This window comes from Burkholderia sp. MR1-5-21 (assembly GCF_053427715.1).
Map to the genome: position 1 here is coordinate 1 of NZ_JBSAXD010000049.1, position 48,049 is coordinate 48,049.

Annotated in this window: 42 protein-coding genes; 32 read left to right on the forward strand and 10 right to left on the reverse strand. The window is 66.8% G+C overall.

Annotation, left to right across the window (positions count from 1 at the left end; translation table 11 throughout):
- Positions 1-99: 99 nt before the first annotated feature.
- The 3 genes from ACV229_RS37915 to ACV229_RS37925 all read right to left on the reverse strand — a co-directional run bounded on the left by ACV229_RS37915 (position 100) and on the right by ACV229_RS37925 (position 2,096).
- Positions 100-489 carry a nuclear transport factor 2 family protein gene (locus ACV229_RS37915; RefSeq protein WP_448088171.1) on the reverse strand — a complete coding sequence of 130 codons (390 nt, stop codon included), beginning with the start codon at positions 487-489 and terminating at the stop codon, positions 100-102.
- An 88-nt stretch (positions 490-577) separates the two neighbouring features.
- Positions 578-1,189 carry a hypothetical protein gene (locus ACV229_RS37920; protein WP_448088172.1) on the reverse strand — a complete coding sequence of 204 codons (612 nt, stop codon included), beginning with the start codon at positions 1,187-1,189 and terminating at the stop codon, positions 578-580.
- A 214-nt stretch (positions 1,190-1,403) separates the two neighbouring features.
- Entirely contained in the window at positions 1,404-2,096 is a 693-nt protein-coding gene (locus tag ACV229_RS37925; protein ID WP_448088173.1) for a TetR family transcriptional regulator C-terminal domain-containing protein, read from the reverse strand.
- Between the two features lie 354 nt (positions 2,097-2,450).
- Here ACV229_RS37925 and ACV229_RS37930 point away from each other — a divergent pair, with 354 nt between their 5' ends.
- From ACV229_RS37930 to hydA, 5 genes are all read left to right on the forward strand, one after another.
- Entirely contained in the window at positions 2,451-3,731 is a 1,281-nt protein-coding gene (locus ACV229_RS37930) for an allantoate amidohydrolase (protein ID WP_448088174.1), read from the forward strand.
- A gap of 126 nt (positions 3,732-3,857) precedes the next feature.
- Positions 3,858-5,195, forward strand: coding sequence for an NAD(P)-dependent oxidoreductase (locus tag ACV229_RS37935; protein ID WP_448088175.1), 1,338 nt, complete (start codon positions 3,858-3,860; stop codon positions 5,193-5,195).
- 69 nt (positions 5,196-5,264) lie between these two features.
- Positions 5,265-6,572 carry an NAD-dependent dihydropyrimidine dehydrogenase subunit PreA gene (preA, locus tag ACV229_RS37940; protein WP_448088176.1) on the forward strand — a complete coding sequence of 436 codons (1,308 nt, stop codon included), beginning with the start codon at positions 5,265-5,267 and terminating at the stop codon, positions 6,570-6,572.
- 114 nt (positions 6,573-6,686) lie between these two features.
- A complete protein-coding gene (locus ACV229_RS37945) occupies positions 6,687-8,195 on the forward strand; it encodes an NCS1 family nucleobase:cation symporter-1 (protein WP_448088177.1) in 1,509 nt (502 codons plus the stop codon).
- 50 nt (positions 8,196-8,245) lie between these two features.
- Positions 8,246-9,703 carry a dihydropyrimidinase gene (hydA, locus tag ACV229_RS37950; RefSeq protein ID WP_448088178.1) on the forward strand — a complete coding sequence of 486 codons (1,458 nt, stop codon included), beginning with the start codon at positions 8,246-8,248 and terminating at the stop codon, positions 9,701-9,703.
- A 133-nt stretch (positions 9,704-9,836) separates the two neighbouring features.
- Here hydA and ACV229_RS37955 read toward each other — a convergent pair whose 3' ends face one another.
- Together ACV229_RS37955 and ACV229_RS37960 are read right to left on the reverse strand one after the other, a co-directional pair.
- Positions 9,837-11,231 carry a sensor histidine kinase gene (locus tag ACV229_RS37955; RefSeq protein ID WP_448088179.1) on the reverse strand — a complete coding sequence of 465 codons (1,395 nt, stop codon included), beginning with the start codon at positions 11,229-11,231 and terminating at the stop codon, positions 9,837-9,839.
- Positions 11,218-11,904, reverse strand: coding sequence for a response regulator transcription factor (locus ACV229_RS37960; protein WP_448088180.1), 687 nt, complete (start codon positions 11,902-11,904; stop codon positions 11,218-11,220). The genes ACV229_RS37955 and ACV229_RS37960 overlap by 14 nt, the downstream gene beginning before the upstream one ends.
- A gap of 146 nt (positions 11,905-12,050) precedes the next feature.
- Here ACV229_RS37960 and ACV229_RS37965 point away from each other — a divergent pair, with 146 nt between their 5' ends.
- The 4 genes from ACV229_RS37965 (at position 12,051) to ACV229_RS37980 (ending at position 18,692) form a co-directional block, all read left to right on the forward strand.
- Positions 12,051-12,728, forward strand: coding sequence for a response regulator transcription factor (locus tag ACV229_RS37965; protein WP_448088181.1), 678 nt, complete (start codon positions 12,051-12,053; stop codon positions 12,726-12,728).
- 158 nt (positions 12,729-12,886) lie between these two features.
- The gene (locus ACV229_RS37970) at positions 12,887-14,365 is read left to right on the forward strand and encodes an efflux transporter outer membrane subunit (protein ID WP_448088182.1); all 1,479 of its coding nucleotides are present in this window, start codon (positions 12,887-12,889) and stop codon (positions 14,363-14,365) included.
- Entirely contained in the window at positions 14,362-15,570 is a 1,209-nt protein-coding gene (locus tag ACV229_RS37975; RefSeq protein ID WP_448088183.1) for an efflux RND transporter periplasmic adaptor subunit, read from the forward strand. The genes ACV229_RS37970 and ACV229_RS37975 overlap by 4 nt, the downstream gene beginning before the upstream one ends.
- Positions 15,567-18,692 (forward strand): efflux RND transporter permease subunit, encoded by a 3,126-nt coding sequence (locus tag ACV229_RS37980; protein ID WP_448088184.1) that lies wholly within the window; start codon positions 15,567-15,569, stop codon positions 18,690-18,692. The genes ACV229_RS37975 and ACV229_RS37980 overlap by 4 nt, the downstream gene beginning before the upstream one ends.
- 42 nt (positions 18,693-18,734) lie before the next feature.
- Here the strand turns inward: ACV229_RS37980 and ACV229_RS37985 are convergent, their stop codons facing one another.
- The 4 genes from ACV229_RS37985 to msrB all read right to left on the reverse strand — a co-directional run bounded on the left by ACV229_RS37985 (position 18,735) and on the right by msrB (position 23,610).
- Positions 18,735-19,844: a Rieske 2Fe-2S domain-containing protein gene (locus ACV229_RS37985; protein ID WP_448088185.1), complete on the reverse strand. Its 1,110-nt coding sequence runs from the start codon at positions 19,842-19,844 to the stop codon at positions 18,735-18,737.
- Positions 19,845-20,331: 487 nt separating this feature from the next.
- Positions 20,332-21,075, reverse strand: coding sequence for a peptide-methionine (S)-S-oxide reductase MsrA (msrA, locus tag ACV229_RS37990; RefSeq protein ID WP_448088186.1), 744 nt, complete (start codon positions 21,073-21,075; stop codon positions 20,332-20,334).
- A 63-nt stretch (positions 21,076-21,138) separates the two neighbouring features.
- Positions 21,139-23,064, reverse strand: coding sequence for a cytochrome c biogenesis protein DipZ (locus ACV229_RS37995; RefSeq protein WP_448088187.1), 1,926 nt, complete (start codon positions 23,062-23,064; stop codon positions 21,139-21,141).
- A gap of 30 nt (positions 23,065-23,094) precedes the next feature.
- Positions 23,095-23,610 (reverse strand): peptide-methionine (R)-S-oxide reductase MsrB, encoded by a 516-nt coding sequence (gene msrB / locus ACV229_RS38000; RefSeq protein ID WP_448088188.1) that lies wholly within the window; start codon positions 23,608-23,610, stop codon positions 23,095-23,097.
- 287 nt (positions 23,611-23,897) lie between these two features.
- Between msrB and ACV229_RS38005 the strand changes: the two genes are divergently transcribed.
- From ACV229_RS38005 to ACV229_RS38105, 21 genes are all read left to right on the forward strand, one after another.
- Positions 23,898-24,092 (forward strand): type II toxin-antitoxin system VapB family antitoxin, encoded by a 195-nt coding sequence (locus ACV229_RS38005; RefSeq protein ID WP_047904609.1) that lies wholly within the window; start codon positions 23,898-23,900, stop codon positions 24,090-24,092.
- Positions 24,089-24,493, forward strand: a complete 405-nt coding sequence (vapC, locus tag ACV229_RS38010; protein ID WP_448088189.1) for a type II toxin-antitoxin system VapC family toxin — start codon at positions 24,089-24,091, stop codon at positions 24,491-24,493. The genes ACV229_RS38005 and vapC overlap by 4 nt, the downstream gene beginning before the upstream one ends.
- 80 nt (positions 24,494-24,573) lie before the next feature.
- The gene (locus tag ACV229_RS38015; protein WP_448088190.1) at positions 24,574-24,699 is read left to right on the forward strand and encodes a DNA-binding protein; all 126 of its coding nucleotides are present in this window, start codon (positions 24,574-24,576) and stop codon (positions 24,697-24,699) included.
- 80 nt (positions 24,700-24,779) lie between these two features.
- Entirely contained in the window at positions 24,780-25,604 is an 825-nt protein-coding gene (locus ACV229_RS38020) for an alpha/beta fold hydrolase (protein ID WP_448088191.1), read from the forward strand.
- A 306-nt stretch (positions 25,605-25,910) separates the two neighbouring features.
- Positions 25,911-27,152 carry a cystathionine gamma-synthase family protein gene (locus tag ACV229_RS38025; RefSeq protein ID WP_448088192.1) on the forward strand — a complete coding sequence of 414 codons (1,242 nt, stop codon included), beginning with the start codon at positions 25,911-25,913 and terminating at the stop codon, positions 27,150-27,152.
- A gap of 158 nt (positions 27,153-27,310) precedes the next feature.
- Entirely contained in the window at positions 27,311-27,739 is a 429-nt protein-coding gene (locus ACV229_RS38030; RefSeq protein ID WP_448088193.1) for a hypothetical protein, read from the forward strand.
- Positions 27,740-27,770: 31 nt separating this feature from the next.
- On the forward strand, positions 27,771-29,273 hold the full coding sequence (locus ACV229_RS38035; RefSeq protein WP_448088194.1) for a Fic family protein: 1,503 nt from the start codon (positions 27,771-27,773) through the stop codon (positions 29,271-29,273).
- Positions 29,274-29,695: 422 nt separating this feature from the next.
- A complete protein-coding gene (locus tag ACV229_RS38040) occupies positions 29,696-30,418 on the forward strand; it encodes a response regulator transcription factor (protein WP_448088195.1) in 723 nt (240 codons plus the stop codon).
- Positions 30,415-31,929, forward strand: a complete 1,515-nt coding sequence (locus ACV229_RS38045; RefSeq protein ID WP_448088196.1) for a HAMP domain-containing sensor histidine kinase — start codon at positions 30,415-30,417, stop codon at positions 31,927-31,929. Before ACV229_RS38040 ends, ACV229_RS38045 begins: the two co-directional genes overlap by 4 nt.
- Before the next feature lie 152 nt (positions 31,930-32,081).
- A complete protein-coding gene (locus tag ACV229_RS38050) occupies positions 32,082-32,768 on the forward strand; it encodes a GntR family transcriptional regulator (protein WP_448088197.1) in 687 nt (228 codons plus the stop codon).
- A 451-nt stretch (positions 32,769-33,219) separates the two neighbouring features.
- Positions 33,220-33,807 carry an amino acid synthesis family protein gene (locus ACV229_RS38055; protein WP_448088198.1) on the forward strand — a complete coding sequence of 196 codons (588 nt, stop codon included), beginning with the start codon at positions 33,220-33,222 and terminating at the stop codon, positions 33,805-33,807.
- Positions 33,797-34,669, forward strand: a complete 873-nt coding sequence (locus tag ACV229_RS38060) for an alpha/beta fold hydrolase (RefSeq protein ID WP_448088199.1) — start codon at positions 33,797-33,799, stop codon at positions 34,667-34,669. The genes ACV229_RS38055 and ACV229_RS38060 overlap by 11 nt, the downstream gene beginning before the upstream one ends.
- Positions 34,670-34,682: 13 nt before the next feature.
- Positions 34,683-35,675: a flavin reductase family protein gene (locus ACV229_RS38065; RefSeq protein WP_448088200.1), complete on the forward strand. Its 993-nt coding sequence runs from the start codon at positions 34,683-34,685 to the stop codon at positions 35,673-35,675.
- Positions 35,676-35,833: 158 nt separating this feature from the next.
- Positions 35,834-36,877 carry an LLM class flavin-dependent oxidoreductase gene (locus tag ACV229_RS38070; RefSeq protein ID WP_448088201.1) on the forward strand — a complete coding sequence of 348 codons (1,044 nt, stop codon included), beginning with the start codon at positions 35,834-35,836 and terminating at the stop codon, positions 36,875-36,877.
- Positions 36,878-36,913: 36 nt separating this feature from the next.
- Positions 36,914-38,386, forward strand: a complete 1,473-nt coding sequence (locus tag ACV229_RS38075) for an aldehyde dehydrogenase (RefSeq protein ID WP_448088202.1) — start codon at positions 36,914-36,916, stop codon at positions 38,384-38,386.
- Between the two features lie 17 nt (positions 38,387-38,403).
- Entirely contained in the window at positions 38,404-38,718 is a 315-nt protein-coding gene (locus ACV229_RS38080) for an NIPSNAP family protein (RefSeq protein WP_448088203.1), read from the forward strand.
- A 61-nt stretch (positions 38,719-38,779) separates the two neighbouring features.
- On the forward strand, positions 38,780-39,811 hold the full coding sequence (locus ACV229_RS38085) for an ABC transporter substrate-binding protein (RefSeq protein WP_448088204.1): 1,032 nt from the start codon (positions 38,780-38,782) through the stop codon (positions 39,809-39,811).
- A 34-nt stretch (positions 39,812-39,845) separates the two neighbouring features.
- Positions 39,846-40,730: an ABC transporter permease gene (locus tag ACV229_RS38090; RefSeq protein ID WP_448088205.1), complete on the forward strand. Its 885-nt coding sequence runs from the start codon at positions 39,846-39,848 to the stop codon at positions 40,728-40,730.
- A 1-nt stretch (position 40,731) separates the two neighbouring features.
- Positions 40,732-41,526 (forward strand): ABC transporter permease, encoded by a 795-nt coding sequence (locus ACV229_RS38095; RefSeq protein ID WP_448088206.1) that lies wholly within the window; start codon positions 40,732-40,734, stop codon positions 41,524-41,526.
- Between the two features lie 17 nt (positions 41,527-41,543).
- Positions 41,544-42,629 (forward strand): ABC transporter ATP-binding protein, encoded by a 1,086-nt coding sequence (locus ACV229_RS38100; protein WP_448088207.1) that lies wholly within the window; start codon positions 41,544-41,546, stop codon positions 42,627-42,629.
- A complete protein-coding gene (locus ACV229_RS38105) occupies positions 42,629-43,315 on the forward strand; it encodes a GntR family transcriptional regulator (protein WP_448088211.1) in 687 nt (228 codons plus the stop codon). The genes ACV229_RS38100 and ACV229_RS38105 overlap by 1 nt, the downstream gene beginning before the upstream one ends.
- A gap of 30 nt (positions 43,316-43,345) precedes the next feature.
- Here ACV229_RS38105 and ACV229_RS38110 read toward each other — a convergent pair whose 3' ends face one another.
- Positions 43,346-44,452 carry an AraC family transcriptional regulator gene (locus tag ACV229_RS38110; RefSeq protein WP_448088208.1) on the reverse strand — a complete coding sequence of 369 codons (1,107 nt, stop codon included), beginning with the start codon at positions 44,450-44,452 and terminating at the stop codon, positions 43,346-43,348.
- A 372-nt stretch (positions 44,453-44,824) separates the two neighbouring features.
- Between ACV229_RS38110 and ACV229_RS38115 the strand changes: the two genes are divergently transcribed.
- Together ACV229_RS38115 and ACV229_RS38120 are read left to right on the forward strand one after the other, a co-directional pair.
- On the forward strand, positions 44,825-46,459 hold the full coding sequence (locus ACV229_RS38115; protein WP_448088209.1) for an AMP-binding protein: 1,635 nt from the start codon (positions 44,825-44,827) through the stop codon (positions 46,457-46,459).
- A 34-nt stretch (positions 46,460-46,493) separates the two neighbouring features.
- A complete protein-coding gene (locus tag ACV229_RS38120; protein WP_448088210.1) occupies positions 46,494-47,612 on the forward strand; it encodes an AraC family transcriptional regulator in 1,119 nt (372 codons plus the stop codon).
- Positions 47,613-48,049: the final 437 nt, after the last annotated feature.

Below are 48,049 nucleotides of genomic sequence, written 5' to 3' on the forward strand. Positions count from 1 at the left end.
CAACGTCAGACTGCGTCGGTACGAACAGATCACCCGAATCCATCCTGCCGCAATCGAGCGGAAACGACGCTCAATCCCTCCCATGTGACCATTTCGCCGTTACGGATCGACGCGTGCTGACGTGATGTCGGATGCATGTCCCGCGACGACGCGCCAGGTTGTGCCGGATTGCCGCCACAGGCGCGTGTATGCAAACGAGCCGGCGAAAGCCGCTGCATCGAAGTGACCGGCGAGCGTTGCCTTCGTGGTAACCAGAACCATCTCGCCGATCGCGTGCGCCCGGGTCTCGTGGAGATCGAGCCTGTCGAGACGCAGGCGCTTTGCACGATGTGCCGAAAGGTCGTCGTCCTTCGAGATGACCCGGCCATCCGGCACGGTGAATATCAGATCGTCGTCCAGCAATGCGTCGAGCGCTTCGACATCGTTGGTCAGCATGGCCGCTCGAAGCGCGGCTTCGTATTGCTCGACGATTGTCCGGATTGCATCCATCTCGGGTTCTCGCATCTCAAGAGGTTATGGTTCCGCCGATGGTCGGCAGGCACGTGGCTTCAGAAACCAGGCGTTGCGGAAGCCCGGACTACGCGCGGGGGCCTGCTCGCGCGTTCGACAGCGATTGGCGCCGGACAATCATCAGCAGGCAGATGCCGATCGACGCGATGATATTGACCGTCGGGTAAAATCCGACCGCCACACTCCACGTTCTCAGCGCCAGCAGGGCCAGCGCGTATTTGAGGACGCACAGCGCGAAATAGACGAGGCTTTCGCTCCACGGATCACGAATGGTCTTGCGGACGGTCGGACCGAGGGCGGCAAGCTCGATCAACGTCACGAGGCAGATCGAGATCGTCGGGTCCGCGGTCAGCATCCAGAGCGGAATGGCTGAAAGGGCCGCGCACAGAAGGAACCAATCGGATCCTGTCCAGCCGCGCTCGCCTCGAAAAATACTTGCCACGAAGGTCAGAATGCATGTGACGGCGATCGCCGCCGTGCACCACGCGGAAGGTCCGGCACCCGCAACAAACTGACCGGCGGCAGCGATCGTCGTGACGACCGACCAGACAAGCCACGTGAACAGATGCGGACGAACGGTGCGCCTGCAGATCGCGAGTCCGTACGGAATCGCTGCCAGCAAGGACACGGCAGAGCCGACGACACCCAAGATCGAAGCGGCACTCTGATCGACGTTCACTCTCGAAGCGACCTCGTTCGCACAGAACAATCAGTATGTGGTCGCGATGCAATGCATCGCGCTTGGCGCTTGTGACGATCCGTGCCGGATACACGTCGGCACTCGGTATGGCCGGATCAGCCGGCAATCGCCGAGCGGGCCGCGCACTTCGATTTCAAACGAGTCGGCTTTGTCCGCCGCCACCCATCGCAAACAAACAGCACCCTGAGGCGGGCTACCGTTTCGCCGTCGGCGAAACGGCCCCACATGCGCGAATCACGAGCTGCACGACCTGTTCCGTCTTCTCCGCAAACGCCTTCTGCGTCAACGCCCGCTTCCCGCTCAATGCTCGGATCTGCGCGTCGAAATCCGCGTAGTGCTGCGTCGTCGCCCAGATCATGTACATCAGCGCCTGAGGGTCGACCGGCGCGAGCAGCCCGCGCGCGATCCAGTCGTCGATCACGGTCGCGCGCGTGTCGAGCCACGGCTTGACGCGCTGCGAGAGGATGTCCTGCATGTGCTCGGCACCCTGGATGATCTCGTTGGCCCAGACCTTCGAACCGAGCGGACGCCGGCGCGACAGTTCCATCTTCACACGTACGTAGCCGCCGATCGCGGCCACCGGATCGTCACTGCTTTCGAACGTGTTGGCGGCACGGTGCCAGTCCTCGAACACGTCCTCGAGCACGCGGCGATACAGCGCGAGCTTCGTCGGGAAGTAGTAATGCAGGTTGGCCTTCGGCAATCCGGCGCGCTCCGCGATCATCGCGGTGCTCGCACCGTCGAGCCCGCGTTCGGCAAAGACGGCCTCCGCACACGCAAGCAGATGCGCCTCGTTCGACTCGCGGATGTGTGCCTTGCGTCGCCGCAAAGGTGCGGACGTTTCTTCGCTTTCCATCACTTCGCCTGCTGCTTCGTCACGTTTCATCGTTGGCCTCGCACGGCACGCGTGCCGCGTTGCGCTTCATTCTAGCCGCTGAGCAGCGGGATGACACGGGCACGGAATTCAGCGCGACCACGCGATGCTGCGATGCGGTGGCACGCTTCTCGCTATATCCGTTCATGCAAGAAAGACGTTGATTTGGCGGACAGTTTCGCCTAAAACCTGTCCAATCGGACAGGATTCGGAGGGCGGCGGATGACGCGGGTGAAGCACCCGGTCATGCGGCGGACGACAACCGGAAACGCGCACCGTGCGCGTGCGGACATGCCCCGGAATGCATCCCGCATGCACCGGCATCGATTGAACCGACAGCAGGACTGATCCAGAGGAGCGACACGAATGGGCGCAGTATCGGAAACAGTGAAGCGGGCAGATATCGATCCGTCGATCAAGGTCGACGGCAAGCGTTTGTGGGACAGCCTGATGTCGATCGCGACGATCGGCGCGACGCCGAAGGGCGGCGTTTGCCGTCTCGCGCTCACCGATCTCGACAAGGCCGGCCGCGACCGGATCGTCGGATGGGCGAAAGCGGCCGGCTGCACGGTGACGGTCGACCGGATGGGCAATGTCTTCATGCGTCGCGAGGGACGCGTGCCGGGCGCGGCACCCGTCGTCACCGGCTCGCATGCGGATTCGCAGCCGACCGGCGGCCGCTTCGACGGCATCTACGGCGTGCTGGGCGGCCTCGAAGTGATCCGCAGCCTCAACGATCACGGGATCGAAACCGAGCATCCGATCGAACTGGTGATCTGGACCAACGAGGAAGGCTCGCGCTTCGCGCCCGCGATGGTCGCGTCGGGCGTGTTTGCCGGCGTGTTCTCGCTCGAGTACGGGCTGTCGCGCAAGGACGTCGACGGCAAGACGATCGGCGAGGAACTGGCGCGCATCGGCTACGCGGGCGACGTGCCATGCGGCGGCCGCCCGCTGCATGCGGCGTTCGAACTGCATATCGAGCAGGGGCCGATTCTCGAAGCGGAGCAGAAGACGATCGGCGTCGTCACCGACGCGCAGGGGCAGCGCTGGTATGAAATCACGCTGACGGGGCAGGAAGCGCACGCAGGCCCGACGCCGATGCCGCGCCGTCGCGATGCGCTGCTGGGCGCGTCGCGCGTGGTCGACCTCGTCAACCGGATCGGGCTCGATCATGCGCCGTTCGCATGCGCGACGGTGGGCATGATGCAGGTTCACCCGAATTCGCGGAACGTGATTCCGGGGCGCGTGTTCTTCACCGTCGACTTTCGGCATCCTGACGATGCCGTGCTCGCGCAGATGGACGCCGCGCTGCGCGACGGCGTGGCGCGCATCGCGGCCGGTATCGGCCTCGACACGCAGCTCGAACAGATTTTCTACTACAAGCCGGTGGCGTTCGACGCCGATTGCGTGAAGGCCGTGCGCGCGGCGGCCGAACGGTTCGGCTATACGCATCGCGACATGGTGTCGGGCGCGGGCCACGACGCGTGCTATCTCGCGCAGGTCGCGCCGACGTCGATGGTGTTCGTGCCCTGCGTCGACGGCATCAGCCACAACGAAATCGAGGACGCGACGCCCGAATGGATCGAGGCGGGCGCGAACGTCCTGCTGCACGCGATGCTGTCGCGCGCATGCGAGCCCGCTTCATGACGACGCAACCGTAGCCGGACGTCCCGCTATCGACTGACCGCAGCACCCAAAAAATACGCCGTCCCGGCTCCGCGTCCGCGCAGCCGGCAGGCACGGCTTTGTCCTCACCTTGACGAAGGAACGTGTATGGCCACCCAGCAAACCGGCGACATCGCCGCGCATCGCCTGTCGTCCACGCAACTCTCGTGTGAATTCGCCGATATCGCGCCGCTGCTCGATCCGACTGCCGCGGCGGCCGCGGCGAGCCGCTGCCACTACTGCTACGACGCGCCGTGCGTGCAGGCGTGCCCGACGCAGATCGACATTCCCGGCTTCATCCGCAAGATCGGCAACGGCAACCTGAAAGGCGCGGCGACGGACATCCTGTCCGCAAACCCGCTCGGCGGCATGTGCGCGCGCGTATGCCCGACCGAGATCCTGTGCGAAGGCGCGTGCGTGCGCAATCACCAGGACGCGCAGCCCGTCGCGATCGGCGCGCTGCAGCGGCATGCGACCGACTGGGCGATGGGATCGGGCGCCGTATCGTTCCGGCGGGCGCCGGACACGGGGCGGCACGTGGCGGTGGTCGGCGCGGGGCCGGCGGGGCTCGCGTGCGCGCATCGGCTCGCACTGGCCGGCCATCGCGTGACGCTGTTCGACGCGCGCGCGAAGGCGGGCGGGCTCAATGAATACGGCATTGCCGCGTACAAGACCGTCGACGATTTCGCGCAGCGCGAGGTCGACTGGCTGTTGTCGGTCGGCGGCATCGAGCTGAAGACGGGCGTCGCACTCGGGCGCGACGTGACGCTCGACGGGCTGCGCCAGCAGCACGACGCGGTGTTTGTCGCGATCGGCCTCGGCGGTGTCCGTGCGCTCGCCCTCGAAGGCGAGGATCTCGCCGGCGTGATGAATGCGGTCGATTTCATCGAACAGGTGCGGCAGGCCGATGCGCTCGAGAACGTGGCGGTCGGGCGCCGCGTCGTCGTGATCGGCGGCGGCAACACGGCGGTCGATGCGGCCGTGCAGAGCCGCAAGCTCGGCGCGGAGCGCGTCACGATGGTGTATCGGCGCGGCGTCGAATCGATGAGCGCGACCTGGGCGGAACGCGAGTTCGCGCAGAAGAACGGCGTGACGCTCGTCACGCATGCAAGGCCGGTGCGCCTGCTCGGCCGCGACGGGCAGGTGACGGGCGTGGCGTTCGAAGCCGCGTCGGGCGAGCGGTTCACGGTCGACGCCGACATGGTGCTGAAGGCGATCGGGCAGACGCTCGTGCCGGTCGGCGTCGCACGCGAACTGCTGACGCTCGACGGCAGCCGGATCGCGGTCGACGCGAACGGGCAGACCACGTTGCCGGACGTCTGGGCGGGCGGCGATTGCGCGGCGACGAACGGCGTCGACCTGACGGTCCAGGCGGTCCAGGACGGCAAGGTCGCGGCCGCGTCGATCGACGCCGCGCTCGCGCAGCGCGACGCGCGCGCGGCCTGACCGGCGCCGTCCGCACCCATCGACCGCATCACCGATCACGATAGCGACCCCACTCTCACGGAGCCGAACATGGCCGACCTTCGCTGCACCATCGCGGGCATCACTTCGCCGAACCCCTTTTGGCTCGCGTCCGCGCCACCGACCGACAAAGCGTACAACGTGAACCGCGCATTCGAAGCGGGCTGGGGCGGCGTCGTGTGGAAGACGCTCGGGCTCGATCCGCACGTCGTCAACGTCAGCTCGCGCTACGGTGCCGTCCAGTGGAACGGGCAACGTATCGCAGGACTGAACAACATCGAACTGATCACCGACCGTCCGCTCGACGTGAACCTGCGCGAAATTGCGCAGGTCAAGCGCGACTGGCCGGACCGCGCGCTGATCGTATCGCTGATGGTGCCGTGCAACGAACGCGACTGGAAATGGATCCTGCCGCTCGTCGAGGATACAGGCGCCGATGCGGTCGAACTCAATTTCGGGTGCCCGCACGGGATGAGCGAGCGCGGGATGGGCGCGGCGGTCGGGCAGGTGCCCGAGTACGTCGAGATGGTCACGCGCTGGGTGAAGGAGGGCACGAAGCTGCCCTGCCTCGTGAAGCTGACGCCGAACATCAGCGACATCCGGATGGGTTCGCGCGCCGCGTACAAAGGTGGCGCGGACGGCGTGTCGCTGATCAATACGATCAACTCGATCGTCGCAGTCGATCTCGACCAGATGGCGCCGATCCCGACGGTCGACGGCAAGGGCACGCACGGCGGCTACTGCGGCCCGGCGGTCAAGCCGATCGCGCTGAACATGGTCGCGGAAATCGCGCGCGACCCGGAGACGCCGAACCTGCCGATTTCCGGCATCGGCGGCATTTCGACCTGGCGCGATGCGGCCGAATTCATCGTGCTCGGCGCGGGCAGCGTGCAGGTGTGCACGGCGGCGATGCATTACGGCTTCCGGATCGTGTCGGATCTCGCCGACGGGCTGTCGAACTGGATGGACGAGAAGGGCTACGCGACGCTCGACGACGTGCGCGGCCGCGCGGTGCCGAACGTGACCGACTGGAAATACCTGAACCTGAACTACGACATCAAGGCGCGCATCGACCAGGATCGCTGCATCCAGTGCGGGCTGTGCCACATCGCATGCGAGGACACGTCGCACCAGGCGATCACGCGCGAGAAGGACGGCGTGCGCCACTTCGAGGTGATCGATGCCGAATGCGTCGGGTGCAATTTATGCATGCATGTGTGTCCGGTCGAGCAATGCATCACGATGGAGCGCGTCGACTCGGGCAGCTACGCGAACTGGACCACGCATCCGAACAATCCAGCGCGCGTCGACGCAGGCGCGAGCACGGCGGCGCCCGACAAGCACGCAAAGGCCGCTTGACCGGCGTCCGGCGCGTCCCGTGGGCAAACCTTGCGACGTGCCGTTTCAGATTCTTTCGACCCGTTGCCACGCACAGCGCGGCACGGGCCCGGATGATACCGTGGAGTGCTTTCGATGAAGCTGACAGCGACCCCCGCCGATCCTCATGGCGCAGCCGCGCATGGCGGCAGTCTCTACAACGACGATCTCGCGCCGACGACGACCGCGCAGCGCACGTGGAAGTGGTATCACTTCGCGGCGCTGTGGGTCGGGATGGTGATGAACATCGCGTCGTACATGCTCGCGGCCGGCCTGACCGAGGAAGGCATGTCGCCGTGGCAGGCGGTGCTGACCGTGCTGCTCGGCAACCTGATCGTGCTCGTGCCGATGCTGCTGATCGGTCACGCGGGCGCGAAACACGGCATTCCGTACGCGGTGCTCGTGCGTTCGTCGTTCGGCACGCAAGGCGCGAAGCTGCCGGCGCTGCTGCGCGCGATCGTCGCGTGCGGCTGGTACGGGATCCAGACCTGGCTCGGCGGCAGCGCGATCTACACGCTGCTCAACATCCTGACGGGCAACGCGCTGCATGGCGCCGCGCTGCCGCTGGTCGGCATCTCGGCCGGGCAGCTCGCGTGCTTTCTGGTGTTCTGGGCGCTGCAGCTCTACTTCATCCTGCACGGCACCGATTCGATCCGCTGGCTCGAAAGCTGGTCGGCGCCGATCAAGGTCGTGATGTGCGTCGCGCTCGTCTGGTGGGCGACGTCGAAGGCGGGCGGGTTCGGCTCGATGCTGTCGGCGCCGTCGCAATTCGCGGCGGGCGGCAAGAAGGAAGGGCTGTTCTGGGCGACGTTCTGGCCGGGCCTGACCGCGATGGTCGGCTTCTGGGCGACGCTCGCGCTCAACATCCCCGATTTCACGCGCTTCGCGCATTCGCAGCGCGACCAGATGATCGGGCAATCGGTCGGGCTGCCGGTGCCGATGGCGCTGCTGTCGATCGTGTCCGTGGTCGTCACGTCGGCGACCGTCGTGATCTACGGCAAGGCGATCTGGGATCCGATCGACCTGACGAGCCGGATGACCGGCATCGGCGTGGGCGTCGCGCTCGTGATCCTCACGCTCGACACGATGTGCTGCAACCTCGCCGCGAATCTCGTCGGCCCCGCGTACGACTTCTCGAGCCTGTGGCCGAAGCGGATCTCGTATCGCACGGGCGGCCTGATCACCGCGACGATCGCGATCGTGATGATGCCGTGGAAGATCCTCGCGACCACCGACGGCTACATCTTCACGTGGCTCGTCGGATATTCCGCGCTGCTCGGGCCGGTCGCGGGCATCCTGATGGTCGACTACTTCCTGATCCGCGGCACGCAGCTCGACACGCGCGCGCTGTTCGACGAGAACGGCCGCTTCAGCTACACGCGCGGCTGGAATCCGGCGGCACTGGCCGCGCTCGCGGTCGGCGTGCTGCCGAATCTGCCGGGCTTCCTGCATACCGCGTTTCCCGCATCGTTCCCGAACGTGCCGGCCTTCTTCAACACGCTCTACACGTATGCGTGGTTCGTCGGCCTGGTGCTGGCGTCGGCCGTGTACGCGGCGTGGATGAAATGGCGGGCCGGGCAAGGCGCGCAGGTCGCAAGCGCGTGAGCGGCACAACGCGTGGCTCAAACACTGACAGTCAACGAGGAGGCAGCAACATGGCAATCCTGATTCGCGGCGGCACCGTGGTCGATGCAGACCGCACCTGGCGCGCGGACGTGCTGTGCGCCGACCCGCAGGACGGCGGCACGATCCTGCAGATCGCCGACGTGATCGACGCGCCGGCGGGCGCGACGATCGTCGACGCGCATGGACAATACGTGATGCCGGGCGGCATCGATCCGCATACGCACATGGAATTGCCGTTCATGGGCACGACGGCGAGCGACGACTTTTACACGGGCACCGCGGCCGGGCTCGCGGGCGGCACGACCAGCATCATCGACTTCGTGATCCCGAGCCCGAAGCAGCCGCTGATGGACGCGTTCCGCGCATGGCGCGGCTGGGCGGAAAAGGCGGCGGCCGACTACGGCTTTCACGTCGCGGTGACGTGGTGGGACGAGACCGTGCATCGCGACATGGGCGCGCTCGTGCACGATCACGGCGTGTCGAGCTTCAAGCATTTCATGGCGTACAAGAACGCGATCATGGCCGACGACGAGATCCTCGTGAACAGCTTCTCGCGGTCGCTCGAACTCGGCGCGCTGCCGACCGTGCATGCGGAAAACGGCGAGCTCGTGTTCCGCCTGCAGCAGGCGCTGCTCGCGCGCGGGATGACGGGACCGGAGGCGCATCCGCTGTCGCGTCCGCCCGAGGTCGAAGGCGAGGCCGCGAACCGTGCGATTCGCATCGCGCAAGTGCTCGGCGTGCCGGTCTATATCGTGCATGTATCGTCAAAGGACGCGGTGGACGCGATCGCGCGGGCGCGCATCGAAGGCCTGCGCGTGTTCGGCGAAGTGCTGCCGGGGCATCTCGTGATCGACGAGGCCGTGTATCGCGATCCCGACTGGACCCGTGCGGCCGCGCACGTGATGAGCCCGCCGTTCCGCACGGCCGGGCATCGCGAGGCGCTGTGGCGCGGGCTGCAGTCCGGGCAGCTGCATACGACGGCGACCGATCATTGCGTGTTCTGCGCGTCGCAGAAGGCGATGGGCCGGGAAGATTTCACGAAGATCCCGAACGGGTGCGGCGGTGTCGAGGACCGGATGTCGGTGCTGTGGCATCACGGCGTGAATCAAGGCCGCATCACGCCGAACGAGTTCGTGCGGATCACGTCGACGAACGCCGCGCAGATCTTCAACCTGTATCCGCGCAAGGGCGCGGTGCAGGTCGGGGCCGACGCTGATCTGGTCGTGTGGGATCCGGCCGCGACGAAGACGATCTCGGTGAACACGCATCATCAGAAGGTCGATTTCAACGTGTTCGAGGGAATGACGGTGCAAGGCGTCGCGACGCATACGCTCACGCGCGGCGCGCTCGCGTGGGCTGACGGCGACCTGCGTGCGGTGCGCGGCGCGGGACGGTACCTGAAGCGGCCGCCGAATGCCGCCTATTACGAGGCGGCGCGGGTCGCGAACCGGCTCAAGGAACCGCATCCGGTCGAGCGCAAAGGCTGAGCCGCTTGCGTGGCGCGGGCGGGCAGCGTGAACAGGCTGGCCGTCGCGCCGTCGGCAAGCGCGCAGTTTCTTCGTCGTGCTCGCGATCCATCTGCTGGATCACGCCAGGATAGTCGTCGTCGGCCGCGGCCGGTCATTCATGCGGCGCCGGCCGGCGGGCGGCTGCATTCCGCCCGCGCGGCACGAACAGCGTCACGCTGCAGCCGGCCGCGACGTCGTTGAAGCGGAGCGCCATCCCGTGCATCGTCGCGACGGCGGCGGCAAGGCTGAGCCCGAGGCCGCTGCCGGGCGTATGGCGGCTCGTTTCTGCGCGATAGAACCGTCGTAGCACCGTCTGCCGTTCCTCGGGCGGGATGCCGGGGCCGTCGTCGGCGATCGTGATGCCGATGCCTGTCGCGTCGCGAAACGGCTGGATCGACACATGGCCGCCTTCCGGCGCGAACTTGATCGCATTGTCGACGAGATTGGCCAGCGCTTCGAACAGGAGGTTGCGGTCGCCCTGCAGCTCGAGCGGACCGCCGTGCACCCGGCGGTAGTCGAGCGTGACGCGCTTGTCTTCGGCGGTGGGTTCGTAGTATTCGACGACGTCGTCGGTGACCGTGGCGAGATCCACGAGGGCAAAACTCTGCTGGCGCACGTGGGACTCGATCTCCGAAATGCGCAGCAGCGCATTGAAGGTGTGCAGGATGCTGCCCGTCTCGGCGATCGTGTCGTCGATCGCCGCGCGATAGTCGGCCTCGGTCCGTGCGCGCCGCTGGGCGCGCTCGAGCCCCGCGAGCAGGCGGGTGAGCGGCGTGCGCAAGTCGTGCGCGATCGCGTCGCATACGCCCTTGACCTCGTGCATCAGCCGCTCGATCTCGTCGAGCATGCCGTTGACGACGTGCACGAGCCGTCCGACGTCATCGTGCTTCGTCTGCACCGGCAGGCGCCGGCTCAGGTTGCCGGACACGATCTCCTCGATTGAACGCGTGACGGCGTCGAGCCGCCGCACCGCGCCGATGCCGACGATCGCGGCGCCGACGAGCCCCGTCAGCAGCATCAGCAGGCCGGTTGTCACCAGCACGTGCAAAAGCTCCTCGTCGAAGTGATCGAGGTCGCGCGTGTTCTGGCATTGCAGCGCAGTGCGGCCGTCCGGCAACTGCGTGGCGATGCAGCGGCCCGGCGCATGGTGCTTGCCGCCCAGGCTCAGCCGCATCGGAAACGGCTTGTCGAATACCGGGATCGCTGGCCGGTCGCCCACATAGCCGCCCGCGAGGTGCTTGCCCTGCGCGTCGAACAGGCCGAACGGCCGCTGCTGACGGGGATCGAACTGGCTTTGGTGCGTGAAGCGCGCGACCAGGTCGGCATGATCGTCGCGTACGGTGGCGGCGTGTTCACGGATCAGCCAGTCGTCGACGCGCTCCGTCTCGAACCCGGTGATTTCGATGTAAAGGTAGGCGAACAGCACGACCGATACGACGCCGAACAGCGCGAGGAACAGCGTCGCGAGCCGGAAGCTGGTGGTGCGGTGGAGGTCAGTCAGCTGCACGGAGCGTATATCCCGAGCCGCGCACAGTCTGGATCAGCGACAGCCTGCCGGTCGGATCGAGCTTCTTGCGCAAGCGGCTCACATGCACGTCGATCACGTTGGTCCGTTCGTCGAGGCGGTAGCCCCAGACGGCCTCGAACAGCATCGTGCGGCTCACGGTCTGGTCGGCGTGCCGCATCAGGAATTCGAGCAACAGGTATTCGCGCGGCAGCAGCGCGACGGGCCGCCCGGCGCAGGTGACTTCGCGGGTCAGCAGGTTCAGCGACAGCGGGCCGACCTGGTATTCCTGTACCGCGCTCGCGGGAGCGTCGCGGCGGCGCATCAGCGCGTCGAGGCGGGCCGTCAGCTCGATGAACTCGAATGGCTTGGTCAGGTAGTCGTCGCCGCCGGCGCGCAGGCCACGCACCCGCTCGTCGACGGCGGACAGCGCGCTCAGGATCAGCACGGGCGTCGTCACGCCGGCGCTGCGGATGGCCGCCAGCATGCCGAGACCTTCGATTTCGCCGGCCAGCATCCGGTCCAGCACGATCGCGTCGTACTGCTTCGCGACGGCGAGCATGAGGCCGTCGCGCCCCGTCCGGGCGGATTCGACCATCCAGCCGTAATCGGTGAGTGCGCAGACGATTTCGTCGAGGGTCTGATGATCGTCCTCGACGACCAGAACGTTTGACATGAGGAATCCGCCAGGGAAGGGTGCCCGGCTGCCGAAGGTCTGCCGGCCGGACGCGCAGCGTACACTACGCGATGGCAGTATGCGCGGGCTTGTCCAACAGCCAGTTCGCGCCAACATGAAATAAATTTAACCTAATTCGTTCCAGCATGCGGATCCTGATCGTCGAAGACGACGCGCGCGGCGCCCAGTTCATCGCGCGCGGCCTGACGGAGAGCGGCCACGTCGTGGACACCGCGGGCGATGGCGCGCTCGGGCTCGCGCTCGCGCGCGAAGGCATCTACGACGTGATCGTGACCGATCGCAAGCTGCCGGGGCTCGACGGTGTCGAGCTCGTGCGGCGCCTGCGCGAGCAGGATCGGGCGACGCCGGTGCTGATGCTGTCCGCGATTGCCGGACTGGGCGACCGCGTCGACGGGATTCGCGCCGGCTGCGACGACTACCTCGCGAAGCCCTACGCGTTCGCGGAGTTGCTGGCGCGTGTCGAATCGCTCGCACGGCGTGCCGACCGCACGCGGCTGCAGGACGTGCTGCGCGTGGCCGACCTGTCGCTCGACCGGCGTACGCGCCGGGTGAGCCGGGGCGGCCGCGACCTGCTGCTGCAACATCGCGAGCACCTGCTGCTCGAATGCCTGATGCGGCACGCCGGGCAGGTCGTGACACGCAGCATGCTGCTCGAGGCGGCCTGGGACTACCAGTTCGAGCCGCGCGGCAATGTGATCGACATGCACGTGCATCGGCTTCGCGGGAAGATCGACCGCGATTTCGCGCAACCGCTGATCCATACCGTCGTCGGCGCCGGCTACATGCTGCAGGGTGATGCCTGAGCGTGCTCACGCCGCATCCCGCCAGCCATTAAATTTATTTAATCTTCGAGCGAAAGGCCGGACAGGTACGCATCGCTATCCTCGTCGCGTAAAAGTTGCGAGGGAGTCGATCGATGCTTCGGTTGGACGGTCCGCCACCCCGGCGCACCCCACGGCACGTGCCGTTTCAAGGTCTGGTTGCCGTTGCGTTGCTGGCGGCATCGCTGGCAGGCTGTTCGTTCGTGCCGGCCTACCAGCGTCCGGCGCCGCCCGCGCCCGCTACATGGAACGACGCCGCGCAGTCGTCGCTCGCCGGCACGGTGCCCGTCGCGAGCGGCTGGTGGCGCACGTACGGCGATGCCGCGCTCGACGCGCTCGTCGAGCGCGGGCTGCAGCACAACTATTCGCTCGCGTCGGCGCTTGCCAGCGTCGACGAGGCGCGCGCCAACGCGGAGAAAGCCGGCGCGCCGCTGTTTCCGTCACTGAGCCTGAACGGCACGTTCGATCGCAGCCATCACCGTAGCGGCAGCGGCGGTTCGTCAGGCTCGGGCAGTTCGAGCCGCAGCCAGAGCCTGTTCGCCGAGGCGAGCTACGAGATCGATTTCTGGGGCCGCAACGCCGCCAACGCGAACGCGGCGGACACGCTGGCGCAGGCCGCCGGCTTCGATCGCGACACGGTCGCGCTGACGCTGACCGCGTCGATCGTCGACACCTATTTCCAGGTGCAGAGCCTGCGGCAGCGCGTGGCGCTCGCGCAGTCGATCTCGGCCAACGCAGCGCGCATCCTCGCGTTGCTGCAGGCCCAGCAGGCAGCGGGCGTCGCGACCGAGCTCCAGGTGCAGCAGCAGCGCAACGCGCTCGCGACCTTTCAGGCGACGATTCCGGCGCTGCGCCAGCAGCTCGACCAGAACCTGCATTTGCTCGCGACGCTCGTCGGCTCGGCGCCGGAGGGCTTCGATGTCGCGGCGGCGCCGCTGGCCGGCATTCCGGTGCCGCAGCCGCGCCCGAACCTGCCGGCCAGCCTGCTCGACACGCGCCCCGACATCCGCGCGTCGGAAGCGCGGCTTCAGGCGGCCAACTATGACGTCGGCGCCGCGCGCGCCGCGTTCTTTCCGAACCTCGTGCTGACGGCTGACGGCGGGCTGAGCAGCAGCGCGCTATCGCACTTCCTGGCGAGTCCGTTCGCGAGCGTGGCCGCTGCGCTGACCGCGCCGATCTTCGACGGCGGCGCGTTGCGCGGCCAGCTGCATGCGAGCGAGGCGGCGTCCGCGAAGAGCGTTGCCGATTACCGCCAGACGATCGTCACCGCACTGCAGGACGTCGAGGACATGCTGACGGCCACGTCGCAGCAGCAGCAGGTCGAGGCCGCCGATCAGGAGGCCGCCGGCGCAGCCCGCAAGGCCGCGCAACTGGCCGATGCGCAATTCCGCAGCGGCACGGTCGATTTCCTCACGGTGCTCGATACGCAGCGCACGCGCTATCAGTCCGAAGACGCGCTCGTGCAGACGCGCCTGGCCCGGCTGCAGGCGTCCGTCGGGTTGTTCCGTGCGTTCGGCGGCGGCTTCGGCGTGACGGAAGCCTCGCCCGCCCCCGCCCCGGCAAGCGCGGCTGCGCCCGCAGTGCCGCCCATCACTTCATCGTCTTCCATCGCGCCATGAATCACATTGCCGATCTTCCCCCGCGACAGCCGCCGCCGCGCGGCCGCCGCTTTCCGGCGCGGCTCGTCGCCGGCGCCGCCGCCGCGCTCGCACTGGTCGCGTGGTGGCAATGGCCGAAGCATGCCGCGCCGGCCGCCGCGCCGGCCGTGCCGGTCACGGCCGGGCATCCGGTGCTGGCCGATTTCCCGATCCGGGCCGTCGCGGTCGGCACCGTGCAGGCGCGCAATGCCGTCGATGTGAAGGTGCGCGTTGACGGCCAGCTCCAGCGTGTGCTGTTTGCCGAAGGGCAGGACGTCAAGGCCGGGCAGGTGCTCGCCCAGCTCGACCAGGGGCCGCTCACCGCGCAACTGCGCCAGGCGGAGGCGACGCAGAACAAGGACCAGGCCAGCCTCGAGAATGCGAAGCTCGATTTCGAGCGCTATTCGAAGCTGGTCGGAATCGGCGCGGCAACGACGCAAAGCGTCGATACGGCGCACACGCAGGTCAAGGCGCTGACGGCGACGGTTGCCGCCGACGCCGCGATCGTGCAGAACGACCGCCTGCAGCTCGGCTTCACGACGCTGGCCGCGCCGTTCGCCGGGCGGGCCGGCGCGCGCGAGGCCGACATCGGCGCGATCGTCCACCCGGGCGACGCGACGGGCATCGTGACTGTCACCCAGATGGAGCCGATCGACGTGCAGTTTTCGGTACCGCAGGACGTGCTGCCCGACCTGCTGGACGGCCAGGGCCGGGCGCCGCTGCCCGTCACCGTCACGGCACGCGCGGGCGGCGAGCCGCTCGCGCAGGGCACGTTGAGCTTCATCGACAGCCAGGTCGACCGGACCACCGGCCAGATCAAGCTGAAGGGCGCGTTCGCCAATGCCGACCGCAAGCTGTGGCCGGGCGAACTCGTGAACGCGCGGGTACTGCTGCGCACCGACCGCCAGCGCGTCGCCGTGCCGAGCCGCGCGATCGTCAACACACAGTCCGGCCCGCAGCTCTATGCGATCGACGCGTCCGGCAAGGCGCGGTTGCGCGCGGTGCAAACGGGTGTCGCGGTCGACGGGATGACGGAGATCCGGGGCGGCGTCGCGGTTGGCGACCTCGTCGTGTTCGAAGGCCAGAGCCGCCTCAATCCGGGCACGCCGGTTACGGCGAAGCTCGTCGGCGCGCGCGAAGAGGCCGCGGCGCCCGCGCCGGCCGCGACACTGGACGCAGCGCCATGAGCCTGCTCGAACTGTTCATCCGGCGGCGCGTCGCGACGTCGTTTCTCGCGATCGCCGTGCTGCTCGTCGGGCTCGTCGCGTACTTCATGCTGCCCGTCGCGCCGCTGCCGCAGGTCGATTTCCCGACGATTCAGGTCGTCGCGAAGCTGCCGGGCGCGAGCGCGGACACGATGGCGACCTCGGTGGCGACGCCGCTCGAACGACAGCTGTCCAACATCTCCGGCATCACTCAGATGACGTCGTCGAGCTCGCTCGGCACGACGTCGATCGCGATCCAGTTCGACCTGTCGCGCGACATCAACAGCGCGGCGCAGGATGTCCAGACCGCGATCAACGCGGCGGGCGGCACGCTGCCGAAGAACCTGCCGAATCCGCCGACCTATGAAAAGGTCAATCCGGCAGACTTCACGCTGCTGTCGCTTGCGCTGACTTCGCCGTCACTGACGCTCACGCAGCTCGACAGCTATGCGGAGAATTTCCTGGCGCAGCAGATCTCGCAGATGCCGGGCGTCGGCCTCGTCGATTTCCACGGGCAGCAGCGGCCGTCGGTGCGGATTCGCATCGACCCGGACAAGCTTGCGGCGCGCGGGCTCACGCTCGAGGACGTGCGCTCGATCGTCGGCGTGCAGACCGTCAACGCGCCGAAGGGCAACCTCAACGGCCCGGATCGCTCGGTCGTGCTCAATGCGACCGACCAGCTCACCTCGGCGGCGGGCTACCGCAACCTCGTCGTCGCCTACAAGAACGGCGCGCCGGTCCGGCTCGACGATCTCGGCACGGTAGTCGAGGCGGCGGAGGACACGCAGCAGGCGGCCTGGCTGCAGCATGAGCGCGCGATCATCATCGACGTGCACAAGCAGCCGGGCTACAACGTCGTCTCGACGATCCGCAACATCACGTCGCGCCTGCCGCAGCTCGAGGCGTCGCTGCCCGCGGCTGCGCACGTGCACGTCGTCGGCGACCGCACGCAGACGATCGACGCATCGGTGCACGACGTGCAATTCACGCTGATGCTGACGATCGCGCTCGTCGTGATGGTGATCTTCTCGTTCCTGCGCAATGTCTGGGCCACCGTGATTCCGAGCCTGACCATCCCGCTGTCGCTGGTCGCGACGTTCGGCGTGATGGTCCTGCTCGACTACAGTCTCGACAACCTGTCGCTGATGGGGCTCACGATCGCGGTCGGCTTCGTCGTCGACGATGCGATCGTCGTGATCGAGAACGTGATGCGCCACATCGAGGAGGGCGTGCCGAAGTTGCGCGCCGCGCTGCTCGGTGCGCGCGAAGTGCGCTTCACGATCGTGTCGATGACGATCTCGCTGATCGCCGTATTCATTCCGATCCTGATGATGGGCGGCATCGTCGGCCGGCTGTTCCGCGAGTTCGCGGTGACGGTGAGCGTCGCGATCGTGATGTCGGCGCTGGTCTCGCTGACCGTGACGCCGATGCTGTGCGGCTGGCTGATCCGTCCGCCGGGCTCGGACGGCGGCAGGCTGCGGACGGTCGAGCGCTGGCTCGAAGTCGCGTTCGTCGCGGTCGAACGGCATTACGAGCGCGGGCTCGACTGGGCACTCGCGCATCGCAAGGTCATGCTTGCCGTGACCGTCGCGACCGTCGCGCTGACGGCCGCGCTGTTCGTCTACATGCCGAAGGGCTTTTTCCCGCAGGAGGATTCGGGGTTGATCATGGGCGTCGCGCAGGCGGCGCCCGACATCTCGCCGCAGGCGATGGCCGGGAAGATGCAGCAGCTCGGCCGCATCGTCGAGGCCGATCCCGCCGTCGACAACGTGTATTACTGGATCGGCCCGAACCCGACCGTGAGCCAGGGCCGCATGATGATCAACCTGAAGCCGTTCGGCCAGCGCACGGCCAGCGCGGCGCAGGTGCTCGCGCGGTTGCGGCCGCAGGTCGCGAAGGTCATGGGCATCACGTTGTCGATGCAGGTCCGGCAGGACATCCAGGTCGGCGGGCGGATCAGCGCCGCGCAGTATCAGTACACGCTGCAGGACGCTGACGTGCAGGAGCTGAACCTGTGGGCGCAGCGCCTGACGAAGCGCTTCGCGACGCTGCCGCAACTGACCGACGTGACGTCCGACCAGCAGGCGTCGGCAACGAGCGCGACACTCGTGATCGACCGCAATACCGCGTCACGCTTCGGCATCACCGCGCAGGCGATCGACGACACGCTCTATGACGCCTTCGGCCAGCGCCAGATCGCGACGCTGTTCACTTCGCTGAACCAGTACCACGTGGTGGAGGAGGTCGATCCGCGATTCCAGCTGACGACCGATGCGCTCGCGCACCTGTACGTGCGTTCTCCGCTGACCGGCGAGCTCGTGCCGATGAACGTGCTGGTCAGCCTCGAGAACAACGTGTCGCCGATCTCGGTGAACCACCAGGGGCTGTTCCCGTCGGTGACGATCTCGTTCAACCTCGCGCCGGGGCAGTCGCTCGGCAATGCCGTGACCGCCATTCGCGCGGCCGAGGCGGCGGCGGGCAAGCCGGACACGGTCACGGGCACGTTCCAGGGGACGGCGCAGGCGTTCCAGGCGTCGCTCGCGAGCGAGCCTTACCTGATTCTTGCCGCGCTCGTCGTCGTGTACCTCGTGCTCGGGATGCTCTACGAGAACCCGATCCATCCGCTCACGATCATCTCGACGCTGCCGTCGGCGGGCGTGGGTGCGCTGCTCGCGCTGCTGCTCTGCAAGCAGGACCTGTCGATCATGGGCATGATCGGCATCATCCTGCTGATCGGCATCGTCAAGAAGAACGCGATCATGATGATCGACTTCGCGCTGGTGGCCGAGCGCGAGCAGGGCCTCGCGCCGGTCGCGGCGATCCGCCAGGCATGCGTGCTGCGCTTCCGGCCCATCATGATGACGACGCTGGCCGCGCTGTTCGGCGCGCTGCCGCTCGCGATCGGACACGGCGCGGGCGCCGAGTTGCGGGTGCCGCTCGGGATCGCGATCGTCGGCGGGCTGATCCTGTCGCAACTGCTCACCCTTTTCACGACACCGGTCGTCTATCTGGCCTTCGATCGGCTCGCGCGGCGTTTCGAACGCAACACGCACGGGGACGACGCAATGCTCGAGCCGGAAGTCGAGGCCGAGCGATTGTCGTGATCGTGTCGGGGCAGGGCCGCGTCGAGATCGGCGGCCGTCGCATTACCCGTGATCGCCCGCGTCGCGAATCGGGATCACCGTGCGGCTGCCGCAGGTGCGCAGCAGGTCGCGCAACTCGTTGATCACCGGAAACACCTCGTGATTGCAGTCGGCGCCCTGCCGGTCGTGCGCCTCCTGTTCGCGCTCGACGATCCAGCGGTCTTCCTTGAAGATGCGCTCGGTGAACCACACGAGCAGCGGCCACGCGAGATCGAGCGCGAACGGCACGCCGGGCCGGCGGATCGATAGCAGGCCGAACGTGCGGTTGGTGCGCTGCGCCGCGTCGAGCGGCACGTAGACGATCCACAGATCCATCACCAGCGTGCCTTCGCTCGAGAGGATCTGCAGCGTCTGGTACGGATAGCTGGTGCGCACCGTCATCACGCTCTTGTCGGTCTGGTCGCCGGCTTTCCTGCTGGCGCCGAACACGAGCGCCTCGCCGACGGGCTGCTTGCCCTCCATCCGCGCGAATGTATAGTCCACCTCGACCCAGTCGTCGCCGCGCCGGCGGCCCAGGGAACGCGCGCGCATCTGCCCCATCTGCCGCCGATGCAGGAACTGGTGGTTCATGTCCATCAGGTTCTCGTGCATGAACGAGTAGTGGCACTTGACCTCGCGGCCGAGACGGCGCGTCTTGTACGCCTTGTCGGCCACCGACGGCAATTCGGGGACCGGCCGCTGCTCGGCCAGCGCCGCGTCGCCGGGGAACACGAAGATCAGGCCGCGCACCTCGCGGCACGGATAGGCGCGCACGCCGTTGGGCAGGCGCTCCCGCCCGAGATAGGGCACGTCGATGCAGCGGCCGCTGCAGTCGTAGGTCCAGCCGTGGTAGCAGCAGCGGATGGACTCGCCGGTCACGACGCCCGCATGCAGCGGCACCTGCCGGTGCGCGCAGCGGTCTTCGAGCGCGAAGACTGCGCCGGATCCGGTGCGCACCAGCACGATCGGATCGCCGGCGAAGCGCACGCCCAGCGTCTTGCCACGCTTGAGCTCATGCGACCACGCGAGCGGATACCAGTGATCGGGATGAATCGGCACGCGGCGCAAGTCGCGCGTCGGCGCGCTGGCGGTCGGGTCGATGGGGTTGCTGTCCAGCACAGGCACTGCACGCATGCGCGACGCCTCCTTCGGTGACGGGAGCTGCGACCGCCGCTGAAAGCGAACGGTGGATCTCATGCAGTCTACGCGAAAGTATGAACGTGGAAACGACCGGATCCAGGTGCGCGCGGCATGGGTAGGGTAGATCTCTACGTCCCGCGCCGGCCGGACGGTGGAATCCGCTGCGCGTCGATGCGATGCAGCACGGCGCCGTGCAGCGACGCGCGCGATCGTTCAGCTTTGCTTGATGCGTGTGGATGGCTGCGCGGGTGCTGGAGCGGCCCGCGGCTGCCGCGATCGAACCTGCTGCCGTCCGATCGCAGCGGCCATGGTGTGCTGTCTCGGCAAGCCGTGCAGTTTGGTGCGGTACAGCGCGCGTGCGATTCGCATTGCGCATCGCGGCGCGCAATGCCGATCGTTGCGTGCGCTTCGATCGGCGTTGCCACGGCGTGCGCGCGAGCCGTGCCGCGGTCGCCCGGAGCACGCGGCGCGAGCCGCATCGTCACGAATGCGACTGCCGCCAGAGCACCGCGTCGGATCGGTAGATCGACGGGAACAGCCGCTTCAGTCCGGCGACCTTCGGCAGATCGTTGTACGCGATGTACGGCGCGTCCGGATGCAGCTCGAGGTAGTTCTGGTGGTAGGTCTCGGCCGGATAGAACCCGCCGAACGTCTCCACGCGCGTGACGATCGGCGCGGAAAACACGTGCGCGCGGCCGAGCTGCGCGATGTAGGCGGTCGCGACCGTGCGCTGCTGCGCGTTGGTCGGGAAGATCGCCGACCGGTACTGCGTGCCGTCGTCGGGGCCCTGGCGGTTCAGCTCGGTCGGATCGTGCACGACCGAGAAGAAGATCTGCAGCAGCCGGCCGTAGGTGATCTGCGCGGGATCGTAGACGATGCTGACCGATTCCGCGTGCCCCGTCATCCCGGTGCCGACGAGCGTGTAGTGCGCGGTCGCCGCCACGCCGCCCGCGTAGCCGGCGGTGACCTGCTTCACGCCCTTCACGTGCTCGAACACGCCCTGCACGCCCCAGAAGCAGCCACCTGCGAGGACGGCCGTTTCGTCGTGCGAGGCGGTGGGCGATTCATCGAGCGCGGGCGCGGGCATGACCGCGACCGGCTCGGCCGAGTTGACGATGCGCTGGTAGCCGAACGCGGCCAACGCGGCCACGGCGAGTACGCCGAGGCGATGCCGAAGGGTCGACCCGCGCCGCGATGCGGGCCGTTGCGATGATGTGGTGTTCACGATGTGCTCCTGTGTCGAACCGGACGAGGCGAAACCGGATGTCTGTCGAGGTCCCGCATTCGCTCAGCCGAACGTGAACGAATACGCGTGCACGCCGGGGTCGAGAAACTCGATCGAGAACGTGCGGTCTGCAATCGGGCCGCGCTGGCGGACGAGCTGATAAAGGCGCTGTCCCGTCACGGTGCCGTAGCCTTGCGCGTCGACGTCGGTGCCATGCGCGTCGCCGGGCGCCGCGCCGTCGAGCGCGATCCGGAAGCGGATCGGCTTGCCGCTCGCGTCCGGCCCGAGCACGAGGTGCAGGTCGCGCGCATGAAAGCGGTAGACGATCCGGCCGGCGGGCGCGGCGAGCGTCGCGTCTTCCGCGCCGACGTTCCAGGTGCCGGCGAGCCCCCAGTCGTTGAGACCGGGGCGCGCCGGCGCGTCGTAACGGTGCGCGGCACCGCGTGCGACGCCGCCGGGCGATGCGAAATCTTCCGCACGCGCATAGCCGATGTAGGTCTCGGGCGACTGGATGTCCGCGTTGTCGGCTGCGGCCATCGCGCCGCGCGCGCCCGCACCGGCAAGTCCGACGGGCACGTCGAGCGCCTCCGGATGGCCGGCTTCCGCGAGCAGCGCCTGGATCGCGCGCTCCGATTCCGCATATTCGCCTTCGCCGAAGTGATGGCGGCGGATCCGGCCTTGCGCGTCGACGAAGTAGTGCGCGGGCCAGTATTCGTTGCCGAACGCGCGCCAGATCGCGTAGTTGTTGTCGATCGCGACCGGGTAGTCGATGCCGAGATCGTGCACGGCCTTGCGGACGTTGCCGAGGTCCCGTTCGAACGCGAATTCAGGCGCGTGCACGCCGATCACGACGAGCCCGTACGGTGCGTACTTGTGCGCCCACGACTGGAGGTAAGGCAGCGTGCGCAGGCAGTTGATGCACGAGTAGGTCCAGAAATCGACGAGCACGACCTTGCCGCGCAGGCCGGCCGACGTGAGCGGCGGCGAGTTCAGCCACTGCACGGCGCCGTCGAGCGCGGGGAGCGTGCCTTCGACCGGCAGCGATGCGGCCGCGGCGGCGCGCACCGGCTGCATCGCGGTCTGCGGCGACGTGTCGGCCGCGCGCATCATCGCACCGCCGTCCGGTTGCGCGGGCGCGCCCGCCGCGGTCATCACGCCGTCAGCCGGCGCATTGCCTGTCGTGTTCGTCGCGTTCGCCACGTTCGCCACGTTCGCCACGTTCGCCACGTTCGCCGCGGCCATCGCCGGCTGCGCGCCGGGCGCGCGGCCGCCGAGGCGGTCGACGAGCTTCGCCTCGAGGCCGCCCGTGGTGACCGTCGACAGCTGCGCGAGGGCGCCCGTATCGAGCCCGAGCGCGATCGCGCCGACGCCGGCCAGCAGCGCCGCGCCGATCCCGCGCCGGATCCATTCGCCCGCGCCGAGCGAGCGCTTCATCGCGGCGAACACCTTGCCGCCGATTACGAGCGCGACGCCGAGCGACGTTGCCGCGCCGGCCGCGTAAGCGACGAGCAGCAGCGTCGTGCCGACGTTCGCACCGTGCAGCGCGGCGCCGGTCAGCACGAGCCCGAGGATCGGACCGGCGCACGGCGCCCACAGCAGGCCGGTCGCGATGCCGAGCAGCAGCGACGAGCCGGGGCCGGCCGGGCGGCCGTCGCGCTGCGCGAGACCGGTGAGCCGGTTGCCGGCGGCGACGAGCGGGCGGGTCAGGTGTTCCGCGACGCGCGGCATCAGCAGCGTCAGCCCGAATACCGCGAGCAGCGCGAGCGCGGCCCAGCGGCCGGCCTGGTTGGCCTGCGCGGCCCAGCCGCCGCCGACGGCGGCGAGTGTCGCCACGACGGCGAACGTGAGCGCCATGCCGGCGAGGAGCGGCAGGCCGGTGCGCACGAACGGCTGGTCGGCGCGCGCGAAGACGAACGGCAGCACGGGCAGGATGCACGGGCTCAGGATCGTGAGCACGCCGCCGAGGTAGGCGAGGACGATGAGCAACATGAGGCGATCTCCAGTCGTTTGGGGGCCGGATCAGGCGGCAGTCGGATGGAATGCGAGCGCGAGGCCGTTCATGCAGTAGCGCAGGCCGGTCGGCTTGGGCCCGTCGTCGAACACGTGGCCGAGATGGCCGCCGCAGCGGCGGCACAGCACTTCGGTGCGGATCATCCCGAACGACAGGTCGGTCTTCGTCGCGACCGCGTGGTCGAGCGGCGCCCAGAAGCTCGGCCAACCGGTGTGGCTGTCGAACTTCGTCGTCGACGAGAACAGCGGCAGCTGGCAGCCCGCGCACGCGAACGTGCCGTGCCGGTGCTCGTCGTTGAGCGGGCTGCTGTACGGCGGCTCGGTGCCGGCTTCGCGCAGGATCTCGTACTGCGCGGGCGTCAGCATCCGATGCCATTCGGCGTCCGTGTGGACGACTTCGAAGCCGCCGGCGGGCGGGGCAGCCACGGCGCTGCGGAACATTGCGCGGCGACCGGTCGAGGTCAGCGCGGCGAGCGCCGCGAGGCCGGTGGCGCCGGCAAACAGAAAGCGTCTGCGGGTGTGCATGATGGGCTCCTCGGTGCGGGTCCTGGAAACATGCGCACATCGTAGGGACGGGCCCGTACCGAAGTCCTCACGGAAAGTTAAATGATTTGTGATGATTGGCCGGGTGTTGCGGCGAGGTGTGCTGGAATCCGTCTGAGCCCCGGCTGACAAGGGCTTTCGGGGGGGATGGTCTGTCGACATCCGCCGGCTTCCGGTGCGAGCCGCGATTTCAGTGGCTGCGCGCGGGCGGATGCCGGGTCCTGCAATGTGTATAATCGTAACCATCTATACACACTACGAGGTATGTCATGCGTACCAATATTGAAATCGACGACAAGTTGATGGCCGAGGCGCTTGCCGCGACCGGTATCAAAACCAAGCGGGAAGCCGTCGAGCTCGGTCTGAAAACGATCATCAGGCTCAAACAGCAAGAGCAGATTCGCCAGTTCCGCGGAAAACTCCACTGGGAAGGTGATCTCGACGCCATGAGGACTGATCGATGACGCTCGTGGATTCGAGCGTCTGGATTGATTATTTCCGTGGCAAGGTTTCGCCGGAAACCGACAAGCTTGACGCTTTGCTGGGCAAGGAGGCGCTGTTGTCTGGCGACCTGATCGTGACAGAAGTGTTGCAGGGTTTCTCGGCCGAATCCGAATTCAATGTGGCCCGCCAGCTGATGACGACGCGCTTGGATGTTGTGTCGCTGGTCGGCACCGACAACGCCGTCCAGGCCGCACGAAATTATCGTGACTTGAGAGCGCGAGGCGTGACGATCCGCAAGACCATCGACACGCTGATCGCGACTTACTGTATTGAGAACAGCGTTTCGCTGCTGTACAGCGATCGGGACTTTGATCCATTCGTCCAATATCTGGGTCTTCGATCAGCCCTTCTGGATGACTGATTGAAGCCAGGCTACTCATGTACTTGAGGCTGATATGAGTCCCGGTTTTAGTTGGAAAACTCCGGCTCATTCGCCTGGTCGTGCAGCGCGCCCGCGACGCGCTGATCGCGCTGGGGCAGCATGCATCGATCGACGCGATACGTGACGCGCTCGGCAACACCGGCTCGCACTCTGCCGCCTCGGTGCCGGGATGCACCAACGGATGACGCCTGGCATCGCAGTGCGTGGCAACGATTGGTTGGCCGGATTCACGAAGGAAACCGTTTTTCTCAAACTCAGAGTTGAAATGCACACACGCGTTATTCAAGGCAGCACGCTGCACTACCAGGAGCACGGCACTGGATTCCCGGTACTGCTCGGACACAGCTATTTGTGGGATGCCGCAATGTGGGCGCCGCAGATCGAGGCACTGTCCCGTACGTACCGGGTCATCGTGCCGGACTTGTGGGGACACGGGCTGTCGGGCGCGCTTCCCGACGGGACGCAGACGCTGGGCGATCTGGCGGCTCACGCGAGCGCATTGCTCGACGCGCTCGGGATCGAGCAATGTGCGATCGTCGGGCTGAGCGTCGGCGGCATGTGGGGACCGCAACTCGCGTTGCGCGAGCCCGAGCGCGTGCGCGCGCTCGTCCTGATGGATACGTCGCTCGAGGCCGAGCCCGACGTGACACGCACGCGCTATTTCCAGATGCTCGACGCGATCGAGGCTGCAGGCAGGATCGCGCCGCCACTGCTCGATGCAATCGTGCCGCTGTTCTTCCGGCCTGGTGCAGACCTGACGGGCGCCGTGCCTGCCGCGTTCCGCAATGCGCTGGCGAATCTTTCGGCGGACCGACTGAGGCAATCGATCGTGCCGCTCGGCCGGATCATCTTCGGCCGGCCGGACACACTGTCGACGCTCGCCGCGCTGGACGGCGCGCGGACACTGCTGATGTGCGGTGCCAACGACGTCGCGCGCCCGCCGGCCGAAACCGTGAAGATGGCCGGTGTGATCGGCTGCCGGCACGTGTTCGTGCCCGACGCGGGCCACATCTCCAATCTGGAGAATCCGGCCTTCGTCACGCAGAGGCTGCTCGAATGGCTCGGCGAGCAGCGGGTGTCGGCAGGTTGACGAGCGGGCAATCGAGCAGCGATCAGTCAAACTGCGACTGTCGGTAAGCAAAAGTGAAGCGATGCAAAGCTCACCGTGTTTTCCGAAGCGTCATCGGTGAAGGTCGAGGGTGCGCCAGACCCAAGCCCAAGTCGCTAGAATCGGCGCACGACGCAGTATTCGTTGGCCGGGAGTTAACGACTACGCGATCACTAGTGGAGAATGGCGGAAAAGCATGGGCGGCGTCGCGGCGCTGAGGATTTCGAGGGCCCATGGGTTGCCGGGGATTATCGGCCGGAAGTAATCGACTTAGGAAGCGGAGAAGGGATGGACAAGCAAGGCTTCACCACGGGCATTGTTCACGGCGACAGAATCGCGGGCACTGAGCACGGCGGCGTGCATCAGCCGATTCATACGTCCGTGCAATATGGCTTCGAGCGCGTAGAGGATCTGATCGGCGTGTTCCAAGGCACGAAGAAGGGCGGCTTCAACTACGCGCGGCAGGGCACCCCCACGACCGCAGCGCTCGAGCGCAAGATCACGAGCCTGGAAGAAGGTGTCGGCACGGTCTGTTTCAGTACCGGCATGGCCGCGATCACGGCGACGTTTCTCACGCTTTTGCGCGCGGGTGATCATCTCGTATCGAGCCGTTACGTGTTCGGCAACACCAATAGCTTATTCGGCACGTTGCGGATGCTCGGCATCGAAGTCACGACCGTCGATGCATCCGTCGTCGAGAACGTGAAGAACGCAATCCGACCGAATACGCGCATGGTGTTCGTCGAAACGATCGCAAATCCGGGCACACAGATCCCCGACTTGCAGGGCATCGGCGACGTGTGCCGCGAGCGTGGCATCGTGTATGTCGTTGATAATACGATTACGTCGCCCGCATTGTTCAAGCCGAAGGCGGTCGGCGCGAGTCTCGTCATCAACTCGCTGACGAAGACGATCGCGGGCCATGGCGCTGCGCTCGGCGGAGCGGTGACGGATACGGGCCTGTTCGACTGGAGCGCGTATCCGAACATCGCCGATGACTATCGGCGTTCGACAGCGAAGGAGCAGGGGCTGTTGCAGATCCGCAAGAAGGGCCTGCGTGACATGGGCGCGGCGTTGTCGTCCGAGCAGGCACATTCCATCGCGATAGGTGCAGAAACACTCGCGTTGCGCGTGAAGCAAAGCAGCGACAACGCGCTCGCACTCGCGCAGTTTCTGGAGGGGCACAAGGCCGTCGGCAAGGTGTTCTATCCCGGCCTGAAGAGCCATCCGCAATACGAGATCGCGCAAGCGCTTTTCAAGGGCGCGTCGTGGCTGCTGTCGTTCGAATTGCTTAACGCGGAGCGCATGATCGAAGTCGTCAACGCGCTTGAGCTGCCGATCAAGGCGACCGGTCTTGCTGACACGCGCACGCTGATCATTCCCGTTGCGCCGACGATCTTTTTCGAAGCCGGGCCGGAAACGCGCAAGGCGATGGGCATCTCCGACGGCATGCTGCGGCTGTCGGCCGGCATCGAGGATATCGACGACCTGATCGCGGATTTTTCGCAAGCGCTGAAGTTTGCGGCGTAACGTTCGGGCCGTTGATGTTGCGAAAGAGGCTAGCGCGCTGGCCTCGCTCGCCCTAATCGTGGCAGCGCGGTCACCGAAGGGAGCGCCGGGTCCATCTCAGTAAGATCTGGCGCTTCAGCCTGCGGGTCGCCAAGATCTAACCGCGCCCGATTGCCAACTTGCAGCAAGAGGTTGGCGGCAACCGCGCCGTCAGTTTCGTCCGCTTCCTCCATCGCTTCGTCGAGCGACGCGCGTACGCTTTGCCATGTGGCTCACCGGCAGCGCATCGCGGCTCGCGCCGGCGCCTCGTCGCGAGCGGTCAGTTGCCCCCGATTGATGCTTCTTTCGTTGCTGCGCGACAAATTCGCGCATTCAGGCGACGCTACGCGACAAATCCACGAGGAGCGCTGAGCTTTCTTCGCTGGAACGTGACAAAAACCAATGTTTCGGTGACGCTGTGCGACAAATTCTCGGTCTCGGTGCAACGTTCTTCGCTGGAACGCGACAGTGTCCAACCTCCGTACGCCAAACTCATTTCTTCGCTGGAACGCGACAAAAATGACAACTTTGGAGACGCTGCGCGACAAAATTGGCCATCTTCGCGATAAAATGTGACGCTACGCGACAAACCATGCCCCTATGACCACGATTATTAGGTCCATATCGAAGGACGTTACCTTCATGTCAGGCCTTTCTCCTGCCGAGAAGAGAAAGGTTCAAAGAATGGCCGTGGCCGGCTCGCTCACCAGTGTGTTCAAGGGGGTGTACGTGAACAGTGAGGGTGGGCCGGCCGAAGTCGAGCGGCGGGTGCGTGCTCACTGGATGGATATCGGCGGCATGCTCATCCCCGGAGGCGTGGTTTCGCACATCAGCGCCTTCAGTGGGCAGGCGCAGGACCATGTCTGGACGGTCTCCCACCCGACGCTCGTTCGCAAGAGGCTTGAACTGCCGGGGCTCACCTTCCGGCTCATCGAAGGCCCTGGGCCACTGCCCGGGGATATGCCGCTTGGCCAGAGCGGACTGCACTGGTCGAGCCAGGCTCGCGCGCTGCTGGAGAACCTGGGGCGCAGGGCTCCGCGTCGCGCGGGTCAGGAAGAGGTGGAGGCCTGGCTTATCAAGCACCTGAACGCCGCGGGAGAGAAGTCTCTTAACGAGTTGCGGGACCGGGCCGCGTCGTTGGCGGAGCGATTGAATATGCAGGAGCAGCTTGAAACACTGCGAGGCATGATTGGTGAACTACTCGGCACGCATGAGAAGGGCGAGCTGAAGACTCGCGAAGGCATCCTCGTCTCGAAGGGCAAGGCGGTTGACCGGGACCGCATTGAGCGCTTCGGCGTGCTGGCAGGTTACCTGCGAAGCGCAGCACTACCCCGCATCGAGGATCGCGTCCCTGTTGGCGTGGCGCGCCACAATCGGGCTTTCGTCGAATCGTATTTTTCGAACTACGTCGAGGGCACGAAATTTCCAATCGAGGATGCGCGGGACATTGTCATGCATCAGAAGGTGATGCCGACCCGTCCAAAAGATTCCCACGATATCCTGGGGGTGTATCAGCTGGCAGTCGAGGCACCGTACCGGCATAGCCCACCGGTTTCCGGAGAAGAGTTTCTGCCGGAGTTGCAGGAATGGCACGCGAAAATGCTGCAGGCGAGGCCGGAGGCCAACCCGGGCGGAATCAAGACGGAGGTTAACTTCGCCGGAACGACCCAGTTTGTGAATCCGGGGCAGGTGCGGGGGACATTTGAAGAGGGCTCGCGACTGGCCATGAGCTTACCCGAAGGGATAGCCCGGGCAATTTTCTATTTATTTCTGGTGGCCGAGATTCATCCCTTCGTCGACGGCAACGGCCGGATATCCCGTCTTGTGATGAACGCTGAACTCTCGCGCACCGGGTTGCATCGAATTATCGTCCCAACCCTGTTCCATCCGCAGTTCGTCGACTGTCTGCGAAAACTCACGAGAGACGATGAGCCGGCTGACTATGCGCGCAGCCTTGCGAAGATGGCGATCTGGTGTGCCCAGTTTGACTATAGCAATCTGGATGGGGTCATCGAGAACCTGAAGAAGACGAACGCGATGGAGGAGTCTCCTGCGCAGTTCCAACTGCTCAACATTGACGGAACCCGCATTCTTGCGGAGTGACGTTGTCACCGCCGCGCGGGTGCCGCGTCCAGCGCAAAGACCAATCGTGTTGACCGTCACCCAAAAGAGTCGTCCAAGCGAGGTGGCGCGCACGACTTGCGACGACACGTGGTGGGGACAACAATCGCTCAACGCCCTGACCCACATTGATTACGACAATCGCCTCCCGCGCGGGCGAATCTATGCGAACCGGGGCGCGGTTCTGGGACTGAGCGTGCGGGGCGGAACAATTTAGGCCGAGAGATTCACGTCCGGATCTGTGAGAGCGCAGCACAGGCGCCATCCAAAGTTAAATGATTTGTGAACACTTGCCGCCGCAAAATTTTGCACAATAGGGGGCAGGGCGGCATGCCGCCGCCATCCGATCCCAACCCGGGCCCCGACCCTGACTCCGACGCGCCGCGCGGCGCCGCCGACCCGCCATGGACCACCCGAAACGCATCCTGATCGTCGAGGACGACGCCGACATTGCCGACGTGCTGAGCCTGCACCTGCGCGACGAGCGCTACGAGGTCGTGCACAGCGCGGACGGCGCCGAAGGCCTGCGGCTGCTCGAGCAGGGCAACTGGGACGCGCTGATCCTCGACCTGATGCTGCCGGGCGTCGACGGCCTCGAGATCTGCCGGCGCGCGCGCGGGATGCAGCGCTATACGCCGATCATCATCACCAGCGCGCGGTCGAGCGAGGTGCACCGGATCCTCGGCCTCGAACTCGGCGCCGACGACTATCTGGCCAAGCCGTTCTCCGTGCTCGAACTGGTCGCGCGCGTGAAGGCGCTGCTGCGCCGCGTCGACGCGCTCGCGCGGGATTCGCGGATCGAGGCCGGCACGCTCGACGTCGCGGGGCTGTCGATCGATCCGATCGCGCGCGAGGCGAGCGTCGACGGCGCGCGCATCGACCTGACGCCGCGCGAATTCGACCTGCTGTATTTCTTCGCGCGGCATCCGGGCAAGGTGTTCTCGCGGATGGACCTGCTGAATGCCGTCTGGGGCTACCAGCACGAAGGCTACGAGCACACGGTCAACACGCACATCAACCGGCTGCGCGCGAAGATCGAGGCCGATCCGGCCGAGCCCGTGCGGATCCTCACGGTGTGGGGCCGCGGCTACAAGCTCGCCGCGCCCGACCAGCGGGACGCGACATGAGGCTCACGCTCACGCAACGGCTGTCGCTCGTGTTTTCGGTGCTGCTGCTCGCATGCTCCGGCGCGTCCGCGTGGCTGCAGATCCGCGCGAACGACATGCGCGAAATGGAAGTCGTGCAGGGGCTGTCGCGCGATCTCGCCGCGCACATCGCGAACATCACGCCGCTGATGGACGCGAACGGCCTGCGCCCGGACGCGGTGCGCACGCTGTTCGGGCAGCTGATGGGCGTGAACCCGAGCGTCGAGGTGTACCTGCTCGACAACGCGGGGCGGATCAAGGGCGACGATGCGCCGCCCGGGCACGTGAAGCGCGAGCGCGTCGATCTCGCGCCGGTGCAGCGCTTTCTCGCGGGCGAGCCGCTGCCGATCCTCGGCGACGATCCGCGCAGCCCGAGCGCGCGCAAGATCTTCAGCGCCGCGCCGCTGCGCCGCGCGGGGCAGGCGCCGGTGGGCTACATCTACGTGGTGCTGCTCGGCGAGGCGCACGACAGGCTGGCGGCGCGCTTCGACGCCGGCAACGTGCTGCGCACGACGCTGTGGTCGATGGCGGTCGTCGCGCTGCTCGGCCTGCTGGCGGGTCTGACCGCGTTCAGCTTCATCACGCGTCCGCTGCGGCGGCTGACCGATGCGATGCGCCGCTTCGACGCGAACGGCGAGCCCGACACGCAGCCGCCGGTGCCGCGCTCGCCGCCGGGGCGGCGCGGTGACGACATCGTCGTGCTCGAATCGGCGTTCGCGCAGATGGCCGACCGGATCGGCGAGCAATGGCGCGCGCTGAGCCGGCAGGACCAGCAGCGGCGCGAGCTGATCATGAACATCTCGCACGATCTGCGCACGCCGCTTACGTCGCTGCACGGTTATCTGGAGACGCTGTCGCTGAAGGCCGAATCGCTCGGCGACGCCGAACGCCGGCGCTACCTGTCGATCGCGCTCGCGCAGAGCGCGAAGGTCGGCCGGCTCGCGCAGGCGCTGTTCGAACTCGCGCGGCTCGAATCGGGCGGCGTGCAGCCCGTGCTGGAAGACTTCTCGCTCGTCGATCTCGTGCAGGACGTGTTCCAGAAATTCGAGCTCGCCGCGAAGGCGCGGCAGGTCGAGCTGCATGCGCAGATGCCGCCGCGCATGCCGAACGTGTCGGCGGATCTGGGGATGATCGAGCGCGTGCTGACGAACCTGCTCGACAACGCGCTGCGGCATACGCCCGAGCATGGCAAGGTCGAGATCGCGCTCGAGCCGCGCGACGGCAAGGTCGTGGTGACGGTCGCGGACACCGGCGCGGGGATTCCGCCGGACCGCCGCGAAGGCCTGTTCCAGCGGCCGCAGCGGCCGATCAGCGCGGGCGGCGCGACGTTGAGCGGCGGGCTCGGGTTGTTGATCGTCCACCGGATGCTGCTGCTGCACGGCAGCGCGATCCGCCTGGTCGACCGCGCGGGGCGGGGGGCCGTGTTCGAGTTCGCGTTGCCGGTGGCGAATGGGGTGGGAGAGGCGGCCGGCCGTTCCGGGATCACGCGCTGAGCAGCCACGCGTACGCGCGACGGGGGCAGGTGTGCCGATGTCGGCTCCGGTCGGGCGATGGGCGGAGTTCGACGATAATATGGCATTCCAAGGTGCCACATCGACGTCCATGGGCCGGGTGCCTGGACGTTCGCCAATTCCTTTTCGCCGCCATGTCAGATCTCAAAATCGACCGTACGACCAAGACCCTCAGGGAGCTCACGCTGGACAAGCTGCGGGGCGCCATCGTGCAGGGATACTTCCGGCCCGGGGCGCGTCTCGTCGAGCGGACGCTGTGCGAGGAACTGGGCGTGAGCCGCACGGTGGTGCGTGAAGTCCTTCGGCATCTCGAGACCGAAGGGCTCGTCGAGATCGCTGCCCGGCAAGGGCCGGTCGTCGCGCGGCTCGACCCGAGCCAGGTCGAGGAGATCTACGAGTTGCGCAGCCTGCTCGAAGCCAACGCGGCGCGTGCTTGCGCCGTGCATGCGACGCCTTCGCTGGTCAAGCGCCTGCGCGACATCCGCGGCGCCATCGAGGAAGCGTTTGCGGCGAGCGAGTTGACGCGCGTGCTCGAGCACACCGAGCAGTTCTACGACGTGATGTTCGAAGGCGCGGGCAAGCTCGTGTCGCTGGGGGTCGTGAAGTCGCTGAACGCGCGGATCAACCGGCTGCGTGCGTTGACCATCGCGACACCCGGGCGCGGCGACGAGTCGAATCGTGAAATGAATAGGCTGCTCGACGCCATCGAGCGTCATGACGCCGACGCGGCTCAGGCGGCGTCGGCGGAGCACATCCGCCGCGTGTCCGAACTGGCGATGCAGGTGCTGGCCGAACAGGCCGAAACGGCCAGCGACGTCTGATGTCGACTGGAGTAAGTGCTTCAGCACTTACTCCAGTCCCACGCAGCGCGCTCCCCACGCAGCGCGCTCCCCACGCAGCGCGCTCCCCACGCAGCGCGCTCCCCACGCAGCGCGCTCCCCACGCAGCGCGCTCCGCGCGACGCAGTTCGTACTGTGTCGCGTCACCCTGCCTCGCCGGCACCGGCCGGCGATCCCACCCTTACTGCCTCGATGCCTCCCTGAGGGCCGCGTTTCACCGCGTCCACCACGTCGCTCGACCTGAGGCCCGCGATGGGCCATTCCCCTTCCCGACATCCACCGAAGTTCGTCACGCGAGAATCGTGCCAAAAAATTGGGCATGAGATTATGGAATTCCATAATATTGACGGCCTTTCTGTACGCCATAACATGGCATACCATAATCTCGTCGATCGCAATCACGGGCCATGCCCCTGTTCTCAAGGAGAGAGGAATGAAACTGGAAGTGCGCAAGCTGGTTACCTATGTCGAAGAAACCTTCATCGAGGGCGGCAAGGCGGCGGCGAAGCCGCTGAAGCTGTTCGGCGCGGCCGCCGTGCTGCGCAATCCGTGGGCCGGGCGCGGCTTCGTCGAGGATCTGAGGCCGGAAATTCACGCCCTTGCACCGCAGCTGGGCGAACTGCTGACCGCGGAAATCCTGCGTGTCGCCGGGTCGGGCGACGCAGTCGAGGGCTACGGAAAGGCCGCGATCGTCGGCACGTCGGGTGAGGTCGAGCATGCGTCCGCGCTGATTCACACGCTGCGCTTCGGCAATCTGTTCCGCGAGGCCGTCGGCGCCAGGAGCTACCTGAGCTTCACCAACGTGCGCGGCGGCCCGAACTGTCCGATCTCGATCCCGCTGATGCACAAGCATGACGAAGGCATGCGTTCGCACTACCTGACGGTGCAGTTCTCGATCGTCGACGCGCCGGCGCCCGACGAAATCGTCGTTGCGCTCGGCGCCTCGATCGGCGGGCGTCCGCATCATCGGATCGGCGACCGCTATCAGGACCTGAAGGATCTGTCCGCCAATGAAGCCTGAACTTGCGAGCGCTGCGCGCGGCATGCACGCGGTTGTCGGCGGCACCGGCTACAGCGTCTATCCGCGGACCGGTGGCGAAGTCGATGCCGACTGCGAGACGGTCGTGCTGATCCACGGCGTCGGGATGAACCGCAGCGTGTGGATCCCGCAGATCGATGTGCTGACCGAGCGCTACCGCGTCGTTGCCTACGACATGCTCGGGCATGGCGAGAGCGCGTTGCCGCAGGCAGTTCCCACGCTCGGCGAGTACGCGCGGCAGCTTGAGCAGCTGCTCGACTTGCTGGGCATCGGGGTCGTGCATGTCGCCGGGCATTCGATGGGCGCGCTCGTCGCGCTCGAGTTCGCGCTGACCCGCCCGGCGCGCACGGCCAGCGTGATCGCGCTCAATGCGGTCTACGACCGCACGCCGGAACAGCGCGCGGCGGTCATGCATCGCGCGGCGACGCTCGACGACACGTCCAGCGACAAGGGTGTCGATTCGACGCTCGCGCGCTGGTTCGGCGATCCGGTGCCGGTGCATCTGACCGAGGTGGCGATGCACGTGCGTACGCTGCTGCTGTCGGTCGATCCGGTCGGCTATGCGCGCACGTATCAGCTGTTCGCGTGCTCGGACGACGCGCACGTCGGCCGCCTGGCGCGGCTCGCGATGCCGGCGCTGTTCCTGACCGGCGAACGCGATCCGAACTCGAGCCCCGCGATGTCGCTTGCGATGGCGGCAGCCGTGCCGGACGGTCGGGCGGAAGTGATCGCCAGCGAACGGCACATGATGAACGTGACCGATCCGGAACGCGTCAACGAGCGCCTGCTCGCATTTCTTGCGTATGCGTCCGGCCGTGCCCGTCAGATTGACAAGGCATCCTGAATTGGAGAACACCATGAGTAATCAGCACGTTGAGCAGGTCGGGGCCGCACTGCCGCCGGCCAGCGGCCAGCCGTTCGACGCGAACGAGTTTCGCCGCGCGCTCGGCGCCTTCGTCACCGGCGTCACGGTCGTGACGACGATCCAGCCGGACGGCTCGCCGCGCGGATTTACCGCGAACTCGTTTACGTCGGTGTCGCTCGATCCGCCGCTGATCCTCGTGTGCATCGCGAAAACGGCCTCGAGCTACGGCGTGTTTTCGCAGACGAAGCATTTTGCGGTGAGCGTGCTGGCCGACGATCAAAAACATGTGTCCGGCGTCTTCGCGTCGAAGAGCGCCGACAAGTTCGCGGAGGTCGCATGGCGTGCCCGAGCGACCGGCGCGCCGGTGATCGATGACGCCGCCGCGTCGTTCGACTGCGCGACGCACGACGTCGTCGATGCGGGCGACCACATCATCCTGATCGGCCGGGTCGTCGACTTCGTGCACACGAGCGCGTCGCCGCTCGGGTATTGCCGCGGTGCCTACGTCAATTTCGGCCTGACGCAGGATGCGCTCGCGGCGGCCGGCGCGCGGGCGAAGGTTGGCGCGATCCTCGAGCACCAGGACGGTCTCGTGCTGGTCGACACGCCTGAAGGGCTGCAGCTGCCGACCGGCACCAAGCTTGATCCGGCGGGCGAGCCGACCACATTGCACGGCGTGCTCGCCGGGCTCGGACTGGATGCGCATCTCGACTTCCTGTTCGCGGTATTCGAATCGAATCAGACCCCGGTCCAAGGCGTGCACGTGTACTACCGTGGCCGCGTGCTCGACGCCGAATCGTCGGCGGCCAACGCCGGCCGCCTGCGCGTGGTCCCGCTGTCGGCGATTCCGCTGGACGAGATCCGCGACGACGCGGTGCGCTCGATGCTCGCGCGCTACGTGAAGGAACGCAGCGAAGACGCGTTTGGCATTTACGTCGGCAATGCCGAGGCCGGTACCGTTCAGCCGCTCGCGGCAACCCACTGACACCGGCCGGATGCCGGATCGGCCGGTGACAGGCCGACGTCCATAACGGATAGGGCCGGAGCAAGCGCCAACGCGCCGACTCCGGCCGACTCCACAAGGGATGGGGCCGGAGTAGGCGCTAAAGCGCCGACTCCGGCCGACACAGGAGATGAAACATCATGAAGTTTTCGTTGTTCCTGCATATGGAGCGGTACGACGCCAGCACGTCGCATCGGGCGCTGTTCGACCAGATGACCGAGCTCGTGCAGCTCGCCGAGCGCGGCGGATTCGAAACCGCGTGGATCGGCGAGCACCACGCAATGGAGTTCACGATCGCGCCTAACCCGTTCGTGAACCTCGCGTACCTCGCCGCGCGCACCGAGCGCATCCGGCTGGGCACCGGCACGGTGATCGCGCCGTTCTGGCATCCGATCGCGCTGGCCGGCGAGGCGGGGATGGTCGACGTCGCGTCCGGCGGGCGGCTGGATCTCGGCATCGCACGCGGGGCCTACACGTTCGAATACGAACGGCTGCTGCCGGGGCTCGACGCGATGAGCGCCGGCGCGCGGATGCGCGAAATGGTGCCGGCGCTGCGCAAGCTGTTCCACGGCGATTACGCGCACCAGGGCGAATTCTGGTCGTGGCCGGCGTCGACCCCGGTGCCGCGCCCGATCCAGCAGCCGAATCCGCCGATGTGGCTCGCGGCGCGCGACCCGAACTCGCATGCATTCGCGGTCGCGAACGGCTGCAACGTGCAGGTGACGTCGCTGGCGTCAGGCGACGCGGAAGTCGCAAGCCTGATGGAGCGCTTCAATGCCGCGTGCAATGCGCATCCCGACGTGCCGAGGCCGAAGATCATGATGCTGATGCATACGTTCGTCGGCGCGAACGCGGCCGAGGTCGATGCGGGCGTCGAGGATCTCGCGGCGTTCTATCGCTACTTCAGCAAATGGTTCAAGAACGAGCGGCCGATCCATCAAGGGTTCATCGAGCCGCTCACGCAGGCGGATGTGGACATGTTCCCGCAGTACTCGCCGGAGGCGATCAGAGAGAACCTCGTCGTCGGCGAGCCGCGGGATGTGATCGCGCGGCTGCAGCAGTACGAGGAAATGGGCTACGACCAGTACAGCTTCTGGCTCGACAGCCACATGAGCTTCGAGCGCAAGCGGAAATCGCTCGAGCTGTTCATTTCGGACGTGATGCCGGCCTTCCAGCCGCGCTGAGCGCGTCGATCGCAAACTTTCTGGGGAGTGGCCGAGATGGTGCAGCGGTTCCAGCAATACATCGACGGGCAATTCGAGGACGCCGCGCGATCGTTCGACAGTGTCGATCCGTCGACCGGCGACGTGTGGGCGTCGATGCCGGCGGCGAGCGCGGCGGACGTCGACCGCGCGGTGCGCGCCGCGCACCGCGCGCTGACCGATCCCGCATGGGCGAACCTGACGGCGAGCCAGCGCGGCCGGCTGCTCTACCGTCTCGCCGACCTGGTCGGGCAGCACGCGCCGCGGCTCGCGGAACTCGAGACGCAGGACACGGGCAAGATCATCCGCGAGACGCGCAGCCAGATCGGCTACGTCGCCGAGTACTACCGTTATTACGCGGGCCTCGCGGACAAGATCCAAGGCGCGTGGCTGCCGGTCGACAAGCCGGACATGGAAGTGACGCTGCGTCGCGAGCCGGTGGGCGTGGTCGCGGGCGTCGTGCCGTGGAATTCGCAGCTGTTCCTGTCTGCCGTGAAGGTCGGTCCCGCGCTGGCGGCCGGCTGCACGATCGTGCTCAAGGCGTCGGAGGAGGGGCCCGCGCCGTTGCTCGAATTCGCGCGCCTGGTTCACGAAGCGGGGTTCCCGCCCGGCGTCGTGAACATCGTGACCGGGTTCGGCGACGACTGCGGCCGCATGCTGACGAGTCATCCGCTGGTGTCGCGGATCGCGTTCACCGGCGGGCCGGAGACGGCGCGGCATGTGGTGCGCAACTCGGCGGACAATCTCGCCGCGATGTCGCTCGAGCTCGGCGGCAAGTCGCCGGTGCTCGTATTCGACGACGCGGATCTCGACAGCGCGTGCAACGCGGTCGTGGCGGGCATCTTTGCCGCGAGCGGCCAGAGCTGCGTCGCCGGATCGCGGCTCGTCGTCCAGCGCGGCATCCATGCGCCGCTGCTCGAGCGGCTGATGCAGAAGGCGCGCGCGATCCGGATCGGCGACCCGCGCGACGCGGCGACCGAAATGGGGCCGCTCGCGACGCGGCGCCAACTCGAGCTGATCGACGAGGTGCTCGCCGCGAGCGTCGCGGCCGGCGCTCGCATCGTCACCGGCGGCGCGCGACCGGCAGGCGTCGGCGCGGGCTACTACTTCGAACCGACGATCGTCGATTGCCCGAACGCGCAGGTTCCGAGCGTCGCCCGCGAGCTGTTCGGGCCGGTGCTGAGCGTCGTGACGTTCGACACCGAGCAGGAGGCGATCGCACTCGCCAACGACACGCGCTACGGGCTCGCATCGGGCGTCTTCACGCGCGACCTGACGCGCGCGCATCGGCTGACCCGCGCGTTGCGCGCGGGCATCGTGTGGGTCAACACCTACCGTGCGGTGTCGCCGATCGTGCCGTTCGGCGGCTACGGCCTGTCGGGGCTCGGCCGCGAAGGCGGCTTCGACGCGGTACTCGAATACACGCGGACGAAATCGGTCTGGATCCGGACGTCGGACGAGCCGATCGCGGATCCGTTCGTGATGCGCTGACGCGCCCGGGAGCACGCATGTTCTACGAAATTCGCACGTATCGGCTCAGGACCGGGACCTTGCCTGCTTACCTGAAGCTGGTCGAGGAGGAAGGCATCGCGTTGCAGAAGCGATACCTGGGCGACCTGATCGGCTATTTCTTCTCGGAGATCGGGCCGCTGAACCAGATCGTCCACATCTGGGCGTACCCGAGCCTCGACGAGCGCGAGCGCCGCCGCGCCGCGCTCGCCGGCGACCTCGCGTGGCAGGCATTCGCGCCGAAGATTCAGGCGCTGATGGAAGAGATGGAAAACAAGATCATGAAACCCGCGCCGTTTTCTCCGCTCGCGTGAGCGATGCGCCGCACCGGCCCCCCGACGCTGTATCCCGTTCATCCGTTTCCTGGAGTTTGACATGAGCAGCAGATTCACCTCATTCGCAGTGCCCCTGGCCATCGCATGCGCGGCGGCGTTCGCGGTATCGGCGGCCGACGCCGCGGACCCCGTGGTGTTCACGAGCTGGGGAGGGACGACGCAGTCGGCGCAGCAGAAAAACTGGGCGCAGGGATTCACGGCATCGACCGGCGCCAACGTCGTGATGGATGGGCCGACGGACTATGGCAAGCTCAAGGCGATGGTCGAAAGCGGCAACGTCAGCTGGGATGTCGTCGACGTTGAAGGCGATTTCGCCTATGCGGCGCAGAAGGCCGGGCTAGTGGAGCCGATCGACTTCTCGGTCGTCAAGAAGGACAGCCTCGATCCGCGCTTCGTCTCGCCGGCAGCGGTCGGGAGCTTCTACTACTCATTCGTGCTCGGCTACAACAAGGGCAAGTTCAAGGGCGCGCAACCGACGTCATGGAACGACCTGTTCGATACCAAGCGCTTCCCCGGCAAGCGCACGCTGTACAAGTGGTCCGCGCCGGGCGTGCTCGAGATCGCGCTGCTCGCGGACGGCGTCGCACCGGACAAGCTGTATCCGCTCGACCTCGATCGCGCATTCCGCAAGCTCGACACGATCAAGAGCGACATCGTCTGGTGGGGCGGCGGCGCGCAGTCGCAGCAACTGCTCGCGTCGGGCGAGGCGCCGATCGGCATGTTCTGGAACGGCCGGCTGCATGCGCTCGAACAAAGCGGCGTGCCGGTCGGGATCTCGTGGAACCAGAACCTGACCGCGGCCGACATGCTCGTCGTGCCGAAGGGCGCCAAACACAAGGCCGAGGCGATGAAGTTCCTGGCAGCCGCGACGAGCCCGGAAGCGCAGGCGAAGTTCGCGGCAGAGACCGGCTATGCGCCGATCAACGTGAAGTCCGCCGCGCTGATGCCTGCCGCGATCGCGAAGAATCTGCCGGATCAGCACACGGCGACGCAGATCAATCTCGACATGAAGTACTGGGCGGACAACCGCGACGCGATCGCAAAACGCTGGTACGCGTGGCAATCGAAGTGACGCGCCGGATCGGCCGCAGTGGATCGGAGACATCATGCCTAACGTATTGAGTACCTTCGTGCATTCCCCCACGACGGCAAAACGCCGCCGGCGCGACTGGCGGAACATCCGCCTGCTGATTCCGGCGCTGCTGCTGCTCGTGATCTTCTTTCTGCTGCCGGTGCTGTCGCTGCTGCTGCGAAGCGTGCTCGAACCGACGCCCGGCCTGCAGAACTACGCGCAGCTCGTCGGCTCGACGACCTATCTGCGCGTGTTCGGCAACACGTTCCTGGTCGCATCGGTGGTCACGATCGTGACGCTCGCGATCGGCTTCCCGACTGCGTGGCTGCTCGCGATCGCGCCGCGGCGCATCAGCTCGCTGCTGTTCGCGATCCTGTTGCTGTCGATGTGGACCAACCTGCTCGCGCGCACCTTCGCGTGGATGGTGCTGCTGCAGGAGACCGGGCCGATCAACCGGCTGCTGATGGCGGCCGGCATCATCAGCGAGCCGCTCGCGCTCGTCAACAACCTGGTGGGCGTGACGATCGGCATGACCTACATCATGTTGCCGTTCATCGTGATGCCGCTGCATGCGACGCTGCGCGCGATCGATCCGTCGACGCTGCGCGCGGCCGCGATCTGCGGCGCGAGTCGCTGGCAGGCGTTCTGGCGCGTGCTCGTGCCGCTCGCGCTGCCGGGCATCGCGAGCGGCACGCTGATGGTGTTCGTGATGGCGCTCGGCTATTTCGTCACGCCCGCGCTGCTCGGAGGGCCGTCGTACATGATGCTGGCCGAATTGATCGCGCAGCTCGTCCAGTCGCTGCTGAACTGGGGGCTCGCCGGCGCCGCCGCGCTGGTGCTGCTGGCCGTGACGCTCGGGCTGTACGCGCTGCAGCTGCGCCTAACGGGCGGCGCGCGGCCCGGCTTCGGAGGACGCTGACATGTTGCTCGACTTCGACCGCCTCGGCGGGTTGCGCTGGATCCTGATCGCCGTCGGCAGCGCGGTGGCGCTGTTCCTGCTGCTGCCGATCCTGTTCATCGTCGCGCTGTCGTTCGGCGATTCGCAGTGGCTGATCTTTCCGCCGCCAGGCTGGACCCTGGCCTGGTACCGGCAGTTGCTGACCGATACCGACTGGCTCGATTCGCTGCTCACGAGCGCCCAGGTGGCCGTGATCGTGACGGTGCTGTCGGTTTCGATCGGCTTCCTGGCCTCGCTCGCGCTCGTGCGCGGCAAGTTCCGCGGCCGTTCGATCGTGCAGGCGTTCTTCATCACGCCGATGGTGCTGCCGGTGGTCGTGCTCGCGGTCGCGCTGTATGCATTCGTGTTGCGCGTCGGCCTGAACGGCACGATGACGGGCTTCGTGATCGGGCACCTGATCCTCGCGCTGCCGTTCTCGATCATTTCGATCAGCAACTCGCTCGCGAGCTTCGACTCGACCGTCGAAGATGCCGCGCTGATCTGCGGCGCGTCGCCGTTCGAGGTGAAGTGGCGTGTGACGCTGCCCGCGATCCGGCTCGGCCTGCTGGCCGCCGCGATCTTCTCGTTTCTCGCGTCGTGGGACGAAGTCGTCGTGTCGATCTTCATGGCGAGCCCGACGTTGCAGACCCTGCCGGTCCGGATCTGGGCCACGTTGCGGCAGGACCTGACACCTGTGGTGGCGGCCGCGTCGTCGCTGCTGGTGGGCCTGACGGCCGTATTGATGTGTGCCGGCGCGTGGCTGCGCCGCGCGCGATAGTTTGAGGAGCAACCGCCATGAACGCATTTCTGCAGATCCAGCACCTGCGCAAGACCTACGACGACGTCGTCGCGATCGACAGCGTGTCGCTGGACGTGCGCAAGGGTGAATTCATGACCTTCCTGGGGCCGTCGGGGTCGGGCAAGAGCACGACGCTCTACATCGTCGCGGGCTTCCAGGAGCCGACCGAGGGGCGCGTGATGCTCGACGGCAAGCCGCTGCTGTCGGTGCCGCCGAACCAGCGGAACATCGGCATGGTGTTCCAGCGCTATACGCTGTTTCCGCATCTGACCGTCGCCGAGAACGTCGCATTTCCGCTGCGGGTGCGGCGGCGCCCGGACGCCGAAGTCAGGGACAAGGTGGAGCGCATGCTCAAGCTCGTGCACCTGTTCGAATGCCGCGACCGCATGCCGGCGCAACTGTCCGGCGGGCAGCAGCAGCGTGTCGCGATTGCACGCGCACTCGCGTACGATCCGCCGCTGCTGCTGATGGACGAGCCGCTGTCGGCGCTCGACAAGAAGCTGCGCGAGGAGATCCAGCTCGAGCTGCGCCGGATTCACCAGGAGACGGGTGTCACGATCCTCTACGTGACGCACGATCAGGAAGAGGCGTTGCGACTGTCCGATCGCATCGCCGTGTTCAACCAGGGGCGTATCGAACAGGTCGGGACCGGCGAGACACTGTACGCGAATCCGACGTCACGGTTCGTCGCCGGCTTCATCGGCAACTCGAACTTCCTGCCGGTGCGCATGACGTCGAACGGGAACGGGCGTCCGGGCGGCGTGTTTCCGAACGGCCATCCCGTCGAAGGCGACGAGCGCAGCCCGGTCCCGGCCGGCGACGAAGGGACCCTGATGATCCGCCCCGAACAGATGCGCCTGCGGTCGCGCCGCGGCGGGCAGGCTGGTGTCGGACTCGCGGTGACGGTCCGCGACATCACGTATCTCGGTGATGCGATGCACTACGCGGTCGCCACGCCGTGGCAGCAGGAAATCGCGATCCGGATGCCGGCGGGGCAGCATCACGAGGCGGGGCTCACGGTCGGTGCGGAGGCCGTTGTCGAGTGGGACACGCGCGACGCCCGCTTCTTCGCGCAAGCATGATGGATACGACCAACGTGGCTACGTCATCGCTCAAGGTCGAGCGGCCGTCCACGACGCTGCGCGAGCTTGCGCTGCGGAAGATACGCGACGCGATTCTCGACGCGCGCTTTGCGCCGGGCGAGCGTCTCGTCGAGCGCGCGTTGTGCGAGGAGCTGGGCGTGAGCCGGACGGTCGTACGCGAGGTGTTGCGTCATCTGGAGACCGAAGGGCTCGTCGATTCCGTGCCGAACCAGGGGCCGATCGTCGCCGTACTGGATGCCAGCACGGCGAAGCAGATCTACGAAATCCGCATGTTGCTCGAAGGCGACGCGGCGATGGCGTGCGCGATCCGGGCGGATGCGCAAGTCGTCCGGCATCTCGCGGATTGCGTCGGGCAGATCGACGATGCGTTTGCGTGTCACGACCATCAACGTGTTCGCGAGCTGACGACGTCGTTCTACGAGCAGATGTTCGATGGTGGCGGCAGGCGGGTTGCATGGGAGATCGTGCAGACGCTGAACGCGCGCATCACCCGGTTGCGGGCGCTGACGATCGCGTCCGACGATCGAGGGCGGCAAGCTGTCGAGGAAATGAGCCGGATACTCGACGCGATCCGCGCGCACGACCCGCCGCGGGCGCGCGATGCGGCGACCGCCCACGTGGCGCGCGTGGCAGACATTGCGGCAGGGCTGCTGGAGAAAGGGTAGCGGACGATGGCGCGCGCCGCCGTGCACCGCTCACGCCCCCCGATTGCGGCGCACCTCGCTCGGCGTCTTGCCGGTCCAGCGCTTGAACGCGTGCCGGAAACCCACCGCATCGCTGAACCCGAGCGTCGCCGCGATGTCCTCGGTGCTGAGCGACGTCGTGCTCAGGTAGTCGATCGCGAGCGCCTTGCGCACGCTCGTCAGCAGCTCGCTGTACGACGTGCCTTCGGTCTCGAGCTTGCGCCGCAGCGTGCGCGCGGTCATGCACAGGCTTTCCGCGATCGCGTCGATGTCCGGGAACTGTCCCGGCGTGCGCGTGAGCTCCTGGTAGACGCGGCGCGTGACGCCCGACTGGGCGCGGAGTTCGTCGAGCAGCCGCGCGCAATGCGACGACACCTGCGCGGCGGTGATCGGGTTCGCGAGCTGCGGCGCGCGCGCGAGCCATGCGGCCGGGTAGTCGAGCACGTTGCGCGGCTGGCCGAACGCGAGCGGGCATTCGAGCGCGTCGGACAGCAACGCCGCGTGCGGCGGCTCCGGCTGCGTGAACTGCGCGCGCGCCGGCACGCACCATGCGCCCATCACGTCCTTGATGATCGTCACGTGCAGCGCGAACTGCATGTCGATCAGGAAGCGGTACAACGGCTCGTCGAGGCAGGGCAGCAGCGCCTCGTCCTGGTTCGGAAACAGCCACGACACCGTGTCGCCCTGCACGACCCAGCGGATCTCGAGCGCGCGGTTCGCGAGCTGGTGATATTTGACCGCCGAGTCGAACGCGTGGGCCATCGACTCCGAGCACAGCATCGCGTAGCCGTACATCCCGTAGCTCGACGCATGCAGCCGGTTCCCGACCCGTACACCGAGGTCCGGATCGTCGTACAGGCGGATTGCATTGCTCGCGGCCGTCAGGAATTGCTGCGACGAGGTCAGCGTGAACGGATCGGCGACGGCGGCGGGATCGAGGCCGGTCCCGGCCAGCACCGCCTCCGCGTCGAGCCCGAGGTCCGACGCGACCTGAAGCAGGACCGCGAGCTTGGACGGCGAGAAGCGTTTCTCGCGCAGCAGGGCGGACAGCGTGGCATCGGGCAACCGATCGCCAGGGGGCTGTGTCGCCGTCGGTTTCATCAGCGCGTCGCGCGGCATGACTGGGTCCTGAGTCCGATTCGATACCGATTCCGGGCACGCGATTCTGCGCCCGAACGCGCGGTTTCGCTACAGGGTTCACCCTGAGTGCAACCGCGGTGCGGCGGGCCGGATCGCCCGGCGCAGGCGGCCGATCGACGCGTTTCGCCCGATCCGGCGGGGGCGGGCCGGCCGGACGCCTGTCCGTTTCGATCATCTTTTCGGCCGCGTCGATCATTTGCAAAGCGCGGCCGGCGGGCGATAGTCGGCGTTCGTGAGACGGTCCTTGCCCGCCCGGGCGGACGGGCCGTCGAACGAGCGGCGCCAGCATCGATCCGGGAGCGGTTCCCGCGATGCGCAAAGCCTGCGCGCCGGCCGCCCAAGGATACCTACATGAACACGAGACACTGGATCCGGTCGTATGGCTCGATCCCCGCCGAGATCGATGCCGATCGCCATCCTTCCATGCCCGCGCTGCTCGACGACGCAATGCGCCGCTTTGCCGACAAGCCGGCGTTCCACGCGGGCAGCCGGACGCTGACCTATGCGGACGTCGACCGCCTGTCGAACGCGCTGGCCGCCTATCTGCAGAAAGTCGTCGGGATCCGCAAGGGCGATCGCGTGGCCGTGATGCTGCCGAACGTGCTCGCGTTCCCGGTCGCGTTCATCGCCGTCGCGAAAATCGGCGCGATCCAGGTCAACGTGAATCCGCTCTACACCGCGCGCGAACTCGAGCATCAGCTCAACGACGCGGGCGTCGAGACGATCGTCGTGTGCGGTGGCTCGACGAACACGTTCGCGCACGTGATCGGCAACACGGGGATTCGCACCGTGATCACCGTGGGTCGTGGCGACCTCGGCGTCGTCGACGTTCCCGCTGACGTGCGCGAAGCATTGCCGCGCGATGCGATCGCGCTCACGGACGCAATTGCCGCAGGGCAGCAGCTCGCCCATGAGCCGGTCGCGCTCAACGGCGACGACCTGCTGCTGCTCCAGTACACGGGCGGCACCACGGGGCTGTCGAAGGGCGCCGCGCTGTCGCACCGCAACCTGATCGCGAACATCGCGCAGTTCCAGGCGTTCGTGCCCGATGCGCAGCGGCCGGGCGACGAAGTCGTCGTCACCGCGATCCCGCTGTATCACATCTTCGCGCTGACGGTGAATTTCCTGTCCTATTTCTCGATCGGCGCGGAAAACTGGCTGATCGCCAATCCGCGGGACATCGATGCGTTCTTCGACGTGCTGAAGGCCGCGCGGCCGACGGTGTTCGTCGGCGTGAACACGTTGTACGCGGGGCTCGCGAACCACCCGCGCCTGAAGGAAGTCGACTGGTCGCGCCTGACGCTGTCCGCGGGCGGCGGCACGGCGGTGATCGACGTGATCTCGGCGCGCTGGAAGGCGGTGACGGGCTGTTTCATCCGCGAAGGCTACGGCCTGTCGGAAACGTCGCCCGTGGTGACGTTCAATCCGCAGTTCGTCACCGAATTCACGGGCACCACGGGCCTGCCGTTGCCGTCCACCGACGTGAAGCTGCTCGACGACAACGACCGCGAGGCCGGCATCGGCGCGGCCGGCGAAGTCTGCGTGAAGGGGCCGCAGGTGATGCGCGGCTACTGGCAGCAGCCGGAAGCGAACGCGAAGGCGTTCACGGCGGACGGCTACTTCCGCACCGGCGACATCGGCGTCTTCGACGAGCAAGGCTTCCTGAAGATCGTCGACCGCAAGAAGGACATGGTCATCGTGTCGGGCTTCAACGTCTATCCGAACGAGGTGGAGGCGGTCGCGACCGCGTTCCCGGGCGTCGCCGAATGCGCGTGCATCGGCGTGGCGGACGAGAAGACGGGCGAGGCGGTCAGGCTGTTCGTCGTCGTGGCGGAGGACGCCAGCGTCACCGAAGCCGACCTGATCGCGCATTGCCGCGCGAACCTCGCGGCGTACAAGGTGCCGAAGGTGGTCCGTTTCGTCGAGCGGCTCCCGAAATCGACCGTCGGCAAGATCCTGCGGCGGGAACTCAGCCACATCGATTGAAGCGGGAAATGCGACGCGGCGTCCGGGCGGTCGCGTGACCGGGCCGCGCGCTGTCCGCGCGCGCCGGGTCAAGTACAATGCCAGCGGTTCGTTGGACGCGTACGCCATGACCGGCCCAGATTCCAGTTCCTCCCTGCCTGACCGTCCGTTGACGTCGCCGAGCGCGACGGTGCCGATTTCCCTCGCCAACGGTTTCCTTGCAAGCGCGGGTTTGCAGCCCGACGTGATCCAGCGGTACCTGCGCGAAGCCGGCATTCCGAGCGAATTGCAGGGCGAACCGAATGCGCGCGTGACCGAGGAGCAGTTCTCGACGCTGTACCGGACGCTCGCGATCGACCTCGACGACGAGATGCCCGGCATCTTCTCGCGTCCGCTGCGCGGCGGCACGCTGAAATACCTGTGCCTGAGCCTGCTCGACGCGCGCAACCTCGAAACGGCGCTGCACCGCTTCGGGCAGTTCTTCCATATCGTCGTCGACGATTTCTTCGTCGAATCGAAGCGCGACGCGCTGCTCGGGCAGGTCGTGATCCGGCCGAATCCGGCGTTCGGCGCGATCGGTCCGCTCGGCCAGGAGCTGATGCTGAAACTCGTGCACGGCGTCGGTTCCTGGCTGATCGGCCAGAAGATTCCGCTGCTGCAGATCGAGTTCGCGTGCCCGCGGCCGCGTCATGCGGTCGACCATCTCTACTTCTTTTCGGGGCCCATGCAGTTCGATTGCAGCCGGACGCTGATGCGCTTCAGCGCGAGCTACCTCGACGCGCCGATCCGGCAAAGCAAGCGCAACCTGCGGAAATTCCTCGCGCGCGCGCCCGGGGACTGGATCTTCGAATCGTTCAGCGAGCAGCTCGTCTGTCACCGCGTGCGGCAGTATCTGTCGGGCCAGCTGCCCGACCTGCCGACGATCGAACTGGCGGCCGACAGCCTGCACTGCTCGGTGCGCACGCTGAGCCGCCACCTGCTGGCCGAAGGCACGACGTTCCAGGTGCTGAAGGACGAACTGCGGCGCGACATCGCGATCCAGCGGCTCACCGACACGAACGACACGATCGCGGCGATCGGCGCGGATCTCGGCTTCGACGATCCGAGCGCGTTTCACCGCGCGTTCCGGCACTGGACGGGGAGTACGCCCGGCACGTACCGGCGGCGCGCCTGACGCGTGGCGCGGTGCGCGGCTTGTCGCGGACGGCTCCCATAACCGGCTCCGTCGGCGTATCCCATGGCCGGCTCCCATCGGCGCTTCCCATAACCCGCTCCCTTTGCCGATCAGGCCTCGCATGCGCGATTGCAACTCGACGCGATACGGCATCGGCCCGTCGCTCGGGCTGTCCGGCGCTAACGGCAGCGTATTGTCGACCGATTTTCCACCGCGCCATAGCGTGATTCATGTCTGTCCATCCGGCCATCCGCCGCGCATCCCGTGGCCGATTTTGTCACCAGGTGGGCCGGATATGACAATGGAAATCCGGTGGCGAGGGCGTACGATTTGCCAACCGTCGCCAATCGCTGGCCGATTTTGCCGTACCGGATACGCGTGGCGCGCCTCACATTCACTGCCTGATTGGAAGATCGACCATGAGCTATACCGCCCCC

Coding starts and splice junctions, on each gene's coding strand:
- ACV229_RS37915 (WP_448088171.1), bottom strand. CDS start 489: ATGGATGCAATCCGGACAATCGTCGAGCAATACGAAGCCGCGCTTCGA.
- ACV229_RS37925 (WP_448088173.1), bottom strand. CDS start 2,096: ATGAAACGTGACGAAGCAGCAGGCGAAGTGATGGAAAGCGAAGAAACG.
- ACV229_RS37930 (WP_448088174.1), top strand. CDS start 2,451: ATGGGCGCAGTATCGGAAACAGTGAAGCGGGCAGATATCGATCCGTCG.
- ACV229_RS37935 (WP_448088175.1), top strand. CDS start 3,858: ATGGCCACCCAGCAAACCGGCGACATCGCCGCGCATCGCCTGTCGTCC.
- preA (WP_448088176.1), top strand. CDS start 5,265: ATGGCCGACCTTCGCTGCACCATCGCGGGCATCACTTCGCCGAACCCC.
- ACV229_RS37945 (WP_448088177.1), top strand. CDS start 6,687: ATGAAGCTGACAGCGACCCCCGCCGATCCTCATGGCGCAGCCGCGCAT.
- hydA (WP_448088178.1), top strand. CDS start 8,246: ATGGCAATCCTGATTCGCGGCGGCACCGTGGTCGATGCAGACCGCACC.
- ACV229_RS37960 (WP_448088180.1), bottom strand. CDS start 11,904: ATGTCAAACGTTCTGGTCGTCGAGGACGATCATCAGACCCTCGACGAA.
- ACV229_RS37965 (WP_448088181.1), top strand. CDS start 12,051: ATGCGGATCCTGATCGTCGAAGACGACGCGCGCGGCGCCCAGTTCATC.
- ACV229_RS37975 (WP_448088183.1), top strand. CDS start 14,362: ATGAATCACATTGCCGATCTTCCCCCGCGACAGCCGCCGCCGCGCGGC.
- ACV229_RS37980 (WP_448088184.1), top strand. CDS start 15,567: ATGAGCCTGCTCGAACTGTTCATCCGGCGGCGCGTCGCGACGTCGTTT.
- ACV229_RS37985 (WP_448088185.1), bottom strand. CDS start 19,844: ATGCGTGCAGTGCCTGTGCTGGACAGCAACCCCATCGACCCGACCGCC.
- ACV229_RS37995 (WP_448088187.1), bottom strand. CDS start 23,064: ATGTTGCTCATCGTCCTCGCCTACCTCGGCGGCGTGCTCACGATCCTG.
- msrB (WP_448088188.1), bottom strand. CDS start 23,610: ATGCACACCCGCAGACGCTTTCTGTTTGCCGGCGCCACCGGCCTCGCG.
- ACV229_RS38005 (WP_047904609.1), top strand. CDS start 23,898: ATGCGTACCAATATTGAAATCGACGACAAGTTGATGGCCGAGGCGCTT.
- vapC (WP_448088189.1), top strand. CDS start 24,089: ATGACGCTCGTGGATTCGAGCGTCTGGATTGATTATTTCCGTGGCAAG.
- ACV229_RS38020 (WP_448088191.1), top strand. CDS start 24,780: ATGCACACACGCGTTATTCAAGGCAGCACGCTGCACTACCAGGAGCAC.
- ACV229_RS38025 (WP_448088192.1), top strand. CDS start 25,911: ATGGACAAGCAAGGCTTCACCACGGGCATTGTTCACGGCGACAGAATC.
- ACV229_RS38035 (WP_448088194.1), top strand. CDS start 27,771: ATGACCACGATTATTAGGTCCATATCGAAGGACGTTACCTTCATGTCA.
- ACV229_RS38040 (WP_448088195.1), top strand. CDS start 29,696: ATGGACCACCCGAAACGCATCCTGATCGTCGAGGACGACGCCGACATT.
- ACV229_RS38045 (WP_448088196.1), top strand. CDS start 30,415: ATGAGGCTCACGCTCACGCAACGGCTGTCGCTCGTGTTTTCGGTGCTG.
- ACV229_RS38050 (WP_448088197.1), top strand. CDS start 32,082: ATGTCAGATCTCAAAATCGACCGTACGACCAAGACCCTCAGGGAGCTC.
- ACV229_RS38055 (WP_448088198.1), top strand. CDS start 33,220: ATGAAACTGGAAGTGCGCAAGCTGGTTACCTATGTCGAAGAAACCTTC.
- ACV229_RS38060 (WP_448088199.1), top strand. CDS start 33,797: ATGAAGCCTGAACTTGCGAGCGCTGCGCGCGGCATGCACGCGGTTGTC.
- ACV229_RS38065 (WP_448088200.1), top strand. CDS start 34,683: ATGAGTAATCAGCACGTTGAGCAGGTCGGGGCCGCACTGCCGCCGGCC.
- ACV229_RS38070 (WP_448088201.1), top strand. CDS start 35,834: ATGAAGTTTTCGTTGTTCCTGCATATGGAGCGGTACGACGCCAGCACG.
- ACV229_RS38075 (WP_448088202.1), top strand. CDS start 36,914: ATGGTGCAGCGGTTCCAGCAATACATCGACGGGCAATTCGAGGACGCC.
- ACV229_RS38080 (WP_448088203.1), top strand. CDS start 38,404: ATGTTCTACGAAATTCGCACGTATCGGCTCAGGACCGGGACCTTGCCT.
- ACV229_RS38085 (WP_448088204.1), top strand. CDS start 38,780: ATGAGCAGCAGATTCACCTCATTCGCAGTGCCCCTGGCCATCGCATGC.
- ACV229_RS38090 (WP_448088205.1), top strand. CDS start 39,846: ATGCCTAACGTATTGAGTACCTTCGTGCATTCCCCCACGACGGCAAAA.
- ACV229_RS38095 (WP_448088206.1), top strand. CDS start 40,732: ATGTTGCTCGACTTCGACCGCCTCGGCGGGTTGCGCTGGATCCTGATC.
- ACV229_RS38100 (WP_448088207.1), top strand. CDS start 41,544: ATGAACGCATTTCTGCAGATCCAGCACCTGCGCAAGACCTACGACGAC.
- ACV229_RS38105 (WP_448088211.1), top strand. CDS start 42,629: ATGGATACGACCAACGTGGCTACGTCATCGCTCAAGGTCGAGCGGCCG.
- ACV229_RS38110 (WP_448088208.1), bottom strand. CDS start 44,452: ATGCCGCGCGACGCGCTGATGAAACCGACGGCGACACAGCCCCCTGGC.
- ACV229_RS38115 (WP_448088209.1), top strand. CDS start 44,825: ATGAACACGAGACACTGGATCCGGTCGTATGGCTCGATCCCCGCCGAG.